This window comes from Micromonospora sp. DT63 (assembly GCF_049841615.1).
Lineage (GTDB): Bacteria > Actinomycetota > Actinomycetes > Mycobacteriales > Micromonosporaceae > Micromonospora.
The window spans coordinates 798,535-852,722 of the sequence record NZ_JBNCKQ010000002.1 but is presented as its reverse complement, the minus strand read 5'-3'; the positions used below and the strand labels follow the sequence as shown (position 1 = coordinate 852,722).

General features: G+C 71.9%; 59 protein-coding genes (2 of these 59 only partly in view). 28 read left to right on the top strand and 31 right to left on the bottom strand.

Annotated elements, in window-relative coordinates; translation table 11 throughout:
- A protein-coding gene (locus ACLQ27_RS10790; protein ID WP_357575015.1) for an NUDIX hydrolase crosses the window boundary here: on the top strand, positions 1–752 show its 3' portion. The gene continues 115 nt to the left of window position 1, outside the view; the window shows 752 of its 867 coding nt (coding positions 116–867); its start codon lies beyond the left edge, outside the window; its stop codon occupies positions 750–752.
- Positions 753–802: 50 nt separating this feature from the next.
- Here the strand turns inward: ACLQ27_RS10790 and ACLQ27_RS10785 are convergent, their stop codons facing one another.
- From ACLQ27_RS10785 to ACLQ27_RS10740, 10 genes are all read right to left on the bottom strand, one after another.
- Entirely contained in the window at positions 803–2,332 is a 1,530-nt protein-coding gene (locus tag ACLQ27_RS10785) for a tannase/feruloyl esterase family alpha/beta hydrolase (RefSeq protein WP_425866560.1), read from the bottom strand.
- Between the two features lie 74 nt (positions 2,333–2,406).
- Positions 2,407–3,087, bottom strand: a complete 681-nt coding sequence (locus ACLQ27_RS10780; RefSeq protein WP_357494802.1) for a response regulator transcription factor — start codon at positions 3,085–3,087, stop codon at positions 2,407–2,409.
- Positions 3,084–4,145, bottom strand: a complete 1,062-nt coding sequence (locus tag ACLQ27_RS10775; RefSeq protein ID WP_425866558.1) for a sensor histidine kinase — start codon at positions 4,143–4,145, stop codon at positions 3,084–3,086. The genes ACLQ27_RS10780 and ACLQ27_RS10775 overlap by 4 nt, the downstream gene beginning before the upstream one ends.
- A gap of 148 nt (positions 4,146–4,293) precedes the next feature.
- A complete protein-coding gene (gene pstB, locus ACLQ27_RS10770) occupies positions 4,294–5,070 on the bottom strand; it encodes a phosphate ABC transporter ATP-binding protein PstB (RefSeq protein ID WP_234588357.1) in 777 nt (258 codons plus the stop codon).
- 17 nt (positions 5,071–5,087) lie between these two features.
- Positions 5,088–6,176, bottom strand: a complete 1,089-nt coding sequence (pstA, locus tag ACLQ27_RS10765) for a phosphate ABC transporter permease PstA (RefSeq protein ID WP_357494798.1) — start codon at positions 6,174–6,176, stop codon at positions 5,088–5,090.
- Entirely contained in the window at positions 6,173–7,264 is a 1,092-nt protein-coding gene (gene pstC, locus ACLQ27_RS10760) for a phosphate ABC transporter permease subunit PstC (protein ID WP_425866556.1), read from the bottom strand. The genes pstA and pstC overlap by 4 nt, the downstream gene beginning before the upstream one ends.
- A 39-nt stretch (positions 7,265–7,303) precedes the next feature.
- Entirely contained in the window at positions 7,304–8,410 is a 1,107-nt protein-coding gene (gene pstS, locus ACLQ27_RS10755) for a phosphate ABC transporter substrate-binding protein PstS (RefSeq protein ID WP_234588342.1), read from the bottom strand.
- A 291-nt stretch (positions 8,411–8,701) separates the two neighbouring features.
- On the bottom strand, positions 8,702–9,628 hold the full coding sequence (gene mshD / locus ACLQ27_RS10750) for a mycothiol synthase (RefSeq protein WP_357494796.1): 927 nt from the start codon (positions 9,626–9,628) through the stop codon (positions 8,702–8,704).
- Between the two features lie 63 nt (positions 9,629–9,691).
- Positions 9,692–10,573, bottom strand: a complete 882-nt coding sequence (locus tag ACLQ27_RS10745; protein WP_234588344.1) for a polysaccharide deacetylase family protein — start codon at positions 10,571–10,573, stop codon at positions 9,692–9,694.
- Between the two features lie 146 nt (positions 10,574–10,719).
- Complete coding sequence (locus ACLQ27_RS10740; RefSeq protein WP_179781168.1) at positions 10,720–11,439, bottom strand: winged helix-turn-helix transcriptional regulator; 720 nt, start codon at positions 11,437–11,439, stop codon at positions 10,720–10,722.
- Positions 11,440–11,680: 241 nt separating this feature from the next.
- Here ACLQ27_RS10740 and ACLQ27_RS10735 point away from each other — a divergent pair, with 241 nt between their 5' ends.
- From ACLQ27_RS10735 to ACLQ27_RS10715, 5 genes are all read left to right on the top strand, one after another.
- Positions 11,681–12,736, top strand: a complete 1,056-nt coding sequence (locus ACLQ27_RS10735; RefSeq protein WP_357494793.1) for a hypothetical protein — start codon at positions 11,681–11,683, stop codon at positions 12,734–12,736.
- A 105-nt stretch (positions 12,737–12,841) separates the two neighbouring features.
- Complete coding sequence (locus ACLQ27_RS10730) at positions 12,842–13,630, top strand: LmeA family phospholipid-binding protein (protein ID WP_357575020.1); 789 nt, start codon at positions 12,842–12,844, stop codon at positions 13,628–13,630.
- A gap of 116 nt (positions 13,631–13,746) precedes the next feature.
- Entirely contained in the window at positions 13,747–13,824 is a 78-nt protein-coding gene (locus ACLQ27_RS10725) for an Ms5788A family Cys-rich leader peptide (protein ID WP_310503780.1), read from the top strand.
- Between the two features lie 209 nt (positions 13,825–14,033).
- Positions 14,034–14,882 carry a sulfurtransferase gene (locus ACLQ27_RS10720; RefSeq protein WP_425866552.1) on the top strand — a complete coding sequence of 283 codons (849 nt, stop codon included), beginning with the start codon at positions 14,034–14,036 and terminating at the stop codon, positions 14,880–14,882.
- A 6-nt stretch (positions 14,883–14,888) separates the two neighbouring features.
- Positions 14,889–15,209 carry a DUF1416 domain-containing protein gene (locus ACLQ27_RS10715; RefSeq protein WP_357494787.1) on the top strand — a complete coding sequence of 107 codons (321 nt, stop codon included), beginning with the start codon at positions 14,889–14,891 and terminating at the stop codon, positions 15,207–15,209.
- Between the two features lie 112 nt (positions 15,210–15,321).
- Here ACLQ27_RS10715 and ACLQ27_RS10710 read toward each other — a convergent pair whose 3' ends face one another.
- Positions 15,322–19,707 carry a S8 family serine peptidase gene (locus tag ACLQ27_RS10710; protein WP_425866550.1) on the bottom strand — a complete coding sequence of 1,462 codons (4,386 nt, stop codon included), beginning with the start codon at positions 19,705–19,707 and terminating at the stop codon, positions 15,322–15,324.
- Between the two features lie 209 nt (positions 19,708–19,916).
- Between ACLQ27_RS10710 and ACLQ27_RS10705 the strand changes: the two genes are divergently transcribed.
- Entirely contained in the window at positions 19,917–20,396 is a 480-nt protein-coding gene (locus ACLQ27_RS10705; RefSeq protein ID WP_357494977.1) for a winged helix-turn-helix domain-containing protein, read from the top strand.
- Between the two features lie 70 nt (positions 20,397–20,466).
- Positions 20,467–21,327 carry a hypothetical protein gene (locus ACLQ27_RS10700; protein WP_425866548.1) on the top strand — a complete coding sequence of 287 codons (861 nt, stop codon included), beginning with the start codon at positions 20,467–20,469 and terminating at the stop codon, positions 21,325–21,327.
- Between the two features lie 19 nt (positions 21,328–21,346).
- On the opposite strand, the gene ACLQ27_RS10695 is transcribed toward ACLQ27_RS10700, so the two are convergent.
- The 3 genes from ACLQ27_RS10695 to ACLQ27_RS10685 all read right to left on the bottom strand — a co-directional run bounded on the left by ACLQ27_RS10695 (position 21,347) and on the right by ACLQ27_RS10685 (position 24,235).
- Complete coding sequence (locus ACLQ27_RS10695) at positions 21,347–23,401, bottom strand: amylo-alpha-1,6-glucosidase (RefSeq protein ID WP_357494783.1); 2,055 nt, start codon at positions 23,399–23,401, stop codon at positions 21,347–21,349.
- Entirely contained in the window at positions 23,398–23,778 is a 381-nt protein-coding gene (locus ACLQ27_RS10690; RefSeq protein ID WP_357494781.1) for an SCP2 sterol-binding domain-containing protein, read from the bottom strand. Before ACLQ27_RS10690 ends, ACLQ27_RS10695 begins: the two co-directional genes overlap by 4 nt.
- Before the next feature lie 82 nt (positions 23,779–23,860).
- The gene (locus tag ACLQ27_RS10685) at positions 23,861–24,235 is read right to left on the bottom strand and encodes a DsrE family protein (protein ID WP_357494779.1); all 375 of its coding nucleotides are present in this window, start codon (positions 24,233–24,235) and stop codon (positions 23,861–23,863) included.
- A gap of 12 nt (positions 24,236–24,247) precedes the next feature.
- Between ACLQ27_RS10685 and mtfM the strand changes: the two genes are divergently transcribed.
- Positions 24,248–24,352, top strand: a complete 105-nt coding sequence (gene mtfM / locus ACLQ27_RS10680; RefSeq protein ID WP_305076120.1) for a small membrane protein MtfM — start codon at positions 24,248–24,250, stop codon at positions 24,350–24,352.
- Between the two features lie 55 nt (positions 24,353–24,407).
- Complete coding sequence (locus ACLQ27_RS10675; RefSeq protein ID WP_357494777.1) at positions 24,408–24,998, top strand: FABP family protein; 591 nt, start codon at positions 24,408–24,410, stop codon at positions 24,996–24,998.
- 4 nt (positions 24,999–25,002) lie between these two features.
- On the opposite strand, the gene ACLQ27_RS10670 is transcribed toward ACLQ27_RS10675, so the two are convergent.
- Positions 25,003–25,884: an aminotransferase class IV gene (locus ACLQ27_RS10670; protein ID WP_425866544.1), complete on the bottom strand. Its 882-nt coding sequence runs from the start codon at positions 25,882–25,884 to the stop codon at positions 25,003–25,005.
- A 66-nt stretch (positions 25,885–25,950) separates the two neighbouring features.
- Here ACLQ27_RS10670 and ACLQ27_RS10665 point away from each other — a divergent pair, with 66 nt between their 5' ends.
- The 4 genes from ACLQ27_RS10665 (at position 25,951) to ACLQ27_RS10650 (ending at position 29,396) form a co-directional block, all read left to right on the top strand.
- Positions 25,951–26,382 carry a Fur family transcriptional regulator gene (locus ACLQ27_RS10665; protein ID WP_357494773.1) on the top strand — a complete coding sequence of 144 codons (432 nt, stop codon included), beginning with the start codon at positions 25,951–25,953 and terminating at the stop codon, positions 26,380–26,382.
- The gene (locus tag ACLQ27_RS10660; RefSeq protein ID WP_357494771.1) at positions 26,379–27,491 is read left to right on the top strand and encodes a YgfZ/GcvT domain-containing protein; all 1,113 of its coding nucleotides are present in this window, start codon (positions 26,379–26,381) and stop codon (positions 27,489–27,491) included. Before ACLQ27_RS10665 ends, ACLQ27_RS10660 begins: the two co-directional genes overlap by 4 nt.
- Positions 27,492–27,514: 23 nt before the next feature.
- Positions 27,515–28,342 (top strand): 3-keto-5-aminohexanoate cleavage protein, encoded by an 828-nt coding sequence (locus ACLQ27_RS10655; protein ID WP_357494769.1) that lies wholly within the window; start codon positions 27,515–27,517, stop codon positions 28,340–28,342.
- Positions 28,343–28,436: 94 nt separating this feature from the next.
- The gene (locus ACLQ27_RS10650; protein WP_425866540.1) at positions 28,437–29,396 is read left to right on the top strand and encodes an asparaginase; all 960 of its coding nucleotides are present in this window, start codon (positions 28,437–28,439) and stop codon (positions 29,394–29,396) included.
- Positions 29,397–29,507: 111 nt separating this feature from the next.
- On the opposite strand, the gene ACLQ27_RS10645 is transcribed toward ACLQ27_RS10650, so the two are convergent.
- Positions 29,508–30,305 (bottom strand): alpha/beta fold hydrolase, encoded by a 798-nt coding sequence (locus ACLQ27_RS10645; RefSeq protein WP_357575024.1) that lies wholly within the window; start codon positions 30,303–30,305, stop codon positions 29,508–29,510.
- Positions 30,306–30,417: 112 nt separating this feature from the next.
- On the opposite strand from ACLQ27_RS10645, the gene ACLQ27_RS10640 reads away from it, so the two are divergent.
- The 6 genes from ACLQ27_RS10640 (at position 30,418) to ACLQ27_RS10615 (ending at position 34,746) form a co-directional block, all read left to right on the top strand.
- Positions 30,418–31,050, top strand: a complete 633-nt coding sequence (locus ACLQ27_RS10640; RefSeq protein WP_425866538.1) for a helix-turn-helix domain-containing protein — start codon at positions 30,418–30,420, stop codon at positions 31,048–31,050.
- Entirely contained in the window at positions 31,047–31,766 is a 720-nt protein-coding gene (locus tag ACLQ27_RS10635; RefSeq protein ID WP_234582316.1) for a hypothetical protein, read from the top strand. The genes ACLQ27_RS10640 and ACLQ27_RS10635 overlap by 4 nt, the downstream gene beginning before the upstream one ends.
- 71 nt (positions 31,767–31,837) lie before the next feature.
- Entirely contained in the window at positions 31,838–32,152 is a 315-nt protein-coding gene (locus tag ACLQ27_RS10630; RefSeq protein ID WP_234582317.1) for a DUF2516 family protein, read from the top strand.
- Entirely contained in the window at positions 32,149–33,036 is an 888-nt protein-coding gene (locus ACLQ27_RS10625) for an alpha/beta fold hydrolase (RefSeq protein ID WP_234582318.1), read from the top strand. Before ACLQ27_RS10630 ends, ACLQ27_RS10625 begins: the two co-directional genes overlap by 4 nt.
- A gap of 11 nt (positions 33,037–33,047) precedes the next feature.
- Positions 33,048–33,785, top strand: a complete 738-nt coding sequence (locus tag ACLQ27_RS10620; RefSeq protein WP_007465709.1) for an alanyl-tRNA editing protein — start codon at positions 33,048–33,050, stop codon at positions 33,783–33,785.
- Positions 33,786–33,831: 46 nt separating this feature from the next.
- Entirely contained in the window at positions 33,832–34,746 is a 915-nt protein-coding gene (locus ACLQ27_RS10615) for an SDR family oxidoreductase (protein WP_357494760.1), read from the top strand.
- A gap of 37 nt (positions 34,747–34,783) precedes the next feature.
- Here ACLQ27_RS10615 and ACLQ27_RS10610 read toward each other — a convergent pair whose 3' ends face one another.
- From ACLQ27_RS10610 to ACLQ27_RS10590, 5 genes are read right to left on the bottom strand one after another with little or no spacing between them, the layout of a single operon-like run.
- Positions 34,784–35,767 (bottom strand): helix-turn-helix transcriptional regulator, encoded by a 984-nt coding sequence (locus tag ACLQ27_RS10610; protein WP_425866534.1) that lies wholly within the window; start codon positions 35,765–35,767, stop codon positions 34,784–34,786.
- 24 nt (positions 35,768–35,791) lie between these two features.
- Positions 35,792–36,433, bottom strand: coding sequence for a response regulator transcription factor (locus ACLQ27_RS10605; protein ID WP_357494756.1), 642 nt, complete (start codon positions 36,431–36,433; stop codon positions 35,792–35,794).
- A complete protein-coding gene (locus ACLQ27_RS10600) occupies positions 36,430–37,698 on the bottom strand; it encodes a sensor histidine kinase (RefSeq protein ID WP_425866532.1) in 1,269 nt (422 codons plus the stop codon). The genes ACLQ27_RS10605 and ACLQ27_RS10600 overlap by 4 nt, the downstream gene beginning before the upstream one ends.
- Positions 37,699–37,709: 11 nt before the next feature.
- The gene (locus tag ACLQ27_RS10595) at positions 37,710–38,444 is read right to left on the bottom strand and encodes an ABC transporter permease (RefSeq protein WP_425866530.1); all 735 of its coding nucleotides are present in this window, start codon (positions 38,442–38,444) and stop codon (positions 37,710–37,712) included.
- 12 nt (positions 38,445–38,456) lie between these two features.
- Positions 38,457–39,365, bottom strand: a complete 909-nt coding sequence (locus tag ACLQ27_RS10590) for an ABC transporter ATP-binding protein (RefSeq protein ID WP_357494752.1) — start codon at positions 39,363–39,365, stop codon at positions 38,457–38,459.
- A 200-nt stretch (positions 39,366–39,565) separates the two neighbouring features.
- On the opposite strand from ACLQ27_RS10590, the gene ACLQ27_RS10585 reads away from it, so the two are divergent.
- Both ACLQ27_RS10585 and ACLQ27_RS10580 read left to right on the top strand, forming a co-directional pair.
- Complete coding sequence (locus ACLQ27_RS10585) at positions 39,566–40,357, top strand: EI24 domain-containing protein (RefSeq protein ID WP_425866528.1); 792 nt, start codon at positions 39,566–39,568, stop codon at positions 40,355–40,357.
- Between the two features lies 1 nt (position 40,358).
- Positions 40,359–40,874, top strand: a complete 516-nt coding sequence (locus ACLQ27_RS10580; RefSeq protein ID WP_357494748.1) for an O-acetyl-ADP-ribose deacetylase — start codon at positions 40,359–40,361, stop codon at positions 40,872–40,874.
- Between the two features lie 345 nt (positions 40,875–41,219).
- Here the strand turns inward: ACLQ27_RS10580 and ACLQ27_RS10575 are convergent, their stop codons facing one another.
- Entirely contained in the window at positions 41,220–41,417 is a 198-nt protein-coding gene (locus ACLQ27_RS10575; RefSeq protein WP_357494746.1) for a DUF397 domain-containing protein, read from the bottom strand.
- A complete protein-coding gene (locus ACLQ27_RS10570; RefSeq protein WP_425866526.1) occupies positions 41,405–42,151 on the bottom strand; it encodes a Scr1 family TA system antitoxin-like transcriptional regulator in 747 nt (248 codons plus the stop codon). Before ACLQ27_RS10570 ends, ACLQ27_RS10575 begins: the two co-directional genes overlap by 13 nt.
- 194 nt (positions 42,152–42,345) lie before the next feature.
- Between ACLQ27_RS10570 and ACLQ27_RS10565 the strand changes: the two genes are divergently transcribed.
- From ACLQ27_RS10565 to ACLQ27_RS10545, 5 genes are all read left to right on the top strand, one after another.
- On the top strand, positions 42,346–42,600 hold the full coding sequence (locus ACLQ27_RS10565) for a hypothetical protein (protein ID WP_425866524.1): 255 nt from the start codon (positions 42,346–42,348) through the stop codon (positions 42,598–42,600).
- Positions 42,597–42,863: a flavin reductase gene (locus tag ACLQ27_RS10560; protein ID WP_425866522.1), complete on the top strand. Its 267-nt coding sequence runs from the start codon at positions 42,597–42,599 to the stop codon at positions 42,861–42,863. The genes ACLQ27_RS10565 and ACLQ27_RS10560 overlap by 4 nt, the downstream gene beginning before the upstream one ends.
- Positions 42,864–43,047: 184 nt before the next feature.
- Positions 43,048–44,178 (top strand): ABC transporter permease, encoded by a 1,131-nt coding sequence (locus tag ACLQ27_RS10555; RefSeq protein ID WP_357494973.1) that lies wholly within the window; start codon positions 43,048–43,050, stop codon positions 44,176–44,178.
- The gene (locus tag ACLQ27_RS10550; RefSeq protein ID WP_425866520.1) at positions 44,175–44,906 is read left to right on the top strand and encodes an ABC transporter ATP-binding protein; all 732 of its coding nucleotides are present in this window, start codon (positions 44,175–44,177) and stop codon (positions 44,904–44,906) included. Before ACLQ27_RS10555 ends, ACLQ27_RS10550 begins: the two co-directional genes overlap by 4 nt.
- A gap of 69 nt (positions 44,907–44,975) precedes the next feature.
- Entirely contained in the window at positions 44,976–45,560 is a 585-nt protein-coding gene (locus ACLQ27_RS10545; protein WP_357494736.1) for a TetR/AcrR family transcriptional regulator, read from the top strand.
- Positions 45,561–45,578: 18 nt separating this feature from the next.
- Here ACLQ27_RS10545 and ACLQ27_RS10540 read toward each other — a convergent pair whose 3' ends face one another.
- From ACLQ27_RS10540 to ACLQ27_RS10505, 8 genes are all read right to left on the bottom strand, one after another.
- A complete protein-coding gene (locus tag ACLQ27_RS10540) occupies positions 45,579–46,475 on the bottom strand; it encodes a GNAT family N-acetyltransferase (RefSeq protein ID WP_357575032.1) in 897 nt (298 codons plus the stop codon).
- Between the two features lies 1 nt (position 46,476).
- Positions 46,477–46,890: a RidA family protein gene (locus ACLQ27_RS10535; RefSeq protein ID WP_234582331.1), complete on the bottom strand. Its 414-nt coding sequence runs from the start codon at positions 46,888–46,890 to the stop codon at positions 46,477–46,479.
- Between the two features lie 100 nt (positions 46,891–46,990).
- Positions 46,991–47,998 (bottom strand): LacI family DNA-binding transcriptional regulator, encoded by a 1,008-nt coding sequence (locus ACLQ27_RS10530; RefSeq protein WP_234582332.1) that lies wholly within the window; start codon positions 47,996–47,998, stop codon positions 46,991–46,993.
- A 19-nt stretch (positions 47,999–48,017) separates the two neighbouring features.
- Complete coding sequence (locus tag ACLQ27_RS10525; protein ID WP_234582333.1) at positions 48,018–49,397, bottom strand: GH1 family beta-glucosidase; 1,380 nt, start codon at positions 49,395–49,397, stop codon at positions 48,018–48,020.
- Complete coding sequence (locus tag ACLQ27_RS10520) at positions 49,394–50,227, bottom strand: carbohydrate ABC transporter permease (RefSeq protein WP_357494730.1); 834 nt, start codon at positions 50,225–50,227, stop codon at positions 49,394–49,396. The genes ACLQ27_RS10525 and ACLQ27_RS10520 overlap by 4 nt, the downstream gene beginning before the upstream one ends.
- Positions 50,224–51,216: a carbohydrate ABC transporter permease gene (locus ACLQ27_RS10515; protein ID WP_234582335.1), complete on the bottom strand. Its 993-nt coding sequence runs from the start codon at positions 51,214–51,216 to the stop codon at positions 50,224–50,226. Before ACLQ27_RS10515 ends, ACLQ27_RS10520 begins: the two co-directional genes overlap by 4 nt.
- A 73-nt stretch (positions 51,217–51,289) precedes the next feature.
- Positions 51,290–52,597 (bottom strand): ABC transporter substrate-binding protein, encoded by a 1,308-nt coding sequence (locus ACLQ27_RS10510; RefSeq protein ID WP_357494726.1) that lies wholly within the window; start codon positions 52,595–52,597, stop codon positions 51,290–51,292.
- 201 nt (positions 52,598–52,798) lie between these two features.
- Positions 52,799–53,560 (bottom strand): maleylpyruvate isomerase family mycothiol-dependent enzyme, encoded by a 762-nt coding sequence (locus tag ACLQ27_RS10505; RefSeq protein ID WP_234582337.1) that lies wholly within the window; start codon positions 53,558–53,560, stop codon positions 52,799–52,801.
- Positions 53,561–53,629: 69 nt separating this feature from the next.
- Here ACLQ27_RS10505 and ACLQ27_RS10500 point away from each other — a divergent pair, with 69 nt between their 5' ends.
- Positions 53,630–54,188, top strand: partial view of a UDP-N-acetylmuramate dehydrogenase gene (locus ACLQ27_RS10500; RefSeq protein WP_425866516.1) — the 5' portion only. 524 nt of this gene lie beyond the right edge of the window; the window shows 559 of its 1,083 coding nt (coding positions 1–559); its start codon is at positions 53,630–53,632; its stop codon lies off the right edge, out of view.

Sequence of the window (54,188 nt, the reverse complement as noted above, 5' to 3'; positions counted from 1 at the left end):
TGCTGCGTCCGACCGACACCGACTTCGAGGTGTACGTCATCCGCCGCGTCGCCGCGATGACCTTCGGCGGGATGTACGCCTTCCCCGGCGGCGGGGTGGACCGCTCCGACTCGGAGGCGCACGTGGACTGGGCCGGCCCGACGCCGACCGAGTGGGCGGACCGGCTCGGGGTGGCCCCGGACGCCGCCCAGGCGATCGTCTGCGCCGCCGCCCGGGAGGTCTTCGAGGAGGCCGGCGTGCTGCTCGCCGGCCCGGCCCCGGCCGCCGCCGGTGGGCTCCCCGCCGAGGCGCATCCGACGGTGGTGGGTGACGTCAGCAGTGACGACTGGGAGGCGGCCCGGCAGGACCTGGAGGGGCGTCGGCTGGGCTTCGCGGCGCTGCTCGCCGACCGTCAGCTCACGCTGCGGTCGGATCTGCTGCTGCCGTGGAGCCGCTGGATCACCCCGGAGTTCGAGCCGCGCCGCTTCGACACGTACTTCTTCGTCGCTCTGTTGCCGGCGGGGCAGCGGACCCGCGACGTCTCCGGCGAGGCCGACCACACCCTCTGGATCCGTCCGGCGGACGCGCTGGCCCGCGCCGAGGCGGGCGAGCTGACCATGCTGCCGCCGACGGTGGTCACGCTGGCCCAGGTGGCGGCGGCCGGCGACCTGGCCGGGGTGGCGCGGGCGGCGGCCGACCGGGACGCCGCCACGCCGATCACTCCGCGCCTGGACCTCCCGGCCGACGGCGAGCCCCGCTTCGTGCTCGGCTGACTCGGCCGGCGGCCCGCCGTATCCCTGGGGTACGGCGGACCGCCGGTCGGTCAGTAGTGCCCGACGTAGCGGTAGTCGGCGTTGAGGCTGCCCGGAGCGGCGTGCGCCGGTGCCAGCGCGTCGAACGGCGCCACCGTGAGGAAGCGGACGAACTGCTGGTCCGGCTCCTCGTTGGGCGCGTAGGTGAGAACGTCGATGTCACCCGGAGCGACGTCGCGCTCGACCCAGTCCATCAGCGGCTGCAGGAACTCCGGGATGCCGACCTCCGACGGGTGCTCGGTCGGCTCCGGCCCGAACAGGCAGTGGTAGCCGGCCGGCACCAGGTACAGCCGCGTGAACGCCTCGCTGCCGCCGCGGCGCTGCACCGCCGCGTAGTAGTCGACGGTCGAGAACGGGGGGACGGACGGGTCCGCCCAGCCGTGGTAGAGGATCAGCTTGCCGCCCTGGTCGCGGAACGCGGACAGATCCGCGTCGGTGGCGTTGTAGATGGCGTCCCCCAGCACGTTCAGCCGCTCGAACGTGGCCCGGGTGAACCGCACATCGGTCAGCTGGAAGTCGGCCGGTGGGTTCTGCGGGTACGCGAGGTACCTCAGGTAGTTGAGCGCGATCCTCGCGGTGTTGCCGTCCACCGGGGCGCCGGAGCGCACCACGAACTCGTCGATCCAGCCCAGCTCAGATCCGTACGGCATGCCGCCCGGGTAGAGGCCGTTCGGGCCGCGGTAGAACGCCACAACTGCAGCCACCTGGGCGGGCGTGAGGCAGTCGGGCCGGTCCGTGCCGCGCGGGCAGCGCAGCGACGACGGCTGGAACCCGCACCGCCGGGGGTCCTCGATGACCGAGCCGCACTGTCGAACAACCGCCTCGTGCAGCGCGGGGATCTTTTCCGGGCCGAGGATCTGCCGGCCCGACGCGTCGGTGTTGCGCAGCACCACCCAGGCGTTGAGCAGCGCCAGCGGCGCCAGGTTGTGTACCGGTGCGCCGGCCAGGATGCCGTCGAAGTCGGACGGGAACCGCTGCGCCAGCATCAGGCCCTGCCGGCCGCCGGTCGAGCAGCCGTCGAAGTACCGGTACGTCGGCCCGTGCCCGTAGTACGCGACCATCACCGCGTCCGCCACCCGCCGCAGCCGGTGCTCGGACAGCAGCCCGAACTCCAGTCGCGCCCGCGGGTCGGCGCCCCAGGTCGCCGGCTCGGTGGTCTGCGGGTCGCCGGTATGCCCGGTGTCGTCGGAGGCCAGCACCAGCCTGCCGTCCCGCGCGGCAGCGCACTGGAACCCGAAGAGCGGCAGGGTCAGGTCGGGCACCGTGCCGCACAACCCGCTACAGCCCTGCTGCACGTACTGCCCCGTCCAGCCGGAGACGGGGAGCTTGACGGTGAACCGTGTCTGCGGCCGGATCACCCCCTGCACCAGGCAGAATTCCTGGCCCTCGGCATTGGTGTCGCGCTCCGCCGACGTCACCGACACCTGCGGGATCCGTGCACGCGCCAACCCCGCGCACCTGTCGGCAGGCGGGTCGGTGGCGGATACCGGCGTGACGATCAGGGGTACGACGGTCAGCAGTGCCAGCACAGTCCGGATCATGCTTCCCTCCTCTTTGGAGGGAGATTAGGCAGGCTGGCCGGCCTGCCGGATCAGTCCCGGGATGGGACTCGCGGTCATCCCCGGGGCGGAGCGGTGCCCGGCCGCACCAGGCCGCACTCGTAGGCGAGCACGGCCGCCTGCACCCGGTCACGCAGACCGAGCTTGAGCAGGATCGCCGACAGGTGGGTCTTCACGGTGGCCCGGCTGAGGACCAGGCGCTCCGCGATCTCGTCGTTGGAGAGCGCCCGCGCGACAAGCGTGAGCACCTCGATCTCCCGGGCGCTGAGCGCGTCGAGCGCCGGTGGGGGAGTGCCGCCGGGCAGTTCGCTGGCGAACCTGTCGAGCAGCCGCCGGGTGACTGTCGGCGCGAGCAGCGCCTCACCGCGCGCCACCACCCGTACCGCAGTGGCCAGCTCGTCGGGCCGGATGTCCTTGAGCAGGAAGCCGCTGGCGCCGGCCCGCAGCGCCGAGAACACCGGCTCGTCCAGGTCGAACGTGGTCAGCATGATGATCCTCGCCGCCTGGCCGGCGGCGACCAGCCGGCGGGTCGCCTCGATGCCGTCCAGCCGGGGCATCCGTACGTCCATCAGGATCACGTCCGGTCGCAGACGCCCGGCCAGTTCGACAGCCTCCAGGCCGTCGCCCGCCTCGCCGACCACCTCGAGGTCCTCGCGGCTCTCGATGATCATCGCGAACCCGGCGCGCACCAGGGCCTGATCGTCGGCGATCAACACCCGGATGGCCGCCGCCGTCATGGCGAGGTGAGCGGCAGGTCCGCCCGTACCCGAAAGCCGCCCCCGGGCACCGGTCCGGCGTCCAGCGTCCCGCCCAACAACCGGGCCCGTTCCTGCATCCCCACGATCCCCCGGTGCGCGGAACGGTCGACCCGGCCGCTCGGACGGGCCGGGCCGTCGTCGCGGATCTCCAGCCGCACCGACCGGGGCGAGCACCGCACCAGCACCCGGGCCGTCGTGGCCTGGCTGTGCCGCAGCGTGTTGGTCAGCGACTCCTGGACGATCCGGTACGACGAGAGGTCCACCGCCGCCGGCAACGGTGACCTGGCTGGCTCCCGGTCCAGCTCGACGGTGAGGCCGGTGGCACCCAGCGACGCGGCCAGCGTGTCCAGTTGCGCCAGGCCGGGCTGCGGGGTGGCCGAGTCGGGCTCGGCGTCGGCGCTCATCGTCTGCAACAGCACCCGCAGTTCGGCCAGGGTGGAACGGGCCGCCAGGTCGATCGAGGCGAGCGCCGTGCGGGCCAGGTCGGGCCGACGCTCGAAGACGTCCTGTGCCGCGCCGGCCTGCACGACGATCACCGACACCGTGTGGACCAGCACGTCGTGCAGTTCGCGGGCGATCCGTTCGCGTTCCTGGGTGACGATGCGCCGCTCGGAGTCCTGCCGGCGCAGCGCGCGGGTCCGGCCCAGCTCACCGAGGGTCCAGCCGAGCGCCGGGCCGGCGATCGCGAGCAGCACGTTGCGCCAGTCGCCGTACGCCAGCTTCCAGGGCGTGCCGGCCAGCAGCAGGCCGAGCACCCACAGCGACCGCGACGGTGGCCTCCGGCGCGCGTACCCGGCCAGCACCGCGGCGACCTGGCCGAGCCAGCCGATGGCCGGACTGAGCGCCTCGATGCCGATCCCGGCGAGGACGGCCACCGCCATCGCGGCCTCCGGGTGGCGGCGCAGCACCGCGATGGTGCTGGCCTGCACCGCCGCCAACGCGAGGGCGGCGGCGTAGCCGAGCACGTGGTGTGGACCGTTCGGCGTGACCAGGATCAGCGCCGCGAGCACGACGAACAGGCCGACGGCGACCCTCACGTCGGGCCGGCATCCGCGCAGGAGCCTGCCGGGTGAACGCACTTGATGATCGTAGGCAGCTCACGGATCGGCGGTCATCGGCCGTGGGAACGACGAAGCGGCCCGTCCGGAGACGGACCGCCTGCGTCGCGCACGGGAAGAGGGGGGTTCAGCCGAAGCGGCCGGTGATGTAGTCCTCGGTCTTCTTGACGCTCGGGTTGCTGAAGATCTTCTGGGTGTTGTCGTACTCGATGAGACGGCCCGGGTCGCCGGTCTTCTCGATGGAGAAGAAGGCGGTCCGGTCCGACACACGGGCGGCCTGCTGCATGTTGTGCGTCACGATGATGATCGTGAACTTGTCCTTGAGCTGGAACATCAGGTCCTCGATGGCCAGCGTGGAGATCGGGTCCAGGGCCGAGCAGGGCTCGTCCATCAGCACGACCTGCGGTTCGACAGCGATGGTCCGGGCGATGCAGAGCCGCTGCTGCTGACCGCCGGAGAGGCCCGCGCCGGGCTTGCCCAGCCGGTCCTTGACCTCGTCCCACAGGTTCGCCGAGCGCAGCGCCTTCTCGGCCGCCTCGTCCAGGATCGACTTGCGCCGCACGCCGTTGAGCTTCAGCCCGGCCACCACGTTCTCGAAGATGCTCATGGTGGGGAACGGGTTCGGCCGCTGGAAGACCATGCCGATGGTGCGCCGGACCGCGGTGACGTCCACGTCCCGGTGGTAGATGTCCTGGTCGTCGATGGTCAGGCTGCCCTCGACCCGGGCGCCCGGCAGCACCTCGTGCATCCGGTTGATCGACCGCAGGAAGGTCGACTTGCCGCAGCCGGACGGCCCGATGAGAGCGGTGACGGTCTTCGGCTCGACAGTCAGGTTGATGTTCTCGATCGCCTTGAACCCGCCGTAGTAGGCGGTGACGTTCGAGGCGGAGACGCGCTTGGCCATGGTGGTACCTCCGGGGTTCATCGGCTGAGCCTGTTGCGACGGGCCAGCAGTTTCGCCGCGATCGTCAGGATGAGCACGAGGGCGACCAGGGTGAGTGCCGCCGTCCACGCCCGTGCCGGCGCGTACTTCGACGCGTCACCGGCCTGCTGGTAGACGAAGAGGGACAGCGACGACTGGTTGTTCTCGAAGGGGTTGGTGTTGATGGCGGCGCCGCCGCCGGCGACCAGGAGCACCGGCGCGGTCTCGCCGGCCGCGCGGGCGATGGCGAGCATGACGCCGGTGACGATGCCGGGCAGCGCCGTCGGCACCACCACCCGCAGGATGGTCTTCCACTTGGGGATGCCGAGCGCGTACGCGCCCTCGCGCAGTGGCGCCGGGACGAGGCGGAGCATCTCCTCGGTGGACCGGACGATGGTGGGCAGCATGAGCACGCTCAGCGCGAGCGCGGCGGCGAAGCCGGAGAAGCTCGGCCGGCCGTCGTTGAACCACGGCGACACGACCAGCACCCAGAACGCCAGCACGAAGAGGCCGGAGACGATCGACGGGATGCCGGTCATCACGTCCACGAAGAATCGGATCGCGAAGGCGAACTTGCCCCGCCCGTACTCGACGATGTAGATCGCGCAGAGGACGCCGAGCGGGACGGTGATCAGGGTGGCGATCCCGACCTGCTCCAGCGTGCCGACGATCGCGTGGTACGCGCCGCCGTTCGGGTCCCGGGCGCCGATGTTGTTCATCGAGGTCTGGAAGAAGTTGGCGTCGAACCGCTCGGCGCCCTTGCTGACCAGCGTCCAGACCACCGAGACGAGCGGCAGCACCGCCAGCACGAAGGCGGAGTGGATCAGTGCGCTCCAGGTGCGGTTGCGGGCCGACCGGCGCCCCTCGACCGCGTTGGCGGCGGCGAAGAGCCCGGCCAGGTAGAGGATCGCGCCGAGGACGACCACGAGGACCGGGCCGCCGATGTCGGTGCCGTAGACGATCACGGCGGAGAGCGCCAGGGCCGCCACGGCGATGGCCGGTGCGGCGTACCCGGGCAGCCGCCGGGCCCGCAGCGAGGACGGCTGGGCCGGCGGGCGGGTGCGGTGGGAGGTGACGGTTGTGGTCATGCGGCCGACTCCGTGAACTCCCGGCGGCGGTAGATGATCGCCCGCGCCGTGATGTTGACGATCAGCGTGATGGTGAACAGCACCAGACCGGAGGCGATGAGCGCGCCCCGGCCGGTCTCGTTCGCCTCGCCGAACGCGTTGGCGATGTTGGCGGCGATGGTGTTGCCGCCGTTCTGGATCAGGTTGAACGAGATGCCGAAGGTGATGCCGAGGGTCAGCGCCAGGGCGATGGTCTCGCCGAGCGCCCGGCCGAGGCCGAGCATCACCGCGGCGATGATGCCGGGGCGGCCGTAGGGGAGCACCGCGGTGCGGAGCATCTCCCAGCGGGTGGCGCCCAGGGCGAGGGCGGCCTCCTCGTTGGCGGTCGGCGTCTGGAGGAACACCTCGCGCGAGAGCGAGGTGATGATCGGCAACACCATGATCGCGAGTACCAGGGCACCCAGCATGATCGACTTACCGAACGGGCCGTCGCCGCCGAAGATCGGGAGCCAGCCGAAGTACTCGTTCAGCCAGACGGAGAAGTCCCGGACCGGGTTGATGAAGATGTCCCGCCCCCAGAGGCCGAAGACCACGCTCGGCACGGCGGCGAGGAGGTCGACCAGGAAGCCGAGAGCGGTGCCCAGCCGACGGGGTGCGTAGTGCGAGAGGTAGAGCGCGATGCCCAGCGCCACCGGCACCGCCATGAGCAGCGCCAGCGCCGCGCTGAGCACGGTGCCGAAGGCGAGCGTGCCGATGCCGAACTTCGGCTGCGTCTCGTTGGGGGACCAGCCCTCGTAGGACCAGAAGTTCTCGGTGTTGGCGCGCAGGGCCGGCACCGCCTTGGCGACCAGGAAGATCGCGATGGCGGCGATGATGACCAGAACGGCGGTGCCGGCGGCCAGTGTGAGACCGCGGAAGGCCCGCTCGGCGCCGAACTTGCGGCTGCGCGGCAGTGCGCCGCCGCCGCCCAGTCCGTCGCCGCCCGGGGAACGGGTGCTGACTGGTGCCTCGGCCACACGCGCCGAGGCACCGGCGGGCCACTCGTGACTCTGGGTCACGCGCGTCCCGCCGGTGCCGGCGTCGGCCGAGCGGTGAGGGGTTTCACCCATCTGCTCGCTCGATTCGGTTGCGGAGGTGGTGGGGTCGGGTCAGGAGAGGTTCTTGACCGCGGTCTCGACCTTGGTGCGGACCGTCTCCGGCAGCGGGGCGTAGCCGAGGTCGGTCAGCGAGTTCTGGCCCTCGGCGCTGGCGGCGTAGCCCAGCAGACCCTTGACCAGTGCCAGCTTGTCGGCCGCGAGGCCCTTGCTGCAGACGATCTCGTACGTCGCCAGGACGATCGGGTAGGCCCCGGCCTCCTTGGTGTTGTAGTCGATCGACAGCTTGAGGTCGTCGCCCTGGCCATCGATCTTGGCGCCGGCGATGGTCTTGCCAGCGGCCTCGGCGGTCAGCGCGGCGAACTCGCCGTTACCGTTGCCGATCTTGGCCATGTTCAGGCCGGCGTTCTCGGCGAACGACCACTCCATGTAGCCGATGGAGCCGTCGGCACCCTTGACCGAGCTGGCCACGCCGTCCGAACCCTTGGCGCCGGTGCCGCCCGGGGCCTTCCAGGCCTTGGCGTTGCCCAGCGTCCAGTCCGCCTCGGAGGTCTTCGAGAGGAACTTGGTGAAGTTGTCGGTGGTGCCCGACTCGTCCGAGCGGTGGACGGTCTGGATGGTGGTCGCCGGGAGCTTGGCGTCCGGGTTGTCGGCCTTGATCGCCGCGTCGTCCCACTTGGTGACCTTGCCGGCGAAGATCTTCGCCAGGGTGGCCGGCTTGAGCTGGAGGTTGTCCACGCCGCTGACGTTGTAGGCGACGGCCACCGGGCCGATCACCATCGGCAGGTGGATGGCCTTGCCGCCGGCGCACTTGGCGTCGGCCTGCGGCTGCTCCTCCGGCTTGAGCGCGGAGTCGGAGCCGGCGAAGTCGGCGGTCCCGGCGATGAACGCCTGGATGCCGGCGCCCGAGCCGGAAGCCTCGTAGTTGATCGTGGTGCCAGCGCACTTCTGCTGGTACGCCTTGATCCACTCGGCCATGGCGTTCTTCTGCGCCGACGAGCCCTGGGCGTTCAGCGTGCCGGTAGCGCAGTCGACCGCGGCGGCCGAGCCCGCGGCAGTTGCGCCGGAGGCGGGCTCGTTGTTGTCCGAGCCGCATGCGCTGAGGCCGAGCGTCGCGGCAAGAGCGAGGCCGGCAATAGCGCCGTACCGCTGGAGCTTCACCTGAGGGGTTTCCCTTCGCGTCTGACTTGGCGCCCCGATCCCGGGGCCCGAGGACCGGCTTTGACCGGCTGACACGAAAGTTAGAAGTGCCAGGTAGCCGGTTCGCCGGTCGCAAGTGAACGCAAGGTGAACACGTACGGCCCCCGAGGTGACCGCTTGCTGAGGGTGAGTTGTCCGTTAAGTGAACCGGGATACACCTGTCGGAAGTATGGGTATATATCCGGTTCAGCGTTATCCCGCCGACGCTCGGCCGTTACCCGCCGGTGACTCGCTCGGCCCGACGGCCGACGGTCAGCCCAGGTGGTAGTTGATGTGCGCGGACCAGCGGGCGAAGCCCAACCGCTCGTAGAGCGCTACCGCTCCGGTGTTCGAGTCGTCCACGAAGAGCATCACCCGGTCCAGGCCCCGCTTGTCCCGCAGGTACGCGAGCCCTGCGGTGGTCAGCGCCCGACCGAGCCCGCCACCGTGCGCGGTCGGCTCCACGCCGAGCACGTACACCTCGCCGATGCGGGCCGACCCGGGCCGCTCGTGCACCTTCGTCCAGTGGAAGCCCAGCAGCCGACCGGTCGAGGTCTCCTCGGCGAGCAGGAAACCGGCCGGGTCGAACCACGGCTCGGCGAGGCGGACCCGCAGGTCGTCCGAGGTCCACCGCCCCTGCTCGGGATGCTCGGCGAAGGCCCGCGCGTTCAGGGCCAGCCAGGCCGCGTCGTCGGCACCGGGGCGGAACGCACGCAGCGTCACCCCGTCGGGCAGACGCGGCTCGCCCAGCGGGGCGGCCAACGGCCGGCGTAGCTGCCAGAGCACGCGCGCCCGGCTGAACCCGAGGTCCACGGCGAGCGCCGCCGCCGACGGGTGGTCGCCGTGCGCCCACGCCCGCAGTGGCCCGGTGGCCGAGGCGAGCACGCCCCGGGCCAGCGCCCGGCCCGTGCCCCGCCGCCGGTACGCGGGGTGCACCACCAGCTCCACCCCGATCCCGCCCACCGGGTCGGTGGTGTCGAGGTGGGCGTACCCGGTGAGGGTGCCGTCATCGGCGCGGGCCAGCAGGTGTACGGCCGGCGCCTGCGGATCGCGCAGGCGGAGCAGGACGTGTTCGTCGAGCGGGTCCGCGCCGTCGGTGTCGCCCGCCGTGCGCGCCAGGGCCAGCACGTCGGCGATCTCCGTCGGGGCCAGTCGGTCGGTCCGGGTCACCTGGTCGCTGGTCGGCTCCGCACTGCTCATTGGATCACCGTAGCCGCTGCGTCCGGTGCGTCCCGGACTCTCGCCCGAGTAGGGGGAAGTGGCTCACGTCGGGTCGGTGGGCAGTGCCTCCAACTCGTAACGCGAGCTGAGTGCGGGCAGTATCCGGCGCAGCGCGTCGACGGTGCCCTGCCGGTCGCCGCCGGCATCGTGCATGAGGACCACGGCACCCGGTTCCACCTGCGAGAGCACGGTCGCGGCGATCTTGCTGGCACCCGGGGCCTGCCAGTCCGACGGGTCCACCGACCAGTGCAGCGGGGTCATGCCGAGCTGCTGGGACACCGACACCACCGGGTACGTCCAGGCGCCGCCGGGTTGGCGGTACCAGACGATCGGGGCGTCCGGGACTGCCGCTCGGATCGCCTCGTTGGTGCGGACCAGGTCGGCGCGGATCTGGTCGGCGGACTTGTTGCCCAGGGTGACGTCGTGGTGCCAGGAGTGATTGCACAGGGTGTGGCCGTCGGCGACGATCGCCTGGACGAGGTCGGGATGATCCTGCGCGTTCTCGCCCACCACGCAGAAGGTGGCCTTGACGTCGTACTCGCGCAGGATCGCGAGGACCTGCGGGGTGTAGCGCGGGTCCGGCCCGTCGTCGAAGGTCAGCGCGAGTCGGGCGTTGCCGGTGTCGGTGTGGGCGCCGAACAGCTTGTCGCCGCTGGCGTTCTGCCCCGAGCCGTCCTGGCCGGCCTCGGTCGGGCCAGCGCTCTGGCTCGCGGTCGGGCTGCCCGTCGGGGTGCCGGTCGAGGGCTTCTCGGGAGGCTGGTCGGCGTAGTGCGTGCCGTCGCCCTCGGTGGTGACACCTGTGGCGTGTCGCTGGGTCTGGTCGGGGACGAGACTGCGGCCCAGCACGTACGCCGAGCCGAGCAGCGCGACCACCACCACCGTCACGATCACTGCCGCGCGCGCGGTCGAGCTGACCCGCGTCACGGCTTCCGCCCGGCTGGCCGGACGCGCCGGCCCCTCGCCCCCGTGCTACCTGCCCGCACCGTCGCCCCCCTTTTCCGACAACCCGGCAGTCAGAATATGACCGGCGAGCCGCGCAAAAGGGGCATATGGGAAATCGCCCTGGCTGGTTAGACGGGCAGCGGCGCGTGCTCCGCCTCGGGCAGGGAACGCGACGGCGGGACGACGAACTTGTAACCCACCTGGCGGACCGTGCCGATCATCGACTCGTACTCCGAGCCGAGCTTGGCGCGCAGCCGCCGGACGTGCACGTCCACCGTCCGGGTGCCGCCGAAGTAGTCGTAGCCCCAGACCTCGCGCAACAGCTGGTCGCGGGTGAACACGCGGCCCGGGTGCTGGGCGAGGAACTTCAGCAGCTCGAACTCCTTGTAGGTGAGGTCGAGCGGGCGACCCTTCAGCTTGGCGGCGTACGTGTCGGGGTCGATGGTCAACTCACCGGCCCGGATCGAGCCGCCGGCACCGGCGGTCGCGTTGCTCAGGCGGCCGACCGCGAGCCGCAGTCGAGCCTCGACCTCGGCGGGACCGGCCGACGCGAGGATGACGTCGTCGACGCCCCAGTCCGCGTTCAGCGCGATCAGGCCGGCCTCGGTCACCACCGCGACCAGTGGCACCCCGAGCCCGGTCGCGTGCAGCATCCGACAGGTCGCTCGGGCCTCGCTCAGCTCCGACCGGGCGTCCACCAGCACCGCGTCGGGGCTGGGCCCGGCAACCAGGGTGCGGACGTCGCGCGGCGCGGTGCGAACCGAGTGTGGCAGCAGGTCGAGCGCCGGCAGCACAGCCGACGGTTCCCCTGCGCGCGCGGTCACCAGCAGCAGGATCTCCACGATCACCTCCGTCCCGGCGGCGCAACGCCGCACGCGACCAGACACACTCGTGGCAGAGTGCGCTGAGAAATAGCGTGGTCCCGGCGTCGCTGACGGGCGGGTAACGCGTTGAGCGTAACCGATCGCCTCGGCTGCGCCTTGAGGTCATTTCCCGTTTGTCTAGCTTGCCCCTGATCGTGGCGCAGGTTTTAACGTTGCGGAAACCCGTGACCGGCGCGGCGGGCAGCCCATCTGGCACGATCGGGGCGTGTTTCCCTCCACCTCGTCCGACGCCGGCCGCGAATCGTGGTCCGACGGTCCCCGCCCGGGTCCGGCCGCTCCGACCCGTGGCCATCCGCCCGCGCCGCGCACCGGACCGGCCGTCGCCGAAGGCGAACGCCGTGGGCGGGGTGGGCCGCGCCGGGCCCGCCGCGCCGGGGAGCCGGCCCGTCGTTCCGAGGACGAGGTCGACGAGCCGGAGGAGGAGCCGGTCGCTCCGGTCGAGGTGCACCGGCCGCTGGCCCTGACCATCGCCGGCTTCGCCGCGCTGCTCGGGGTGGGTCTGGTGCTCGGCGCGCAGACGTCCGGGCCGGGTCACCGCCTGCCGTTCGCGTTCATCGTCTTCGGCGTCCAACTGCTGTTCGTGCTCGCCTGGACGATGGCCATGCGCCCACCCGCGCTGCTGCTGGTCGGCGGGATCAGCGCCGCGGTCGCCGCGGCCGCCGACATCGCCGCCGTCCAGAGTGACGTCGCCGGTCTGGCGCCGCTGGGCTACCTGGCCGTCGGCGGCTTCCTCGCCGCCGTGCTCGGCCAGCTGGTCCGCCGCGTCGACCGGGTCCGGGTCACCGACTCCCTCGGCGCCACCCTGCTCATCGTGGTCGGGGTCGTGGCCTTCGGCACCCTGATCGTGCTCAGCCGCATCCCGGCCGGCACCCAGGCGATCACGGTCTGCCTGACCGCGAGCGGGGTCGCGCTGACCGTCGCCCGGCTCACCGACGCGGTGCTGCCGTGGCCCCGGCTGGCCCCGCAGGTGCCCCGGGGCGCGGCCGGCGTCGTCGCCGGCGCGATGGTGGGCACGCTGGGCAGCGCGCTCCTCGGCAGCTATCTGGTGACCCCCTTCACGCCGACCCGGGCCGCGGTGATCGGCCTCGTCGCGGCCGTCACCGCAGTCCTCTCCGATCTCGCCGTGGGGTACGCGGAGGCGGGCCGCCTGATGGCCGGCGAACCGCCCACCATGTGGGTCGCCCGGCACATGCAGGGTCCGCTCGGCGGATTCGCCCTGGCCGCACCCGCCGCGTACGCCATGTGCATGCTGTTCCTCTGAGCCCACGGTTGAGGCCGGTGCCGGTCGGGTACCTACGGGTGCGCCGCGCTGCGGCACCGGTTCGGACGTCCCGCCGATCAGCGGCGGGCGGAGACAGGAGGCGGCGTGGCCCAGGAGTATCCGGCTGGCGAAGCCCGGCCCCGACGGCGCGGTCGCAAGCTGCTCATCGGCCTGGTCGTCCTGCTCCTGGTGGTGGGGGGTCTGCTGGTGGTCGCCGACCGTGTGGCGGTCGGCGTGGCCGAGCGGCTCATCGCCGAGCGGGTCAGCCAGGAGGTCAGCAAGCAGGGGGCGCAGTCGGCCAAGCCCGACGTCGAGGTCGGCGGGACGCCGTTCCTCACCCAGGTGCTGGACGGGCGGTACGAGCGGATCTCCATCACTCTGCGGGACGTGCAGGCGTCGGTCGAGGGTGACGCCGTACGGCTGCCGGTGCTGGATGTGGACGCCCGCAACGTGCGTGCTTCGATCGACACGCTGCGGACCGGGCAGGGCGACATCGTCGCCGACACGGTCAACGGCACCGGCACGATCAGCTACGAGAGCCTCGCCGCGCTGCTGAACCGACCCGGGCTCAAGCTCGGCGAGCAGGGCGGCAAGCTCGCCGTCACCGCCCCGGTCGACATCCTCGGTCAGAAGTTCACCGTCGCCGGCACCGCCGACGTCACCGTCGCCGAGAACGGCAAGGTGGCCCTGCGCTTCAACAACCTGGACGCCGCGGGCCTGCCGAACCTGCCGCTGGCCCGGCTGGCCCTGAACCGGTACGCCCAGGGGATCTCCATCGACGTGCCGCTGCCCGAGCTGCCGTTCCAGCTCGCGGTCCGGGAGGTCCGGCCGTTGCCCGAAGGGCTGGCGGTCACCGCCGACGCGAAGAACGTGCCGATCAACTCCGCCGGCTGAGTCGCGCCTCAATCGTCCGGGCCGCTGGGACGCTTCAGCTGCCCCGCAGCCCGGACGATCCCGGATGGTGGTCGGTCCAGTGGCAGCCCGGTCACTGGCTGGTAGGCTCCGTGCTCATGGGGACCCACCTCACCAAACGGCGCGCGGTCGACCTGTGCCGCGTGGCCACCTGCCTGTGTCGCCCTGTCATCTGACGGCGGGGCTGTTTTCGGCCGCCTGACGGCGGCCACCGGCACGCAGGGTCCTCGACCCTTTCCGGTGATCCCACCGAACGCCCGGCAGCGGCGCCGTCGCACGAACCCGTGATCCCGTCCTTCCGCTGGGTCCCGCGCGCGGTGCGACAGTTCAACCCATCGATATTCGCGCGTTGGCTCACCATCCATCCTCACCAGGGAGTGATTCGATGAGTCGCGACACCGCACTCGTATCGGCCGAGTGGGCCGAGAAGAACCTCGACGCCCCGGGCGTCGTCTTCGTCGAGGTCGACGAGGACACCTCGGCCTACGAGACCGGCCACATCGCCGGCGCCATCAAGATCGACTGGAAGACCGACCTCCAGGACCAGGTCCGCCGGGACTTCGTCAACAAGACCCAGTTCGAGGCGCTGCTGTCCGAGCGGGGCATCAGCAACGACGACACCGTGATCCTGTACGGCGGCAACAACAACTGGTTCGCGGCGTACGCCTACTGGTACTTCAAGCTCTACGGCCACCGCGACGTGAAGCTGCTCGACGGCGGTCGCAAGAAGTGGGAGCTGGACGCCCGCCCGCTGGTCACCGAGACGGCGGCCCGCCCGGCGACCCAGTACGTCGCGCAGGAGCCGGACACCTCCATCCGGGCCTTCCGCGACGAGGTCGTCGCCGCGATCGGCGCCAAGAACCTGGTCGACGTGCGCAGCCCCGACGAGTTCGCCGGTCGGCTGCTCGCCCCCGCGCACCTGCCGCAGGAGCAGGCGCAGCGGGCCGGTCACATCCCGACCGCGATCAGCGTCCCGTGGTCCAAGGCGGCCAACGAGGACGGCACCTTCCGCTCCGACGACGAGCTGCGCAGGATCTACGGCGACGCGGGGCTGGACGACAGCAAGGAGACCATCGCGTACTGCCGGATCGGCGAGCGTTCCTCGCACACCTGGTTCGTGCTGCAGGAGCTGCTCGGTCACCGCAACGTGAAGAACTACGACGGTTCGTGGACCGAGTACGGCTCGCTCGTCGGCGTGCCTGTCGCGCTCGGCGACGAGCCCGGGGAGGCCTGATCCGCCATGACTGCTCCCACCGCCGCGGGTTGCGCCGCACCCGACCAGGCCGCGCCGCTGCCGGCCAGCCTGGACCTGGAGAAGGAAACCGTCATCACCGGCGTCGTCCGCTCGTCGGCGGACGAGGTCGTGCCGGGCGCGTACGTCCGGCTGCTCGACTCGACAGGTGAGTTCACCGCCGAGGTTGTCACCTCGGCGGCCGGCCAGTTCCGGTTCTTCGCCGCGCCCGGTTCCTGGACGCTGCGGGCGCTGTCCCGGCACGGCAACGGCGACGCCGCCGTCACTGCCGGCCGGGGCATCAACGAGGTCGCCGTCACCGTCGCCTGACCCATCGCTCTGATCGACCGGGGCCGGTCACCCGCAGAGGGTGACCGGCCCCGGTCGTCGTCGCGCGGGTGGCCGGCGGCCGACAGGTCGCCGGCCACCCACGCGTGTCGGGTCAGATGCCGGTGGCTCTCGTGCAGGACGAGACCGGATCGAGGGTGAAGTCGAGTGTGTCGACGATGCCCGCCTCGATCCGCGTGCGCTGCGTCTGCGGCACCCAGGCGTCCTTGGCGACGATCACGTCGTAGCGGCCCTTCGGCAGCCACCACACGTACCGGCCCTGGGCGTCCGCGGTCAGGGTGTAGCCGGTAGTCGTCCCCACCCGGTTCACCCGGACCGTCGCCGCGACCCCGACGGTGACCCCGGCGCAGGTGACCCCGGTGACGGTGCCCTGGATCCTGCCCCAGCTGGCCGGCGGCGACACGTTCATCCGCACCGGCACCGCTGAGACGCGGTACGGCGTGTCGGATGCGACGCCCAGCTCGCCGGAGTAGGTGCCCGGCTGGTCCACGCCGGCCGCGACAGTGGCGCTCATGGTGACGGTGACCGTTCGGGAGGCGCCCGCGGCCAGCGTGAAGGTGCCCGGTGTCGTGGCGAGCCAGGGAAGGTCCGCCTCCCCGTCGCACAGCTCCAGGCCGCTCAGCCGCTCACTCTCGGCGGAGCCCACGAAGGACGACGGCGAACCACCGATCTTGTACGCGCCGCAGGCGGCGGCGCCTCGGTACCTGCCGAACTGGACGTTTGGCAGGTCGCGCCAACCTCCGGCCACCGGGTCGTACGCGATGGTCCGGTTGGTCACCGTTGTCGACGCGGCCGTGACCCCGCCGGCCAGGACCAGGAGGTCCCCGGCCGCCGTGTACTGGGAACCCCAGAGGTCCAGCGGCAGGTTCGGCAGTGGGCGCCACGCGTCCGCCGCCGGGTCGTAGCGGTAGGCGTCGGTGTACTCGGTGCCGCCGGTGCCGCCGGCACAGTAGATCGCGCTGCCGATCCCGCCGCAGGAGAGCCAGGAGACCCGATGCGGGTAGGACGCGCCGGTGTGCAACGCGCCGGTCGCCGGGTCGAAGACGACGAGCCGGTCCGAGTCGGTGCAGTCGTTGTCCAGGCAGCCCCCGACCAGGTAGACCTTCCCACCGGTCACCGCGCCGCCGGCAGCCGCCGCCGGGAACGGGTTGGTCGCTCCGGCCACCGTGCTCCACCGTTCCGTGGCAGGGTCGAACACGTCCACCGAGGCGACCGTGTTGTCGTCGACTCCCCAGCCACCGAGGACGTACACCTTGCCGCCGACGGCCGCCGCGACCGGCTTGGCCCGCGCGGTCGGCAGGTCGGGCAGCGCGGCCCAGGCGTCCGTGTCGGGGTCGTAGCGCCACGCCTTGCCTTCCAGGCCGCTGCCACCGCCACCGCCGACGGAGTAGACCTTCCCGTCGAGGGTGGCCGCCGCGTTGTCGTAGACGCCGGCGGGCAGGTCGGCGATACCGGTCCACCCGTCCTGCGCCCGTGGCGCGGCCTCGGTTCCGGTCTCCGCCCCGCCGTACGCGGTACCCGTGCGGGCCTTGCTGATCCCCTTCATCCGTTGCTCCCGCAGCGGCGCACCGGCCCTGGACAGCAGGTCGAACCGCCCGCCGCGCTCCACCAGGTTGACGGCGGCCGGCGCGCTTCCGGTGTTGCGGACCGTCAGCTTCGTGGTCCGGGTGCTGCCGTACGACTGGTACGACTGGACGTTCGTGGGGGTGACGGTGAGTCTGCCGGCGGCCAGCGCGACGTCCAGCCGTCGGACCTCGTCGGCAGTCACCGTCGCCGTCTGCGTGGCCGCCTGGTACGGCGCACGGCTGGCCGTGAACCGGTGCGCCCCGGTCAGCCCGGAGAAGAGCCGATAGAAGCCGTCCGGCAGGGCCGGGTCGTCAGGTGTCGACGCCGACGTGCCACGGTCCGCCGGTCGGTCGGCGCTCACCACCGTGACCCCGTTGAGCGGGGTGCCGGTGTTGCGGTCGGTGGTCAGGCCGAGCACCAGACCGCCGGCTGCCGGCACGCAGTCGCGGTTGACCAGCTGCACGTCGTCCACCTGCCACCACCACGCGAAGGTGCCGTGGAAGCGGAACCGGACCTGCACGGCGGACGCCCCGGCAGCCGGATCCAGGGGCACCTCCTCGAGCAGCGGTCCACGTCGGCTGCTGGTCTGGTGCCACACCGTGGTCCAGGTGGTGCCGCCGTCGGTGGAGACGTCCACGTCGGCGGCATCGGTCACGCCGACCGCCCGCCAGTCGCTGTGGAACCGCAGCACCGGCGCGGGCGTGGAGCGCAGGTCGACGGTCGGGGTCACCAGGTCGGTGTCCTGGGTCCTACCGGAGCCGAGACGGTCGCTGTCGGCGATGGCGAAGGCGCCGCTGCCGCCGGTGAGGTTGCCCCGCTCACCGGCGTCGTCGAAGGTCCAGCCGCCGTCCCCGGTGCGGTCGCGGACCGACCAGCCGTCCGGCGCGGCGGCGCCGTCGAAGCTTTCGGCCAGGAGCGGCGTGCCGAAGCTGCCGGTGTAACCGGCCGCCGTGCAGGCGGTCTCGACAGGTACGGCGATGTCGGCCGGAACCGGCCCGTCGCCGGTGGCCACGTCCCGGGTGATCGTGCGGTAGCCGGGGTAGCGGGCGGTGACGGTGAGCCGGTACGTGGTGTCGCCCGGCACGGTGAACGAGTACCGCCCGGTGGCCGGGTCGGTGAACACCGGTCCGCCGGGACGGCCGGTGACCTCGATCCGGGCGTAGAGCGGCCAGCCGTGCCCGGAGCCGTCGGTGACCCGGCCGCTCACGGTGACCGACGGGTTCGCCGTCAGGGCGAAGTCCTCGGTGACCGTGCCGCCCTCGGTGACGGTGACGGTGGCCGTCCGCGCGGCGTACCCGTAGGCGCTGACGGTGACAGTGGCCGCGCCGGCCGGCACAGTGAGCGCGTACCGGCCGTCCGCGCCGGTGGTGGCGCTGCGGGTGCCGTCGCCGACTGTCGCGCCGGCGATCGGCTCGCCGTCAGCGGCGGCGGTGACCGTGCCGGTGATCCGCCCGACGGCGCCGCGCGGGGCGTCCCGCACCGCCGCGTACGCGTCCAGCCGGCCCTCGCCGAAGACGTTGTTGTCGGCGGCGGTACCTCCGCAGGCGGTGGCGTCGACGTCGCGGGCGGTCCGGTCCAGCAGCTCCTCGGTGGCGGTGACGTCACCCTTCAGGCTCGGCGCCGCCGACCAGAGCAGCGCGACGGTGCCGGAGACGTGCGGCGCGGCCATCGAGGTGCCGTCGAAGGCGGCGTAGGAGTCGCCCGGAACGCTGGAGCGCACGTTGCTGCCCGGTGCGGCGACGTTCGGCTTGTACGACAACGTGTCGGTGCCGCCACCCCGCCCGGAGAAGTCGGAGATCGCGTCGTGCACGTCGTACGAGCCGACCGCGTACGCGTTGGCGTTGTCTCCGGGTGAGCCGGCGCTGCCGCAGGCCGGGCCGTCGTTGCCCGCCGCGAAGACGCCGAAGATGCCGGCCGCCCGCCAGGCCGCGATGGTCTGCTGGAACCACGGGTCGCCGCCGGCGCCGCCCCAGGAGTTGTTGACCACGTCGGGGCGCAGGTCGGGGCGGGGGTTCTGGCCGTTCAGGTCGGTCGGTGCCAGCACCCACTGGCCGGCCGCGAGCAACGATGAGTCGGTGCAGGAGTCGGTCTCGCAGCCCTTCGCGGTGATCCACTTCGCGCCGGGTGCGACGCCGATCTGGTTGCCGGCGCGGTCGTCGCCGACCATCGTGCCCATGGTGTGCGTGCCGTGGCCGTTGTTGTCGCAGGGCGCGGCGCTCGGGCACACGCCCGCCGGGTCGTACCAGTTGTGGTTGTGGTCGAACGCGCCACCGCCGAGGTTGCCGCGGTACGCCCCCACCAGCGCCGGGTGGTCGTACTGGACGCCGCTGTCGATGTTGGCGACCACCATGCCCTCGCCACGGTCGGCGAACTCGCTCCACACCTGCGGGGCGTTGATGTTGGTGAGTCCCCACTCGGCGCCGTTGGCGGTGACGCGGCCGCCGGTGACCGGTTTCGGCCGGAGCAGGGGATAGCTGCGGCTGGGCTCGATCCGGGCCACCTCGGGTCGCTTGGCGATCTGGTCGAGCAGCGCCCGGTCACCTGTCACGCGCACGGCGTTGGCGATCCAGTACGTGGTGTACGGCGCCTTGCGGGTGGTGAGCAGCGAGCGCAGACCCTTCTGGGTGCGCCTGGCGGTCGTCGTGAGCAGCCGGCGCACCTCGCGCGCCCGATCGTCCGGGTCGCGCAGCTTCGCCGTCCGGCTCAGCGGCGCGGTGTCCCGCAGGTAGACCAGGAAGCTCGCGCTGCCCGACGTGCCGAGCTGGCCGAGCAGGCGCTGGTCCACGCGGGCCGGTGTCGGCCGGGGCGCGGGTCGGGCGGCCACCGCGGGCTGGGCGGTGAGGGCCAGCAGGGCCGCGCAGCACGCGACGGCCGTCCGCCAGAGAGCGGACCTCAGGGTTGATGGTCGGAGCACTGTTCCTCCCCACGTTGGGTCCCGACGGGTTCGGGACGGGCGCGCACCGCCGTGCACAGTGAACAACGCCGGTCAGTGCCTGGTCAGTGACGTGGCGTCATTCCGACCGTTGCGACGGGGCCCCGAAATGCATCGGCATCCGTCACTATCTTCGGGTGGTGGTAGCGGGTGGTGCGGGCGGAGTCGGCGGGCCCGGTGCGGAGGTCCCGATCGTCGTCTGCGTCAGTGCGGACGCCTCGGTGCGCGAGCGGGTGCTGCGGCAGCTCGACGGTCCGATAGTGACCTGCGCGGACCTGGCCCAGCTGCGGGCGATGCTGTTGCCACCGTCGGCAGGCGCGGCACCGGCCGTCGGACCGAGCACCATGCCGTCGCCGCAGGGGCGCATCAGCTGGGGTGAGCTGGTCGTCGACCGGGCCGGGCACGTGGTCACCTGGCGTGGCGATCCACTCCCGCTCACCCGTACCGAACGGGAGCTGCTCGCTCGGCTCGTCGGTCCACCGCTCGTGGTGTGGAGCCACGAGCAGCTCTTCGCCGCGGTCTGGGCCGGCACGTACCTCGGCGACACGGCGATCCTGCACTCCGCGATCAAGCGGCTCCGGCGCAAGCTGCACGGGTTGCCGGGTGGGCCGCGGGTGCACACCGTGCGCGGGGTCGGCTACCGGCTCGATCCGCCGCCCCGGCCGGCCTGATCTTCCGCCGTCACCCCGACCGCCGACCGCTGCCTCCGGTGCGGAGGACCGCCCGTGACACCATGGCCGGGTGAGCGGTGCTGTCCAGACGGGTTGGGCCCCGTCGAGCGATCCCCCCGCGCCGGCACCGACCCGGCGTGGGCGGCGCTGGCTGCTGGTCGCGACAGTGTTGTGGGCCGTGCTGCTGGCCGGCCTGGCCTGGATGTCGGTCCGCGACGACCCGCCGACGGTGCGCGAGCAGCGGTCCCTCGACAAGGCCGCCCCGGTGGTCGACCGGGCCGTCGGTGAGCTGGCCCGGGCCGCCGGCACGGCCGGGCTGCTGGAGCTGGGCCCGGTGCGGGTCGACGCCGGCTGCCGCGTCACCCCGTTCTCCGACGGCGCCGCGCTGCGGCGCGAGGTCGGCGTGCTCGCGCCCGCCGGCACCGAGCGCACCGTGCTGGCCGGCATCGCCGACCGGCTGCCGTCCACCTGGCGGGCCGGCGTCGGCCCCGGCCTTGACGGGCCGGAACTCCACGCCGACGCGGGCGAATTCGTCGCCGTCGAGGGACGACCGACCGGGGATGGCCGGCTCCGGTTGACAGTCGACACCGGCTGCCGGCCGCTGGGCGCCGGCTACGACCCGAAGCCGGCCACCGGCGCCGGCCCGGAGGCCGTTGCCCTGACGGCCGCCCTGACCGCGCTCGACCGGCCGGGCGACGCCGCGCCGGACCTGGTCACCGCGCCGTGCCCGGACGGCGCCGTGGCCCGTACCGCACGGTCCGCCGCCGGGCCGGGCCCGGCCACCGCCGGCGCGCTCGCCCCGCTGGCCGGGGACGCCCCACTGCTGGACAACCCCCCGGTGTACGCGTACCGCGCCGGCGACGTCACCGTGCTGGCCGAACTCGGCCCGGACACCGCACGGGTCGCCGCCACCGTCGGCTGCCCCGCCTGAGCCGAACGTCGGGCCCGGGTCAGCGGCCCGTCTGCTGGTCCTGCGGGCCTCGGCTGCGACCCAACGCGTCCACCCGGCCCCAGCGGCCGGGAATGTCCAGCAGCTCCACCCGGCCCATGCCCGGTGGCACGGCCGGATCGATGATCAGGTGTTCGCCCTGCGGTTCCAGCCCCAGCATGACCCGCAGCAACAGCAGCGGCGTGCCGCTCGACCAGGCCTGCGGGCTGCACGCGGTCGGGTACTCCACCGGGTAGCCGGTGCGGCTGCGGGCGTAGCCGGCGAACGCCTCCGGCAGCCGCCCGTCGAAGTAGCGGGACGCCGCGAGCATCGCGTCGCAGATCAGCCCGGCCTCCTCCCGGTAGCCGTACCGGCCCAGGCCCCAGGCGATGATCGAGTTGTCGAACGGCCACACGGTGCCCACGTGGTAGCCGATCGGGTTGTACCTACCCTCGCCCTCGGCCAGGGTCCGCACGCCCCAGCCGGAGAAGAGCCGAGGCCCGAGCAGGTGGCCGACCACCTTGCCGGCTCGGGGCTCGTCCACGATCCCGCTCCACAACAGGTGCCCGATGTTCGACGTGAGCGCGTCCACCTGCCGGCCGTCGGCGTCCAGGGCGAGCGCGTAGTACTCCCGGTCGGCGATCCAGAAGTCGTGGTTGAACCGCTGCTTGAGCGCCGCCGCCTCCCGCTCCAGCCGGTCGGCGTACGCCGGGTCGTTCCAGATCTTCCGGGCCAGCCGCGCGGCCCGGATCTTCGCGTCGTACGCGTAGCCCTGCAGCTCGCAGGTGGCCCGGGGGAAGCCGGGCAGCCGGCCGTCGGCGTACGAGATGGCGTCCCAGGAGTCCTTCCAGCACTGGTTCTGCAGCCCGGTCTCGGGGTTGCGGGTGCGGTACCAGAGGTAGCCGGTGCCGAGCAGGTCGCCGTACGTGTCGATCCACTCAAGGGCCGCCCGGACGTGTGGCTCCAGCCGCTTGACCAGCGCGGTGTCGCCGGTCCAGCGCTCGTACTCGTCGATCAGGATGACGAACAGCGGCGTCGAGTCGGCCGACCCGTAGTACGGCGAGTGCGGCTGCTCCTCGAAACCGGCGGTCTCGCCGTACCGCAGCTCGTGCAGGATCTTGCCGGGCTCCTCGTCGCGGAAGTCGTCCACCCGGTGCCCCTGGAGACCGGCGAGCATGAGGATGGTCGCCGGGACCAGCTCCGGCAGGAACGGCAGCACCTGCAACGAGGTGATGATGCTGTCCCTACCGAACAGGGTCATGAACCACGGCAGCCCGGCGGCGATCAGCCGTGCGCCCAGGGCGATCGACTCGTAGCGCAGCGCTGCCAGGTCGTTGAGGCTCCGTCGGTACGCCCCGGCCAGCGGCTGGCAGTCACAGCCGAGCGTGGGCGCCCGGTCGATCAGCTCCTGCTGCTCGGCGCGGATGGCATCCGCGCCGCGGTTGCCCGCGAACGGCAGGGTGGCCCGGATGTCCTCCTCCCGCGCCCCGTAGACGACAGTGGAGACGTGCAGCCGGGTCGTCCACTCGCTGTTGCGCCCGATCCGGACCCGGAAGGTCATCCCGGCGGCGTCGACCTGCGCCGGCACCGTCGAGCGGACCACTGTCTCGCGGTGGAAGGCCTCCCGCCGGTACGTCAACCGCAGCTCGTCGTTGGTCACCCCGATGGTCGTCCGGCCGACCTTCTGCTGGGCGTGCTTGATCTCGAACAGGTCGGCGAAGTCGCTGCCCATCTCGACCCGGACGGTGAACTCGGCCTCCGCGCCGGAGTAGTTGAGGACGGTCAGCTCCTCCTCGAAGCCACCTCCGATCTCCCGCCGACGGATCATCGACACCTTGGCGTCGAGGTAGTGGGTGGGTTCGCCGGGCGCGAGAAAGAACGTGGTCCGGTACGACTCGCTGTCGTCCACGGAGAGGGCGTGCAGCCGCTCGCCGTCGAGGGTGAGCACCCAGCTCGACAGGAATCGCGTGTCGAAGGAGAACAGCCCGGTCGGGAAGTCGAAGGACGGTTCGATGTCTCCGCGGTGGTCGGTGACGAGGAAGGTGTTGCCGTCCAGGATGCTGACGAGATCCTTCACGACCGCCGTCCGGCTGCCTGTCGGGCCACCTCGCGCGGGTCACGGGTGCCCGGCGGGTTCGGGAAGAAGCGGCGGAAGGCCAGGAAGAGCACCACGTCACCGCTGAAGGTGCTCTCGTTGCGCAGGACCGCGGCGAGTCCCTGTGCCTCGCCGGTGATCAGCCTGTCGAACAGGGCCGCGCTGCTGTACCAGATGGCGTCGGCCGGGCCCCGCTCACGGCTGGCCTGGACCGCTCCCGGCCGCATCCGGACCAGCCAGTGTTCGGTCTGGTGGTCGATGCCGAGATCGATCTGCAGGGTCCCCGTGGCCAGGCCGCCCAGGATCGTGGGCGCACGCGTCGGCAGCGATTCGAAGAACCTCTCCGTCGCCTCGGTCACAGTCGAATCGTAGGCAGCTGTCCGAGATGTCGGGTCGGTATCCGGAGTCCGCCCATGCCGTCGCCCCGGGGCGTGCCGGTGGTCAGTAGACGAGCGCCTGCGCGCCCTCGGCCAACGCCTCCTCGACGAAGACCGCGGCGCCCGCGATCCGCACACCGGGCAGTACGTCGTCCGGGCCGATCTCCCGCCGGGCCGCGCACTGCGTGCAGGCGGTCACCCGACCACTGGTCAGGATGACGTGCAGCAGCTCGGCCAGCGGCGCGGAGTGCGGCAGCTCGAACTCCTGGGCGCGGCCGGGCAGCGCGAACCAGGTCGACTCCCCGGTCAGCCAGAGCGACACGTCCACGCCGGCCGCGACAGCCGTGGCGGCGACAGTGAACGCCTGCGCGCACCGCTCCGGGGCGTCCATCCCAGCGGTGACCTTGACGACGAGAGAGCGGGCCATGGGGCCCAGCATAGGATGGTCACGATGGTTACCGAGATCGGGTTCGTCAGCCTGCTGGTCGCCGGCCTGGGCGGGCTCGCTGGCGGCCTGGTCTACCTGGCAGTGAAGATTTCGAGGGGACGTTGGTGAGCGCGAGGAGTGAGCCGGGTCTGCGAGCCCCGCAGTCGCGAACGAAGGTGGAACGGTGAGCGACGAGAACCCGCTGCAGCCGCCGTGGCTGAACGCGCCGCCGGTCGAGGAGTACCCGTTCGAGGAGAGTCACGACCTGCGGGTCGGCCCGAAGCTGCACCCGGCGCTGGACGGCCTGTTGCCGTACATCGGTCTGTGGCGTGGCCGGGGCAAGGGTGGCTTCCCCACGATCGAGGACTTCGACTACGCGCAGGAGATCCGGATCAGCCACGACGGCCGGCCGTTCCTGCACTACGAGTCGCGCGCCTGGATCCTCGACGAGCAGAGCCGGCCCGTCCGCCCCGCCGGGCGTGAGGTCGGCTGGTGGCGGCCGGTCATGGTGGACGGCCGGGCCACCGACGAGCTGGAGGCGCTGCTGAGCACGCCGACCGGGGTGATGGAGCTGCACCTCGGCAAGCGCACCGGCACCCAGGTCGAGTTCGCCACCGACGCGGTGGTGCGGACGGCGACCGCCAAGGAGGTCACCGGCGGGCACCGCCTCTTCGGCATCGTCGAGGGCGCGCTGCTCTACGCGCAGGAGATGGCGGCGATGGGTCACCCCCTCAGCCCGCACCTCTCGGCCCGGCTCGTCCGGGTGGGCGGCTGACGCCTCAGCCGACGGGGAAACCCAGCAGTTCGTGCAGGGCGGGGGTACGCGGGCAGCGGTCCCGGCGTACCCCGTCCAGCATCCGGACCTCGGCGAGTCCGCGTACCGAGGAGCTGAACCAGACGCCGTCGGCGGCGTGCAGCTCGGCCGGGGTCACCATCCGTTCGGCGCCGTCGAGGCCCAGCTCGTGGGCGTGGGCGAGCAGCCAGGCGACGGTCGTGCCGGGCAGGATGCCGGTGGTGGCGGCGGGCACCGTGCAGATCGTGTCCCCGGTGAGCCACACCACGTTGGCGATGGGCCCCTCCAGGGCGTACCCGTCGGACGAGACCCAGAGCACGTCGTCCACCCCGTTGGCGCGCGCCCAGCGGCGGGCGGCGCTGTTGACCGCGTACGACGTGGATTTGATCCCGGCCGGCAGCCAGTCCAGGCCGGTACGCGCGGCGGCGGGCACCCCCAGCGGCAGGAGGGCCACGGCGATCCCGTTCCGTCGGGCCGCCAGCGACGACGCCGGCACCGCGGTCAGCGTGGCGTAGACGGTCGGCGGGCCACCGGCCTCCGAGCCGCGGGTGCAGACCAGCCGCAGCGCGCCCTCCACCTGCGCCGGCCAGCCCGCGAGCACCGAGTCGAGCAGATCGGTAAGTGCGTCGGTGGGGGGCAGGTCCAGGTCGACGGCCGCCGCCGCCCTGGCCATCCGGGCCAGGTGCTCGTCGCGCAGCCACGGCCGCCCCTGGCGCAGGTGCATCGACTCGAAGAGCCCGTCGCCGTGCAGGACGCCCAGGTCGTCGCCGCGCAGCAGGGGTTCGTCCGCCGGGATCAGGCCGCGCCCCAGCACCGCGATCCGCGCGCTCGGCCTGGCCGGGACACTGCCCGAGGACGACGTCACCATGACCGCCGAGCGTAGCGGCGGTCGGGCGCGCGCAGGAGGTCGGCGCGATCGCCGAACTATGATCGGATGGTGTCCGAATCCTCCCTCGCGGAAATGCTCCGGGCCCGTGGGCTGCGGCTGACGGCCCAGCGGCAGCTCGTCCTCCAGGCGGTGCTCGATCTGGGCCACGCCACACCGGAGCAGGTGCACACCGCGGTCCGGGAGGTCGCCGCCGGCGTCAACATCACCACCATCTACCGCACGCTGGAGCTGCTGGAACGGCTCGGCCTGGTGACCCACACCCACCTCTCGCACGGTTCGCCGACCTACCACGCGGCGGGTGAGCACCAACACGTCCACCTCGTCTGCCGGGAGTGCGGCGCGATCGACGAGATCGATCCGGAGCTGCTCCGACCGCTGGCCGAGCAGTTGGCCGAGCAGCGGGGTTTCCGGGTGGACATCGGGCACGTGTCACTCTTCGGCGTCTGCGACCGCTGCGAGAACGGGGATCAAACATGATCGACATCGCGGGCGCGGTGGCCGTCGAGAGCATCGACGAGGCCAGCCGTGACCAGCCGGACCCGGCGCACGTCGCGGCCGGGGTGCGGGGGGTGGCCGCGCACTACGGCGACCCGCTGCGCGAGCAGCGCGTCCTGGACACCGCTGTCGGCCTGGTCGACAGGTCGCACCGGGGGATCATCGCGGTGCCCGGCGAGGAGCGGGCCGGCTGGCTGCACACGATCACCTCGCAGCACCTGAGCACGCTGGCCGCCGGCGAGGGCACGGAGCTGCTGGTGCTCTCCCCGCACGGGCACGTCGAGCAGCACGCCCTGGTCGCCGAGGACGGCGAGACCACCTGGCTGGACACCGAGCCGGGGGCGACCGAGGGCCTGCTCGCGTACCTGGAGAAGATGCGGTTCTTCAGCAAGGTCGACCCCCGCGACGCCACCGCCGAGCGGGCACTGCTGTCGCTGGTCGGGCCGGCGGCGTCGGAGGCCCTGGGCACGCTCGGCGTGACCGGGCTGGCCGCGCCGGACCTGGTGCCGGTGCCGGGTCCGAAGTTCGCCGCCGGGGCCGTGCCGCCCCGAGCGGGCATCCGGTACGACGTCCGACCGCTGCCGATGGGCGGCTGGGCGCGACGTGGCGTCCTCGGGGTGGACCTGCTGGTTCCCCGTTCGGCGATGGAGCAGGTGGTCGCCGAGCTGCGTGGGGCGGGCGTGCCGGTCGCCGGCCTCTGGGCGTACGAGGCAATCCGGGTCGCCGCCCGGCAGCCGCGGGTCGGGGTGGACACCGACCACCGGACCATCCCGGCCGAGGTGGACCTCATCGGCCCGGCGGTGCACCTGGACAAGGGCTGCTACCGGGGCCAGGAGACGGTGGCCCGCGTACACAACATGGGTCGGCCCCCGCGCCGCCTGGTGCTGCTGCACCTGGACGGGGTGACCACCGACCAGCCGCCGACAGCCGGTACGCCGGTGACCCTCGACGGGCGGGCGGTGGGCTTCGTGGGGACCGCCGTGCTGCACCACGAACTGGGTCAGGTCGCTCTCGCGGTGCTGAAGCGGAACGTTCCGGACGACGCCCCGCTGATGATCGGCGAGACCGCGGCGGCGATCGACCCGTCCTGAGCGGGGCGTCTAGGATCGCCGGCATGACGACAGGGACGTTGATCACGGTGGCCCCGACCGGCGCGGAGTCGGCCAAGGCGGAGGTGCCGGCGCTGCCGGTGACCCTGGACGAGCTGCTGCTCACCGCCAAGGAGTGCGAGGCGCTCGGCGCCGCCGTGATCCACGTCCACATCCGTGACGACGAGGCCCGGCCCACCCTCGACCCGGCCCGGCTGGCCGAGACGGTGGCGGCGCTGCGGGAGAGCACCGACCTGATCGTGCAGCTCTCCTCCGGCGGCGCGGTGACCGACCCGGAGGCGTCCCGGCTCGCCGTGCTCGACGCGCGTCCGGACATGGCCTCCTGCACCATGGGCACCGTCAACTTCGGCGACGACGTCTTCCTCAACCGCTGGGAGTTCATCGTCGACCTGCACACCCGGATGCAGGAGCGCGGCATCGTGCCGGAGTACGAGATCTTCGACCTCGGCCACCTGTCCGCGTTGCAGCGGCTCCTCGGCAAGTACGGCCTGCCGGCGGGCGGGCACGTGCACGTCGACTTCGTGATGGGGGTGCCGGGCGGCATGCCGGGCACCACCGAGACGCTTGTCGCCGCCCACCGGATGCTGGCGGACCTGCCGGCGGGCACCACCTTCTCGGCCACCGGCATCGGTCGGAGCACGCTCCCGGTGCTGCTGGCGTCGCTGTCGACCGGCGGGCACCTGCGGGTCGGCATGGAGGACACGGTGACGTACGCCAAGGGTCGGCCGGTCGAGTCCAACATGCAGTTGGTCGCCCGCGCGGTCGGCTTCGCGCAACTCGCCCAGCGTCCGCCGCTGACCACCACCGAGGCCCGCGCGCTGCTCGGGCTGTAAGGCCGGCAACCTCCCGCGCCCCTGTCACCCGGGCGATGGACGACCTGGTCACCCCGCCGACGGGCGGTCCAGCCTCCTGGGTACCGTCCAGCACGTGGGAAAGACGTACGAGGGCGGCGTGCCGCTCGCCGAGGTGGTCCGGTCCGGGTTCGTGGAGGGCGCGCACCGCGGCTCGGTGGTGGTGCTGGACGCCGCCGGGGTGCCGTTGGCGACCGCCGGGGACGTGACCGCGCCGATCTTTCCGCGCTCGGCCAGCAAGCCGATGCAGACGATCGGGATGCTCCGCGCCGGCCTGCCGCTGACCGATCCGGCCGACCTGGCGTTGGTCTCGGCCAGCCACGCGGGGGAGGACTTCCACCTGGCCCGGGTCGGCGCGCTCCTTCACCGGGCCGGGTTGGACGCTTCGGCGCTGCACTGCCCGCCCGACCTGCCGGTGGGTGCGGCGGCCCGGGAGGCGGTGCTGCGGGCCGGGGGCGGGCCGAGCCGGGTGCAGATGAACTGCTCCGGCAAGCACAGTGGAATGCTGCTGACCTGCGAGGCCGCCGGGTGGCCGCGGGACGGCTACTGGCGGCCGGAGCACCCGTTGCAGCAGGGTTTGCGGGCCGCCATCGAGGAGTTCACCGGTGAGCAGGCGGCGGCGGTGGGGGTCGACGGTTGTGGTGCCCCGGTGCTGGCGGTGTCGCTGACCGGCCTGGCCGGGGCGTTCCTCCGGCTGGTCGACGCCGAGCCGGGCTCGGTGCCGCGCACGGTGGCCGACGCGATGCGGGCGCACCCGGAGACCGTCGGTGGCACGCAGGCCGACGACACCCGGCTGATGCGCGGTGTCCCGGGCCTGCTGGCCAAGGTCGGCGCCGAGGGCGTGTTCGCGGTGGGGCTGCCGGGCGTCGGCGCGGTGGCTCTGAAGATCGACGATGGGGCCGACCGGGCCCGGATGCCGGTGCTGGTCTCCGCGCTGCGCCGGCTCGGCGTGGACGCCCCGGTGCTGACCGAGTACGCCGAGGTCCCGCTCTTCGGCGGCGGCCTCCCGGTAGGCGCGGTCCGCCCGCTCTGGTAAGCCGCCCCCACCCCGTTGATCATGAAGTTATCGCCATGACACGCCGACGTGGGTGGCAATAACTTCATGATCGACGGGGTGGGTGGCGCCAGGCGCGGTCGGGGTTTGTGTTCAGGTCAGGAACGCGAGCAGGGCGGTGCTGACCGGCTCCGGACGTTCCAGCGGCAACAGGTGTGCGGCGTCCGGCACGTCCGGCAGCCGTACCGCGCCGGGGACCTCGGCGGCGATCCGGTCGGCGAGGCGGCTGATGTCCGGCACGTCGGCGGCGCCGGCGGTGACCAGGACGGGCACCCGCAGCTCACCGAGGCGGCCGATGGCCGGAGGCGTCAGCTCGCCCACCTCGACCGCACCGAGCGCCAGCTCGGCGGCCAGGGCCCGCTGGTCCATCTCCTGCGCGAACGCCAGCAGTCCGGGGTCGACGTCGGCCGGCTGGCGGCCGGGCCCGACCACCCAGAACCGCACCTCGCCGGCCGCCCCGGCGACGAAGTCGTCCGGGTCGACCTCGCCGACCAGGTCGTCCCAGAGGTCGTTGGCCTCCTCGGACCACTCGTTGCCGGAGACCGCCGTGTCGAAGAGGGCCAGCGCGCTCACCCGGTCCGGATGCGCGAGCGCGGTGTCGACGGCGACCGACCCACCGAAGGAGCAGCCGACCAGCGCGGCCCGGGGCAGGTCGAGGGCGTCCAGCAGGCCGGCCACGTCGTCGTGGTGCGCGAACGGCGTCGGAGGCAGCTCCGAGTCTCCGTACCCGCGCAGGTCCGGGACGATCACCCGGTGCCGGGCGGCGAGCGCGGGCACGACGCCCCGCCACATCCGCCGGTCGGCGATGCCGGCGTGCAGCAGTACGACTGGCGAGCCGGTGCCGACCTCGTCGTACGCGAGAAGTGCTCCGTTGACTGTGATCTTGTCCACCAACGGACCGTACGGATCCGGCGAGCGGCGCGCAAACGTGGTGCTGAGACCTTGCTAACTATGGCAAGCATTTCGCTTGCAGGAGCTAGCACGCGGCACTAGCGTCGGGGTCATGGCCACACCCAAGGACCTTCCCGACGTCGGCGGGTTCATCCGCGATCTGCGGCGCAACGCCAAGATCTCGCTGCGTCAGCTCGCCGAGCAGGCGGGGGTCAGCAACCCGTACCTCAGTCAGATCGAGCGCGGGCTGCGCAAGCCCAGCGCCGAGGTGCTCCAGCAACTGGCCAGCGCGCTGCGGGTCTCGACCCCGGCGATGTACCTGCGGGCCGGGCTGCTCGACGACAAGGAGGGCCACGGTGTGCTCGCCGCCATCGCGGTGGACACCGACCTCACGATGGCCCAGAAGCAGTCGCTCAGCCAGATCTACGAGACGTTCCGCCGGGAGAACGCCCGGCTCTCCGAGGCCCAGGCCGAGGCCCAGGCCGCCGCCGCGACCACCCCGACCGACGTCGCCGACGAGCCGGCCGACGTGGCCAACCTGGCAGCCACCGGCCCCACCACCGCGGGCGGCACCCCGACCGAGGCCGTGCTCGAGTCGGTCGCCGTCACCGAGGCGGGCACCGCACCCGCCCCGGGCAGCAGCACCAGCACCCCCGAGAAGCGCAGCACCAGCACCCCCGAGAAGAAGGCCGCCGGACCGGCGGTCCGGAAGGCCGCCGAGGCGGCCGAGGAGGAGACGTCATGACCGAGCCGAAGACCAACCGCATCCCCGCCCCGATCTACGCCGCCGCCGGTGCCGCCGAACTGGCCATCGAGCAGCTGCGCAAGCTGCCCGCGACCGTCGGTCTCCACGGCACCCGGGTCGTCGCCGACCTCGGCGGCCGGGCGGTGCTGACCGGCTTCGAGCTGCGCCAGAAGGCCACCGAGACGCTGCGTACCGCCAACGAGACGGCCGAGACCCTGCGCGGTCGCGCGCAGGCCGAGCTGGACCTCGCCAAGCTGCGCGAGTCGGCCGACCTGGCCAAGCTCCGCGAGGTCGCCGACATCGACAAGTTGCGAGCCGCCGCGACCCGCAACGCCGCCGTGGTGATCGCCGGTGCCCAGGCCGCGCAGGAGCGGGCGTTCGCCGCGTACGGCGCGCTGGTGGCCCGTGGCGAGCGGGTCGTCGGCGCCGGCGTGCTGGAGGCCGCCGAGACGGTCAACGCCGACATCGAGGCCACCCAGGCCGCGCCGGCCGCGGCCGAGGCGACGGCCCCGACGGCTGCGACCGCCCCGACGGCTCCGGCCGCGACGCCGGCCCCGGCCGAGGTGCCGAGCCCGGCCGAGGTCGCCGAGATCGCCGAGGCCAAGCCGGCAGCCGTCAAGAAGGCCGCCCGGGCGAAGGCCGCCAAGCCGGCAGCCGAGACCCCGTCGGCCAAGCTGCCCCGGGCCACCAAGCGGACCCGCCCGGCGGCCGAGTAGTTCGTCAGGTCGGCGATCCCGACGGCGTCCTTGACGGACGTAGTCGGGGTCGCCGACATAAACTTGCCGGCATGGCCACCGCCGCGCCGATCTTCGCGTTCGAAGTCCGTTACGTGATCGAGCTGATCCTGCTCGTCTTCGCGTTGATCATCCAGGGTGTCGCGTTGGTGCATGCCATCACGCAGCGCTCCGACGCATTCTCCGCCATCGGGACGCTGCCCAAGGGCGGCTGGATCGCCATCCTGGCGGTCTGCCTCGTGCTGATCCTGCTCAGTCGCGGTCCGATCAGCCTCTTCGGACTGATCGGCATCGCCGCCGCGCTCATCTACCTGCTCGACGTGCGGGTCGGTCTCCGCGACCTCAGCGACGGCAAAGGGTTCTGGTGAGAGGTTTCCGCTGGCCCCCTCCACCGGACAGCGGCCCCCGCACCTGGGGGCCGGGCCCGGGCGGGCCGCGTACCGGCCGGCCCGCTCTGCCGGAGCCGGAGACGGAACTGGTCGCCACCCCGCACGGCGTGCAGCTGGAGCGCCTGGTCACCGGCGTCGGTGATCCGGTCACCGTCTTCGCGCACGGGCTGGGCAACGGGATCGCCACCACGCGACCGTTCGGCAGCGGGGTGGCCGGTCGTCGGCTGTTCTTCCAGTTCCGGGGGCACGGCCGCTCCGAGGCGCCGCCCGGCCCGTGGACCTACCTCGACCTGGCCCGCGACCTGCGGGCCATCGCCGATCTCGGTGGCGCCAGCCGCGCGTTCGGGGCGAGCCTCGGCGCGGGCGCGCTCTGCGCCCTGCTGGCCGAGAGCCCGGAGCGCTTCGAGAAACTGGTGTTCTTCCTGCCGGCGGTGCTCGACCAGCCCCGTGGGCCGGTCGCCTGGGAACGTGTCAGCGCCCTGCTGGAGGCCGTCGAGAGCGGTGACGCCTCGGCCGTCGCCGACGTCGTCTCACTGGAACTACCGGTGGCGGTCCGCAACACGCCGGCCGGCTGGGCGTACCTGCGGCAGCGGCTCGACCAACTGCTCCGCGACGGTCTGGCCGACGGCCTGGCCACCCTGGCGGATCAGGTGCCGCTGAGCGACGCCACCGCCCTGGCGGCGGTCACCGCGCCGGCCCTGGTGATCGGCTGCGCCGGCGACGACCTGCATCCGGTCGAGGTCGCCGAGCAGCTCGCCGCCGCGCTGCCCCAGGCCACCCTGCACGTGTACGACCGGCCGGGCGTTCTCTGGTCGGAACGCGCCGATCTGCGCGGGCGCATCTCCGGCTTCCTCAACGAGTAACGTGCCCTGTCATGGGCGTCACACAACATGGCCGCACGCACCGGCTGGATCTCGCCGACCCGACCCTGCGGGAGTGGACCTGCACGGTCCTGCACGCCGACCCGGAGCAGGGCATCGTCCTGGACCGCTCGGCGTTCTACCCGGGCGGCGGCGGTCAACCGCCGGATCACGGCGTACTGCTCTGGCAGGGCGTGCAGACCCGGATCGTCGGCACCCGCAAGGGCGACGACCCGTACCTGATCCCCGCCGAGGGTGACCCGCTGCCGCCGGTCGGCACCGAGGTCGTCGGCGCGGTGGAGGACGAGCGCCGCACCCGCCTGATGCGTACGCACTCCGGGCTGCACGTGCTCTGCGGCGTGGTGTTCCGCGACTTCGGGGCGCTGGTCACCGGCGGCAACATGGAACCGGGCGAGGCCCGGATGGACTTCAACCTCCCCGAGGTTCCCCCGGATTTCAAGAGCCGCATCGAGGAGCTGGTCAACGCCGAGGTGGCGGCCGACCGCTCGGTCGCCACGCGGGTGCTGCCGCGTACCGAGGCGTTGGCCCTTCCGGACATCATCCGTACCCAGTCCAACCTCATTCCGCCGGACGAGCAGGAGGTCCGGATCGTCGACATCGTCGGCCTGGACGTCCAGGCCGACGGCGGCACCCACGTCGCGTCCACCGCCCAGATCGGCAAGGTGCAGGTGGTCAAGGTGGAGAGCAAGGGGCGGGCCAACCGTCGGGTCCGCGTCCGGCTGGTGGACTGACAAATTCGGACGACGGCTGTCAGGTATCGCTGGCAGCCTCGGAGGCATGACACAACCGCTCGCAGGAAAGATCGCGCTCGTCGCCGGTGCCACGCGGGGCGCCGGTCGACAGATCGCGGTCCAGTTGGGTGCCGCCGGCGCCACCGTGTACGCCACCGGCCGCAGCAGCCGCGCCGGCCGTTCGGAGATGGACCGGTCGGAGACCATCGAGGAGACCGCCGAGCTGGTCACCGCGGCCGGTGGCACCGGCATCGCCGTGCGGGTCGACCACCTGGTGCCCGACCAGGTCCGCGACCTGGTCGCCCGGATCGACGCCGAGCAGGGTCGACTCGACGTGCTGGTCAACGACATCTGGGGCGGCGACCCCCTGGTGACCTGGGACAAGCCGGTCTGGGAGCAGCCGCTGGAGGCAGGTTTCCGCACCCTGCGGCTGGCCGTCGACACGCACATCATCACGAGCCACTTCGCCCTGCCGCTGCTGATCCGCAAGCCCGGTGGCCTGGTCGTGGAGATCGGCGACGGCACCAAGGCGTACAACGACGAGAACTACCGCCTCTCGGTCTTCTACGACCTGGCCAAGGTCTCGGTCAACCGGCTCGCCTTCACCCAGGCGCACGAGCTGAAGCCGCACGGCGGCACGGCTGTCGCGCTCACCCCCGGCTGGCTGCGCTCCGAGGCGATGCTGGAGCACTTCGGCGTCACCGAGGAGAACTGGCGCGACGGCGCCGCCACCGACCCGCACTTCCTCATCTCGGAGACCCCGGCCTTCGTCGGCCGCGCGGTGGCCGCGCTCGCCGCCGACGAGGAGAAGGCCCGGTGGAACGGTCAGTCAGTCGATGCGGGGACGCTGTCGAAGGTGTACGGCTTCACCGACGTCGACGGCAGCCAGCCGGAGGCCATCCGGTACATCACCGAGGTGGTCGACGCGGGCAAGCCGGCCGACGTCACCGGCTACCGCTGACCCGCTGAACGGTCACCGGCGGGCTCGCTGACCGGTGTCACGGCACGGCCGGGCCGTCGTAGCGTGCGGCGGCCCGGCGTGCCGCGTCCGCCATCCGTTCGCGCAGCTCCGGCGGGTCGAGCGCCTCCACCTCCGGGCCCAGCGCCAGCAACTGGGCGTACGCGACATCTACCGACTCGACGGGCAGCCGGGTCACCACGCGGCCCTCCTCGTCGGGCTCGCCTGCGGCGGCGACCACCTCGTCGTACACGTGCGGGGCGTCGACCAGGTGCCGGAGCTGGCGCAGGCCGGCGGGGGTGAGCCGGACGGTCACCTCGGCCCGCAGCATGGTCCGCAGGAATTCCCCGGCCTGCTCCCGCCAGTGCCCGGCCAGATCGAAGCCCTCGTTCCGCTCGAAGTGCTCCTCGCCCACCTCGACACCGGTCACCCGGTCCACCCGGTAGGTGCGTGTGTCGTCGCCGACCCGGCCGACCAGGTACCAGACCCCGTTCTTGAGGACCAGCCCGTACGGCTGCACCTGGCGGGTCACCTCCTGCGCGCCGCGCCGGTACCGCAGCTGCGCCACCCGGTCTCCCCAGACCGCCCGCGCCAGCTCGGCCAACCACTGCGGTGGCGGCGTTTCCCGGAACCAGCCCGGCACGTCCAGGTGGAACCGCTGCCCCGCGCGGACCGGCGCGTCGCGCAGCGCCGGCGGCAGCGCGGCGAGCACCTTCAGCTCGGCGGCGGCCACCGCGTCGGCCAGGCCCATGTCGCCGGCCGGGCCGGGCAGCCCGGCGAGAAAGAGGGCCTCCGCCTCGTCGCGGGTCAGCCCGGTCAGCCGCGTCCGGTATCCGCCGAGCAGCCGGTAGCCGCCGGCACGGCCCCGGTCGGCGTACACCGGCACCCCGGCGGCGGACAGCGCCAACACGTCCCGGTAGACGGTCCGTTCGGAGACCTCCAGCTCCCGCGCCAGTTCACCCGCCGTCATCGATCCGCGCGCCTGCAACAGCAGCAGCAGCGAGATCAGTCGGGACGCGCGCACCAGCCCATCCTGCCCGGCCCCCGCTCACCGCCCGCCGGGGGTCAGCAGCCCCCGGTCGTACGCGGTGGCCACCGCGGCGGCCCGGTCGTTGACCCCGAGCTTGGCGTACAGGTGCAGCAGGTGTGTCTTGACGGTGGCCTCGCTGATGAACAGCCGGGCCGCCGCCTCCCGATTGGAGGCACCCCGGGCCACCAGGGTGAGCACCTCCAGCTCACGCTGGCTGAGCGGCTCCTCGACCGGCGTACGGAGACGGCCCATCAGTCGCCCGGCGACGCTCGGCGCGAGCACCGACTCACCCCGGGCGGCGGCCCGTACCGCGCGGACCAACTCCTCGCGGGGCGCGTCCTTGAGCAGGTAGCCGGTGGCGCCGGCCTCGATCGCCGGCAGCACGTCGGCCTCCGTGTCGTACGTGGTGAGCACCAGCACCCGGGCGGTGCTGCCGGAGCGGGCCAACGTGCCGATGGCTGTCACCCCGTCCATGCCGGGCATCCGCAGGTCCATCAGCACCACGTCCGGCCGCACCGTCGCGACCAGGGTCAACGCCTCCGAGCCGTCGGCCGCCTCACCGACCACCTCGAATGCCGGGTCGCCGGTGAACATGCCCCGCAACCCGTCGCGCACCACCGGATGGTCGTCGACGATCAGCAGCCGGATCGGGGCGGTCAACCGGCACCTCCCGGCAGCGCGGGGACGGACGCCGAGATGGCGGTGCCGTTGCCCGGCTCGGACTCGACCGCCAACTCGCCACCGACCCGGGTCACCCGCTGCCGCATCGCGGTCAACCCGTACCCGCCGCCCGGCTCGCGGGACGCCGGTTGGCCGGTGGCGTCGAAGCCCGTCCCGTCGTCACGGACGTCGAGGGTGACCACGTCCGTCATGTACGACAGGGTCAGCCCGACCCGTGACGCGGCGGCGTGCCGGGCCACGTTGGCCAGCGCCTCCTGGGCGGCCCGCAGCAGGGTCACCTCGACCTCCGGGTGCAGGGGGCGGGGCGTACCGGTGGTGGCCACGTCGGCCCGTACCCCGTGCAGGGCCGCCCAGCGCCCACCCAGCTCGACGAGCGCGTCCGGCAGTCGGGCCGTCTCCAACGGCTCCGGGCGGACCGCCCGCACCGAGCGGCGGGCCTCGGTGAGGCTCTCCCGGGCCAGCGCGAGCGCGTTGTCGACGTGCCGGCGCCAGTCGGCGGAGCGGTCCCGGGTCTGCTCGGCCGCCTCCAGTTGCGTGATGATCCCGGTCAACCCCTGGGCCAGGGTGTCGTGGATCTCCCGCGCCATCCGTTGGCGCTCGTCCAGCACGCCGGCCTCGCGCGCCTGGGTGAGCAGTTGGGCGTGCAGCCCGGCGTTCTCCCGGACCGTCTCGGTGAGTTGACGGTTGGCCTCGCCGAGTTCCGCCATCAGCCGTCGGCGATTGGCGTCCTCCTTCTCGGCCATCGTCGCGAACCAGCTCACCGAGCCGGCCACCAGCAGGTTGAAGAGCACCAGCACCAGCCAGAGTGGCCAGTGCGACGTCACCACGGCCAGACCGCCGCCCTGCGAGGTGGCGACGAGGGTGGCAGTGGTGACCATCCCGGCGACCCGCCAACGCCCGGGCAGCACCGGGAAGGCGTGGATGTAACCGATCCAGGCGAAGAAGCCGTACCACGGGCTGGCCGCCACCAGCACAGCCGCGAACGTGAGCAGCCCGGCGTAGTAGACAGCCATCACCCTGCGCCGGCTCTGCCAGTCGGGGTGCACTGTGACGAACCAGGCGACCCAGCAGCCGGCAGCCACGGCGACGGCGACGGTGAGCACCGCCCCGGGGCTGGCGGGTGCCGGTGCGACGAGGGCCAGCAGGGTGCCCAGCGCCAGCCCGCCGTACGGGAACACGCGATAGACGTTCGCCTCGCGCTTTCGCCAGCTGGTCAGCCGGTCGTACCCACCGCTGCTGGTCATCGGATCCCCGCTCACTCCCAGCGGAACAGTTTCGCTGCGCCAGCCCCGGCCGTCACGGCGATCACCGCCATTATCGCCAGGTGCAGCGGCTGCGGCGAGGGGCCGGTCCAGGCGTCGAGGAGCGCCTGCACCCCGGGCGGCGTGTAGTCACCGATCCGTGCCACGGCGTCCGGAAGCAGGAACCGGGGCAGGTAGACCCCGCCGAAGAACATGGTGAGCAGGAACAGTGGCACGGCCAGGGCCTGAGCCGCTTTCGTCGTCCGGGCCACAGCGGCGACCAGCAGCCCGAGCGCCAGCAGCGCCGCCGTGCCGAGGACGAAGGCCAGGGCGAAGCCGAGCGGGTGCTCCGGGAGCGGCACCCTGAACGCCAACCGGCCGACGATGATCAGCAGCAGCGCGCTGGCCAGGATCGCGGCCAGGGCCACCACCAGTTGGGCGGCGAGCAGAGCGCCCGGGTGCGCAGGAGTGGTCGCCAGCCGACGCAGCACGCCGCGTTCCCGGTAGGTCGCCAGCGCCATGGGCATCGTGTTCACCCCGACCATGGCCAGGGTGACCACGAGCAGCGACGGGGCGAAGTAGTTGACGAAGTTCTGCCCGTCGAAGTTCGGATCCGGCTCGCGGAGCGAGGGGATCAACCCGAGCACCACCAGGATCATCGTGGGTAGCCCGACTATGGTGAGCAGCGTCGGCAGGTCGCGCAGGTAGAGCCGCGCCTCGATCCTCAGGATCTGACGGAACGCGTGCATGCTTGCCCCTTTTCAGTCGACGGGCCGGTGCCCGGTCAGCTCGACGAAGGCGTCGTCGAGGGTGGACTGCTCCAGCCGCAGGTCGGCGGCGACGATCTGGTGGCGGGCGAGCACCGAGGTGACCGCGTGCAGCAGGTCACCGGTGCCGGTCACCACCACCTGACCGCCGGTCCGCCGCACGTCGGACACCTCGGGCAGGTCGGTGAGAAGCCGGTCGTCGACAGGCGCTGAGGGCCGGAACCGGACCCGCTGCTCCGGAGCCACCGCCGACACCAGGCCCGTCGGGGTGTCCAGGGCGACCACCCGGCCGCGGTCGATCACCGCGATCCGGTCGCAGAGCCGCTCGGCCTCCTCCATGAAGTGGGTGACCAGCACGATCGTCACTCCGCTGTCGCGGACCTGCTCGATGAGACCCCAGGTGTCCCGGCGGGCCTGCGGGTCCAGCCCGGTGGTCAGCTCGTCGAGGATCGCGATCTCCGGGTTGCCGACCAGGGCCAGCGCGATGGAGAGCCGCTGCTTCTGACCGCCGGAGAGCTTCTTGTACGCGGTGTTGCGCTTCTCGCCCAGGCCCAGCTTGTCGATCAACGCGGCCGGGTCGGCGGGGTTGCGGTAGAACGAGGCGTACAGCTCCAGGGCCTCGGCGACCCGGAGCCGGTCGGGCAGCTGGCTCTCCTGGAGCTGCACCCCGACCCGCTGCCGCAGCTGGACCGCGTCCCGGCGCGGGTCGAGCCCGAGGACCGACACCCCGCCCCCGTCGGGGACGCGCAGCCCGGCGACACATTCCACTGTGGTGGTCTTGCCGGCGCCGTTCGGACCGAGAACGCCGAAGATCTCCCCGGCCTCTACGGTGAGCGACACGTCGTCCACCGCGACCAGATCGCCGTACCGCTTCTTCAGGTGGGTCACCTCGATGACCGGCATCGTGCCGCCTTCCGCCGCCGCTGACTTCGTACCCCTCAAGGGTCGTCGGGCTGGCCCGGCGGCGAATCGACCGGTCGGCGACGGACCCCGGCGATCCCGGTGGATCGCCGCCGTCCGTCAATCGGTTGATGTGGACGCGTGGCATCGCTGCTAGCGCTCCGCCCGGCGGTTTCGGACACGGCTGGTTAGGCTGCTCGATCGTGGACGCCAGCAGAATCGCCAGCCCGGTGACCGGGGTCGTCGGACGCTTCTTCCTCGGGGTGAGGCTGCTCCTGCGCGGCCTGGGCCTCTATGTCCGCAGCCCCGGGCTGATGCTGCTCGGCATCGTGCCGGCGCTGATCTCCGGTGCGCTCTTCGTGGCCCTGCTCGCCACCCTGGTGTACTTCGTGGACGACCTGGCCGCGCTTGTCACGCCGTTCGCCGACGACTGGTCGAGCACCAGCCGCAGCCTGGTCCGGGTGATCGCCGGCCTGGCCTTCCTGGGGCTCGGTGGCCTGCTCGGTGTCCTCGCCTTCACGGCGGTCACCCTGGTCATCGGCGATCCGTTCTACGAGAAGATCTCCGAGCGGGTCGAGGAACGGCTCGGCGGCACTCCGGACGCGGTGGACGTGCCGTTCTGGTCGTCGCTGCGCCGCAGCCTCGCCGACTCGGTACGCCTGGTGGCCCTCACGGCGCTGGTCGGCATCCCGCTCTTCTTCGCCGGTTTCATCCCGGTGGTCGGCCAGACTGTCGTGCCGGTGATCGGGGCGGCGGTGGGTGGCTGGTTCCTCGCCGTCGAGCTGGTCGGGGCGCCGTTCTACCGACGTGGCATGCGGCTGCCGCAACGCCGGACGATCCTCAAGGCGGACCGGCCCATGGCGCTCGGCTTCGGGGTGGCGGTGTTCCTCTGCTTCCTCATACCGCTCGGCGCAGTGCTGGTCATGCCGGCCGCGGTCGCCGGTGCCACCCTGCTGGCCCGCCGGTCACTCGGCCAGTCGATCGAGGAGAGCTGACGTGGAGATCACCCTGGTCGAGGGGGACATCACCGCCCAGCGGGTCGACGCCGTCGTGAACGCCGCGAACTCGTCCCTGCTCGGCGGCGGCGGTGTCGACGGCGCCATCCACCGACGCGGCGGGCCAGCCATCCTGGCCGAGTGCCGGGCGCTGCGCGCCGCCAAGTACGGCAGAGGGCTGCCCACCGGGCAGGCGGTGGCGACCACCGCCGGGAACCTGCCGGCCCGCTGGGTCATCCACACGGTCGGTCCGGTCTTCTCGGCCGGCGAGGACCGGTCGGGACTGCTGCGCGACTGCTACGTGAACAGCCTGCGGGTCGCCGACGAGCTGGGCGCGTCCACAGTGGCGTTTCCGCTGATCTCCGCCGGTATCTACGGCTGGCCGGTCGACGACGCGGTCCGCCAGGCGCTGTCGGTGCTGCGCTCGGCCTCCCCAGCAACCGTCACCGAGGCCCGACTGGTGCTCTTCGGCGCCGACACGCACGCGACGGCCCGCGAGGTCTTCGAGGCGGCGTAGCCGGCAGCGTGATCACGTGATCCTGACCGGTCGCGAGTCACCGTAGGGATTTGGTCAGCATCACGTGATCGAGGATTCGACACGCGACAGGCTTCGCGCGGCGCTTCCGGTCCCGTCGCCACCATCGGTCGCGCCGGTCGCGCCGGTCGCGCCGGTCGCGCCGGTCGCGCCGGTCGCGCTGGTTCCGCTGGTTCCGCGCAGATCTTGGACAGTTACCGTTCGCTCAGAACGGTAACTGTCCAAGATCTCGTTGTTTCCTGGTGCGACCACAGTTCGCCACAGCGGTCGCCAGGCATAGTGCAAAGACCCTCGGGCTCGCCCGAGGGTCTTTGTCGGCGTTGCTGCTCAGAGGGCGGGGGTCTTCACCATGTCGACGAAGCCCTGCCAGGTGTGAGGGGCGAACCGGAGCGTGCCGCCGTCGCGGTCCTTGGTGTCCCGAACGAGGACGACGCCCGGCAGGTTGTCGGCGACCTCGACGCAGTCGCCGCCGTTAGAGCTGCTGCGGGTGCTGGTACGCCACTCGGCGTCGTTCAGGTCAGCCATGTTCGTGCCCTCAGAAAGTCGATGGTGTGGCGGCGAGGAAGAGCCACTGAGCGCAGCGTATCCCAGATGGCCCAGAGTGGGGCTGTCTCATTGGTCAGCCGGCCCGATGCCTGATCGTCGAGATATCCCACGTCGCCATCCTCAGTGGTTGCAATGACGAACGGTCCGGCCTGTCCGGCGTGCATGCCCGCGTCAAGCGGTAACACGTGGAGGAAGGTGTTGGGCCGCTGCGCCATTTCGATCAGGTGGTCCAGCTGCGGGTGCATGATGTCGGGCTCCCCGCGGCGCAACGCGCACTCGTCGATGACCGCGATGAACAGCGGAGGCTTCCGCCGGTTAAGGACGGCTGCCTGCCGGCGAAGCCGCGTCTCCACGTAACCCGCAACCTCGTCCGCGTCCAACAACCCGCTGCTGAGGACCAGAGTTGCGTACTCCGGCGTCTGTAGCAGACCGGGAATCACCGATACCTGGAACGCGCGGAGAGCGGTCGCCTGAAGCTCTGTCTCGACCCATGGCCGCAGCCACGCCGGCTCACGGCGCTTCAAAACGTCCGGCCAAATGTCCCTCACTTCAACCTTCAGGACACTCGCCGCTGCCGCTCGATGGCGGGGATGGGGAACTCTACCCGGCGTGACCCACCGTGTGACCGTCTTCGGATCTACTCCCACCTGCTCGGCAAGACTCTCAACAGTCTCGCCCGAGTCCGCCAGTGCAGCCCGTAGCGCCTGATTCATGGTCGCCTCCCACTGGACGTCCCTAACGTCTACCGAACGTATATCTACGGGGTGTAGCCGTCCAGCTCCGCTCGGCAGGGTGGCAGGTGAGCGGCACTGCTGGTGGAGGTGTAGCCCGGCGGCGGTGTCGGCCGGGGCCGTCCCGTGGGCGAGCACTCAGGGGCGGCCCCTCCTAGTCCACCGGAGGGGGAGGCATGGCCGCAGCACCAGGACCGACGTTCCGGGCCGGCGACCTGCTACGCCTGTCGGCCACCGCGAGCGTGCAGTTCCTGCGTCCGATCACCGTGCGGGTCATCCGTGAGTTGGAGTGGGACACGTACGACGGGTGGGTGTGGCTCGACGCGTACGAATTGGGCTCGCGGGGTGACGCGGTCGCCGGGCGGGAGCTGTACGTGCGGCGCGAGGGCGTGCAGTTGATGAACGCCCGCCAGGCAGCGTGCGTCGGATGAGCCCCCGATCGCGGTCGCATCACGCGGGCCTGCCGCACTGGCGCTGTACCCGGTGCGGCGCCCACTGGCCGTGTTCGGCGGCCCGGCTGTCGCTGCTGGCTCGCTGGCGCGACGATCGGGTCGGGATGCTGCTCATGTTGACCACGCTCGCGCGCGAGGCGTTCGCCGACGCGCTGAGGCTGGGCCTGCGACCGGACCCGGCGGTGTACGTCGCCCGGTTCCTGGAGTGGACGCGCCCGCGCAGCGACAGCCGAGCCGACTGATCGCGACGCAGGCGGGTCTCCCCGCCTGATCACTAGCGGCCTGGCTGGCGTCCACGGTCAGCTCGCCCAGGCTGTTTTCGCAGGATGGCGTGTGGTGGGGGCGACACCTGCGCACGTCCATCTTGCCAACATCATGTTGGTAACATGTCGACATGATGTCGATAACCCCTGTTGGCGGGTGCTGATGTTCCTCGCCATTCGTGAGCTGAGCTTTGCCCGCCTGCGCTTCGCACTGATGGGCGCGGTGATCGCCCTGATCGCCGTGCTGATGGTGATGCTGTCGGGCCTGTCGGTCGGGCTGGTCCGCGACGGGGTGTCCGGACTGCAGAACCTGCCGGTCACCTCATTCGCCTTCGCGCACGACGTCCAGCGTGACTCGGCGTTCTCCCGCAGCGTGGTGGACCTGTCGGCGGTGGACGAATGGTCTGCCCAGCCGGGCGTCGCGGATGCGGCACCCTTCGGCAACACGCTGGTGAACACGCGTACGGACCGGGGAACGGAGATCGACCTGGCGCTGTTCGGAGTCCAGCCCGACTCGTTCCTGTCGCCGTCGGTCAGTCAGGGTGAGCGACTGGGAACCGAGGACGGGATCGTGGTCAGCCCCACGGCGCTGGACGCGGGCCTGCGGATGGGCGACACGGTCACCATCGACCGGCTCGGCACGCGGCTGCGGGTCGTCGGCGTCACCGAGCAGCAGGACACCTTCGGGCACGTGGACGTGGCGTACGTGCCGCTGGCCGCGTGGCAGGCCATCAAGTCCGGCACCGCCCCCGGCGCGGCGCTGCCGCAGCGCGCCGCAACGGAGATCACTGCCGTGGCGGTCCGCGCGGACGACGGTAAGTCCGTCGACCTGGCCGCCGGGGACACCGCGGCGGGCACCGAGAGCCTGACCCTGAAGGAGTCCTACGGCGCCTCGCCGGGATACACCGCCGAGACGACGACGCTGCAACTGATCCAGGGATTCCTGTACGCGATCTCGGCGCTGGTCGCCGGAGCGTTCTTCGCGGTGTGGGCGATCCAGCGCAAGCCCGAGGTGGCCGTCCTGCGGGCGCTGGGCGCCTCGACCGGCTGGGTGTTGCGCGACGCGCTGACGCAGGCCCTCGTGCTGCTGGCGGCTGCTGTCGCCGTCGGCGTGGGCATCGGGCTCGCGCTCGGCGCCCTCATCACCGGCAGCGGTATCCCGTTCGCTCTGAGCATGCCGAGCATCTCCGCGGCCGGGGTCGGCCTCGTCGTCCTCGGCCTGATCGGAGCCGGCGCGGCGGTCATCCGCATCACCTCTGTCGACCCGGCCACCGCTCTGGGAGGAAACCGATGAGCAGCCGTCCCGCTCCGACCGCTTCGACCACACCCGCCGACGACGCACCCGGACGGCTCGGGTTGGTGATGCGTGCGGTGTCCCTGCGGCACGGCAACGCCGCCGAGACCGTGCAGGCGCTCGACGACGTCGACCTGACGGTGCGACCCGGTGAACTCGCCGCGGTCGTGGGTCCGTCCGGTGCGGGCAAGTCCAGCCTGCTCGCCGTCGCTGGCGGCCTGGCCCGGCCCGGCCACGGGACCGTCACCGTGGCCGGTCAGGACATGACAGTTCCGAGTCGCCGTGCGCGGACGGAGCTGCGCCGCCGGCATGTGGGGTTCGTGTTCCAGTCGGGCAACCTGCTGCCCGCGTTGACCGCCGCCGACCAGTTGCGGCTGCCCCTGCGGCTGGGGCCGCGGTCCCAGCGGTCCGGCCGGGACCCGCTGGAACTGCTCGCGGACGTCGGTATGGCGGACAAGGCCGGCCGGCGCCCCCACCAGCTGTCGGGCGGCGAACGCCAGCGCGTCGGGATCGCGCGGGCACTGGTCACCGAGCCCAGCGTGCTGCTGGTCGACGAACCGACGGCGGCGCTGGACCGGGCACGCAGTCACGAGATCGTGCAGCTGCTGGCCCACGAGGCCCGGCAGCGGTCGGTGGCGGTGGTCATGGTCACTCACGACCACGACGTCCTGCAATACTGTGACACCGTCTACGAGATGGTCGACGGCAAGCTCGCGGCCAGCAGCTGACCACGACGACGGGTGGGGCACGGCCGCAGAGGCCGGCCGGCCACGCCCGTCCGGAACGAGGGGGGCGGCGTGCCGAAGATCCAGGCCGCGACCGTCGCCGAGCACCGGGCGTCCCAACGCGCCGCGCTGCTCGACGCGGCACGCACCCTGCTGTCGAAACACCCCGAGCAGATCCCTGGTCTGGCCGAGGTAGCCCAGCACGCCGGTCTGGCCCGGTCCAGCGTCTACTCGTACTTCAAGTCCCGGGCCGACATGTTCGACGCCCTCGTCACCGAGACGTTCCCCCGCTGGTCGGCCTACGTCGAGAAGCAGATGGACGCGGCCGGCACCCCCGGCCAGAAGATCCAGGCGTACGTGGACAGCAACCTGCAACTGGTTGCCCGCGGCGATCACGCGCTGGCCCGCGCGCTGGCGTCGGCCGGCAGCAGCGAGACACTCGCCAGCTCCAGCCGACTCATGCACGACCGCCTGGAAGCCCCGCTGCGCGCCGCCCTCACCGACCACGGCTCCTCGGACCCGGTCCGGGTGGCCGAACTGGTGCAGTCGATCGTCTACGCCCTGAGTCGCATGATCGAGGGAGGGCTCGCCCTGGACGAGGCGACCAACCTCGCCCGCGAGGTCCTCAGCCCGTACCTCGACCGCGACAGCGGCTGAGGCTGCCGGCGGAGCTGGTCAGGTCAGCTCCGCCAGGCAGGACCACTGGGATCCCACGGGCCGGTAGCCCAGTCGGGCGTTGATCGCCAGCATCGGCGCGTTGGCCTCGTCGTTCGAGGTGTACGCGATCCGGACGCCGTTGGCGGCGGCCCGGTGCAGCGCCGCCGCCTTGGCCAGCCGGGCCAGCCCACGCCCCCGGTACGCGGGGACGGAGCCGGTGTAGTCCGACCACATCCGGTCGCCGTCGCGCTTCACGAGGCTGAACGCGACCACCGCACCGTCGACCTCGACGGCGGTGCTGGACGTCTTGTCCAGCCCGAGGTTGTCCCACACGTCGTACTGCCAGCTCTCGTAGCTCTTCGCGTCGACAGGCACGTCGCCCGGTTCGTCCACCGCCGAGGCCACGTCCGCCACGTACAGCAGGTGTGGGTCCAGGTCGGCGATCGGATGCAGCCGTACGCCCGGGGGCGGCTCGGGCAGCGCTGGCGCCGGATTCAGGTCGAGCGCCGAATAGCGCACCTCCCGACTGGGCTCGTACCCGTGGTGACGGGCGAACGGCAGCGCGTCCGGCTGTGCCATGGCACGTACCCGGCGGATACCCAACGGGCGCAGGTAGTCGGTCGCGGCGGTCAGCAACGCCGTCCCGACGCCGCGCCGCCGGTGCTCCGGGTGCACGTGCAGCAGGTTGATGCCACCGACGTTCGCCGCCGAGGTCGTCCCGATGCGTTCGGCGGACACCCACCCCACCACGCGGCCGTCCACCTCGGCGACGAACGCCGTCCAGTCCTCCCCGGGCGGCGGTTCGGCGATCATCTTGCGGGTCGACTCGACCCCCCGCACCAGGTACGGGTGGACGGTCGCCCGCAGGGCCACCACGCCCGGGGCGTCGTCCGGCTGCGCCACACGGATACGCATGTCAGGCCCCCGTCCGTACGGCGGCGACGGCCTCGACCTCGACGAGCTGGTCGGTGTAGCCGAGCACGGCCACCCCGAGCAGGGTGCTGGGCGGGTCGTGGTCGCCGAAGAAGTCCCGGACCACCTCCCACACGGTCACCAGGTCCTTCTGCTGCGACGACGCCACGTACACGGTGGTCTTGACGACGTCGGTCAGCCGTGCGCCGGCCGCGTCCAGGGCGGTGGAGAGGTTCGTCAGCACCTGCCGGGCCTGCGCGGCGTGGTCACCTGGCGCGACGGTACGGCCCTCGGCGTCCAAGGGGCACGCGCCGGCGGTGAACACCAGCCGGGCGGGCGGATCGACGGTGGCGGCGTACGCGTACTCGGCGACGTCGGACAGGGCGGGGACGTGCAGCAGCGCGACAGGATCCGGCATGTCGGCGAGGCTAACGACGATCGCCCGCCACAGCGACGCATTAAGCGCCCCCTGTGCCCGGAGAGACGTTGTGCGGATCTTGAAGCGGGCAGCAGCCCCGTCAGGCCGAGGCGCGGACGATCAGCTCGGTCGGCAGCATCAGCGACTGCTCGATCTCCTCGCCGGCGGCGAGGCGGAGCAGTTGCTGGGTCATCCGCCGGCCGAGTTCCACGATCGGTTGCCGGACGGTGGTCAGCGGCGGTTCCGTGTAGGCGGCGGTTTCGATGTCGTCGAAGCCGATCACCGCCACGTCCTCCGGCACCCGCCGGCCGGCCGCACGCAGCGTGCGCAGGGCCGCATGTGCCATCAGGTCCGAGGCGGCGAACACCCCGTCCAGGTCGGGATGGTCGGTGAGCAGGCGGTCCATCGCCGCCGCACCGGACTCGCGGGTGAAGTCGCCGACGGCGATCAGCTCGGGCAGCCCGGCGGCGGCCACCGTCTCCCGGTAGCCGATCAGCCGTTCGATCCCGGCGACCATGTCCTGCGGACCGGCGATGGTGGCGATCCGCCGGCGACCGCCGTCGATCATGTGTCGGACGGCGGTGGTGACGCCGCCGACGTGGTCCACGTCGACGTACGGCACGGGCACGTCGCCGAGCGGCCGGCCGCTGACCACCACGGGGATGCCGAGGCGGGCCAGCGTGCCCGGCAGCGGATCGGCGCCGTGCAGCGAGGCGAAGAGCACCCCGTCCACGTGGCGACCTGTGGTGTACCGCTCGACCCGCTGGTGCCCGGCCGGTGAGCCGGCCAGCATCAGCACCAGCTGCTTGTCGGCGGCCTCCAACTCCTGACTGACGCCCCGGATGATGCCGGGAAAGACCTGGTCGTCGGAGAAGACCCGGGTGGCCGCCTCCGGCATGACCAGGGCGATCGAGTCGGTCCGCTGGGTGACCAGGCTGCGGGCGGCCAGGTTGGGCACGTACCCCAGCTCGGCGACCGCCCGGTTGACGGCCTCCCGGATGGGTTCGGCGACTGTGGTGGAGCCGTTGACGACCCGCGAGACGGTGGCCCGGGACACCCCGGCCCGTGCCGCCACCGCCTCGAGCGTCGGCCGCTGAGCCGTGGTCATCGCGACTTTCCCCCGCTCGTCACAGCCCGTTCCGGGAGATCACCTCCTGGTACCACCGGGCGCTGGCCTTCGGTGTGCGCCGCTGGGTCAGGTAGTCGACGTGCACGATCCCGAACCGCTTGCGGTAACCCTCCGCCCACTCGAAGTTGTCCAGGAATGACCATACGAGATACCCGCGCAGATCAACGCCCCGGGAGATCGCCTCGTGCGCCGCCCGCAGGTGCCCGTCGAGGTAGGCGATCCGGTCGTTGTCGATCACCTGGCCCGGACCGGCCGGCGAGTCGCTGCCCGCCTTGTCGGGGAACGCCGCGCCGTTCTCAGTGATCAACAGCGGCACACCGGGATAGTCGGTGGCGATCCGCTCCAACAACCGGGTCAGCCCGGACGGCTCGATCATCCAGCCCATGTCGGTGAGCGGCCCGGCCGGCGGCAGGAAGTGCACGGCGCCCTCGGTGCCCGGGTAGGCGCCGTCGCCGTCGCCGTCGGGGCGGCCGGCGACGTAGGTGGGCGCGTAGTAGTTGATGCCGAGCAGGTCGATCGGGGCGGCGATCAGCTTCTCGTCGCCGTCGCGGATGAACGTCGGCTCGACGATGCGGGCCATGTGCTCGCGTACGTCGTCGGGATAGCCGCCGGCCAGCAGCGGGTCCAGGAAGATCCGGTTGTGCAGGCCGTCGACCAGGCGGACGGCTGCGGCATCGGCCGCGCTCTGCGGGTCCGCCGGGCGTACATCGGCCGGGTTGACGGTGATGCCGACGCTGCGCGCGCCTGCCGCCCGCAGCGCCCGCGCCGCCAGGCCGTGCCCGAGCAGCAGATGGTGTACGGCGGTGAAGGCCGCCGCCCCGTCCTGCTCGCCCGGCGCGTGCACCCCGTTGCCGTAACCGAGGTAGGCCGAGCACCACGGCTCGTTGAGCGTGGTCCAGACGTCGATCCGGTCGCCGAGGCGGGCGTACACGGCAGTGGCGTACGTGGCGAAGTGCTCGGCGGTCTCCCGGTTGGTCCAGCCGCCCCGGTCGCCGAGGCTCTGCGGCAGGTCCCAGTGGTAGAGGGTGACGATCGGGTCGATGCCCCGGTCGAGCAGTGTGTCGGTGAGCCGGTCGTAGAAGTCAAGCCCGCGCGGGTTGACCGGGCCGCTGCCGTCGGGCTGGATCCGGGGCCAGGCGACCGAGAACCGGTACGCCCGCAGGCCCAGCTCGGCCATCAGCGCGACGTCGTCGGCGTACCGGTGGTAGTGGTCGCAGGCGACGTCACCGGTGTGGCCCTGGTACACCTTGCCTGGCGTACGGCAGAAGGTGTCCCAGATGGACGGGCCGCGACCGTCGTCGCGGGCCGCGCCCTCGATCTGGTACGCGGCGGTGGCCGCACCCCAGAGGAAGTGCTCGGGAAACCGGAGTTCACTCATGCCTTGACCGCACCTTCCATGATCCCGCCGATGATCTGGCGGCCAAACAGCACGAAGACCAGCAACAGGGGCAGCGTCGCGATGGCCGTCCCGGTGAACACCTGCGACATGTCCTGGTAATACCCGTCGGACAGCGCTCGCAGGGAGAGCTGAACGGTCGGGTTCGCCGGGTCGTTCAGCACAGCGTACGGCCACAGGAAGTCGTTCCAGGTGGTCATGAACGTGAGCAGGCCGAGCACGGCGGCCGCCGGGCGCAGCGCCGGCAGCACCACGTGCCACCAGATCCGCGGGGTGCCGCAGCCGTCCATCCGGGCGGCCTCGATCAGCTCGTCGCTGATGGCCTGGCCGGCGTACTGCCGCATCATGAACACCCCGAAGCCGGTGACCAGCACCGGGACGATCACCGCGGGCAGCCTGTCGTTCCACTGCAGCTTGGTCATGAGGAGGTAGAGCGGGATCACGCCGAGCTGCGTCGGCACCATCATCGTCGCGATGATCACCAACAGCAGCGCGTTGCGCCCCCGGAAGCGCAGCTTCGCGAAGGCGAACCCGGCCAGGCTGGAGAAGAACACGACCGAGACGGTGACCGTGGTGGCCACGATCGTCGAGTTGATCAGCCCGGTCAGGAAGTACGCGTCGGTGTTGTCGAACAGGCGGGCGATGTTGGCGCCCAGGTTGCCGCCGGGTGTGACCGGGGGTGGCAGTTGGCCCATCGCGTCGTTGCTGCGACTGGCGATGACGAACATCCACCAGATCGGGAAGATCGACAGGATGGCGGCGAACATCAGGGCCAGGTAGGTGAGCGGGCTCGCCCGCCAGAGCCGGCTCATCGGGTTGCTCCTTTTCGAGGGCCGGCCCCGCCGCCGAGTCGGCGCAGGATCAGCACGTTGACCGCCGCGACGATCGCGATGAGCGCGAAGAGCAGCCAGGCCACGGCCGAGCCGTACCCGAAGTTGTAGTGCGGGGCGAAGGCGTTCTCGAACATGTACATGGTCAGGGTCTGCGACTCGCGCAGCGGTCCGCCGCGGATCGGGTTGGTGCCGGAGTTGAACATCCGGGGTTCGGTGAAGAGCTGCAGTCCGCCGATGGTGGCGATGATCGTGCAGAAGATGATCGTCGGTTTGAGCAGTGGCACGGTGACCGACCAGAACTGCCGGGCGCGGCTCGCGCCGTCGATCGCCGCCGCCTCGTACAGGTCGCGGGGGATGGCCTGCATCGCGGCCAGGAGGATCAGCGCGTTGTAGCCGGTCCACCGCCAGTCGACCATGGCGGAGATGGCCACCCAGGAGGCGATCCGATTGGACTTCCAGTCGATCGCGTCCATCCCGACCAGGTCGAGCAGCCAGTTGATCATGCCGAACTCGCGGCCGAAGAGCACCCCGAAGACGATCGCCACGGCGGCGGTGGAGGTGACGTTGGGAACGAGCACCGCCATCCGCCAGCCCGTACGCGCCCGCAGCCCCCGATTCAGGAGGTTGGCCAGCCAGAGCGCGGCGAGCAGCTGCGGCACCGTGGAGATGACGAAGATGCCCATCGTGTTGACCAGCGCGTGCCAGAAGTCGGCGTCAGCCAGCAGCCGGGTGTAGTTCTCCGCGCCGACGAACGGGTGGTCGGTGCCGAGCAGGTCCCAGTCGTGCAGCGAGACCCAGAAGGTGTACGCCAGCGGGTACGCCCCGAAGACTCCGAAGATCAAAAAGAACGGGGCGATGAAGAGGTACGGCGAGAAGCGGGTGTCGAGCCGGCTGAGCCGACCCGAGGATCGGCGGGGTTGCCCGGCAGTCGGTGCGACCGGGGGGCGGGCGTCGAGCTGGACGGTCATGCCCTCAGGACTCCTTTCCGTCGCGCGGGCGGGACCCCGGTTCCCCAGGAGCCCGCCCGCACGCTGGCTCGGGCTACTTGGCGGCGGCCTTCTTCGCGTTGGTCACCGCGTCCGTCCAGCCCTGCGTCGGGCTGCGCTGGCCCAGCTCCACGGTCCGTACGGCGTTCTCCACCTCGGTGCGGACGGCCTGGTTCTTGGGGCCCATGTAGACCGGCTTGAGGCTCTTCGCGCCGGTGCCGAAGATCGTTCCGACGGGCGCTCCGGAGAAGTACGCGTTTGTCGAGCCGGCGATCGCCGGGTCGTCGAGCGCCTGCGGCGAGGACGGCAGCGGACCCTTGGCCTTGAACGCGCCGATCTGGCCCTTGGCGCTGGTCAGGAACTTGGCCAGCTCGATCGCCTCGGCCTGGTGCTTGCTCTGCTTCGGCACGGCGAGGTGCGACCCGCCCCAGTTGCCGCCGTTGCCGGGCACCCGGGCGATGTCCCACTTGCCCTTGGCGGCCGGGCCGGAGTTCTGCTCGATGACACCGGTCATCCAGGCGGGGCAGGCGATGGTGGCGAACTTCGTCTGCTTGAAGGCGGACACCCACTCCTCGGACCACGAGCCGTACTTGCCGGAGAGTCCCGAGTCGATGATGTCCATGGTGGTGTCCCAGGACTGCCGTACGGCCGGGTTGCTGTCGACGACGACGTTGCCGTTGGTGTCGTAGTAGCTGTAGCCGGTGGTGTTGCCGGCGGTCTGCAGGAGGATCGTGTTGAACGTGTTGGTGGCCGCGTCGAGGAAGGACGCGCCGGTCTTGGCCGCGACGAACTTCTCGCCGGTGGCGATGTAGTCCTGCCAGGTCGGCCAGAGCTTCGAGACCGCGTCCCGTTCGGTGGGCAGCCCGGCCTTCTCGAAGAGGTCCTTGCGGTAGCACATGGCGATGCCGCCGACGTCGGTGCCGAGGCCGATGAGCTGCTTGCCGTCGGGGGTCAGGCCGGCGTTCCACTTCCATTCGAGGAAGTTGCCCTTGAGGTCGGCGGCGCCGTGGTCCAGCAGGTTGACGAAGTTGCCGGGGTTGGCCTTGTACTCGACGAGCAGGCCCTCCTCGATGGCCACGATGTCACCGGCGCCCCGGCCGGCGGCGAGCCACTGGGTCAACTTCGGCGAGTACTCGTCGAGGTTGCTGCCGGTGCCCCGTTCGACGATCTTCACGTCGGGGTGCGCGGCCATGTACTCCTGGTAGAGCTGGTCGTAGCCGAACTGGCCGAAGACGTCGACGGTCAGCGTGATCGGCCCGTCCGCCTCGGCGTCGTCGCCGCCGCCGCAGCCGGCGGTGACGAGCAGGGCGGTCGTGGCGGCGAGGGCCACCGCGGCGAGGCGGCGGCGCGGAAGGACAGCCATCGGATATGGACCTCTCTCAAGGTGGTCAGGTGGTGGCAGAAGGCCAAGAGAGCGCTCTCACGTCAGGGTGGAGGGTTCTCCGGGCACTGTCAAGAGAGCGCTCTCTCGAATCTGTCGGCGACACCCGACGCACGACGAGGGCGTCACCCCCGTCGGGGTGACGCCCTCGTCAACGTGGACCGGGCCGCGCCCGGTGTCAGATCAGCCGGTACGCAGGCCGTCGAGCAGCACACGGTCACCCGTGACGTCGAGGGTCTCGAAGCTCACCCGCCCCCAGAGCGCCAGCAGCAGATCGCTCGCGGTGCCGCTGACTTGCGCGCGGGCGTGGTGATCGTCGTGGTCGAAGATGGTCGCCGTGTCGAGCAGCGCCACCCCCTCGCCGCGCAACCGCAGATACCACTCCTGATCCGCGTCCGTCGCCGCGAGCTGCACCACCCCGTGCCAGTCGCCCTTCACCTGCCGCCGACCGGCCGGCAACCAGGTGTCCAGCACCTCGCTCACCCCGTCGGCGGCGAGCTTGGCCTCGACCGGTTCACCGGCGGCGATGGCGAGCTGGGCGTCCCAGCGGTGCACCGCCGTCTCGTGCGCCATCCGGCGCGGCCAGAAGCCGGCCTTCTTCGGCTGCGGCGCCCAGTTCCACGCCGGCGCCTCCGGGTCGAGCCCGTCGAAGAGGGTCATCAGCTGGTCGTACCCCTGCTGCCAGAGCTGGAGCGCGCTCAGCCCGGAGGGCGGCGCCACGGACGTGTCCCGGCGGGCCGGCACCTCGTTCTTTCCGGAGCCGGCGAAGGAATAAACCCAGTGGTAGATGCCCGCGAGGTGCAGGGTGAGATCATTGACTGTCCAGCCCGGACAGGACAGCACGGGTGTCTCGGGCGGCGCCTCGGCGACCGCCGCGGCGAACGCTGGGCCCTCGGCCCGCAGTGCCCCGATCCAGAAGTCCTTGCTGCCCTGCAATCTGCTCATCGCCATCCTCCCGGGGGTGCCGGACCACCAGTGGGTGCCACGGCTGCCCATCAGCCTAAGGTGAAAGACGTGTCAGACGCCTCCGCCCAGCCGACAACCGAAGTCGATCGTGCCATTCCGGGTCCACTGGCCGGCTACACCACGCTACGGATGGGCGGGCCGGCCGGGCGGATCGTGGCCGCGACCAGCGCCGACGAGATCATCCAGGCGGTCCAGGTCGCGGACGAGCCGATCCTCGTCCTGGCCGGCGGCAGCAACGTGGTGATCGGCGACGCCGGCTTCCCCGGCACTGTCGTGCTGGTGCGCTCGGGTGGCCTGCGGGTCCTCACCGAAGATGCCGGGTCGGTCACCGTACGCGTCGAGGCCGGCGAGCCGTGGGACGACCTGGTCGCCGCGACCATCGGAAACGGCTGGGCCGGCCTGGAGTGCCTCTCCGGCATCCCCGGCTCCACCGGCGCCACCCCGATCCAGAACGTCGGCGCGTACGGCCAGGAGGTCGCCGAGACGATCACCGGCGTCGAGGTGTACGACCGGCTCGACGGCACCCGTCGGGTCGTCCCCGCGGCCGAATGCGGGTTCGCCTACCGGGGCAGCATCTTCAAGTACCAGGACCGCTGGGTGGTGCTCT

Excerpts from the sequence above, each read along its gene's own strand:
- ACLQ27_RS10630 (WP_234582317.1), top strand. The coding sequence starts at position 31,838 with ATGGCCACCGCCGCGCCGATCTTCGCGTTCGAAGTCCGTTACGTGATC.
- ACLQ27_RS10515 (WP_234582335.1), bottom strand. The coding sequence starts at position 51,216 with ATGACCGTCCAGCTCGACGCCCGCCCCCCGGTCGCACCGACTGCCGGG.
- ACLQ27_RS10620 (WP_007465709.1), top strand. The coding sequence starts at position 33,048 with ATGGGCGTCACACAACATGGCCGCACGCACCGGCTGGATCTCGCCGAC.
- ACLQ27_RS10635 (WP_234582316.1), top strand. The coding sequence starts at position 31,047 with ATGACCGAGCCGAAGACCAACCGCATCCCCGCCCCGATCTACGCCGCC.
- ACLQ27_RS10535 (WP_234582331.1), bottom strand. The coding sequence starts at position 46,890 with ATGCCGGATCCTGTCGCGCTGCTGCACGTCCCCGCCCTGTCCGACGTC.
- ACLQ27_RS10570 (WP_425866526.1), bottom strand. The coding sequence starts at position 42,151 with ATGAATCAGGCGCTACGGGCTGCACTGGCGGACTCGGGCGAGACTGTT.
- mshD (WP_357494796.1), bottom strand. The coding sequence starts at position 9,628 with ATGAGCAGTGCGGAGCCGACCAGCGACCAGGTGACCCGGACCGACCGA.
- mtfM (WP_305076120.1), top strand. The coding sequence starts at position 24,248 with ATGGTTACCGAGATCGGGTTCGTCAGCCTGCTGGTCGCCGGCCTGGGC.
- ACLQ27_RS10725 (WP_310503780.1), top strand. The coding sequence starts at position 13,747 with ATGGGGACCCACCTCACCAAACGGCGCGCGGTCGACCTGTGCCGCGTG.
- ACLQ27_RS10505 (WP_234582337.1), bottom strand. The coding sequence starts at position 53,560 with ATGAGCAGATTGCAGGGCAGCAAGGACTTCTGGATCGGGGCACTGCGG.
- ACLQ27_RS10510 (WP_357494726.1), bottom strand. The coding sequence starts at position 52,597 with ATGGCTGTCCTTCCGCGCCGCCGCCTCGCCGCGGTGGCCCTCGCCGCC.
- ACLQ27_RS10780 (WP_357494802.1), bottom strand. The coding sequence starts at position 3,087 with ATGACGGCGGCGGCCATCCGGGTGTTGATCGCCGACGATCAGGCCCTG.
- ACLQ27_RS10655 (WP_357494769.1), top strand. The coding sequence starts at position 27,515 with ATGACGACAGGGACGTTGATCACGGTGGCCCCGACCGGCGCGGAGTCG.
- pstA (WP_357494798.1), bottom strand. The coding sequence starts at position 6,176 with ATGACCACAACCGTCACCTCCCACCGCACCCGCCCGCCGGCCCAGCCG.
- pstC (WP_425866556.1), bottom strand. The coding sequence starts at position 7,264 with ATGGGTGAAACCCCTCACCGCTCGGCCGACGCCGGCACCGGCGGGACG.
- ACLQ27_RS10550 (WP_425866520.1), top strand. The coding sequence starts at position 44,175 with ATGAGCAGCCGTCCCGCTCCGACCGCTTCGACCACACCCGCCGACGAC.
- ACLQ27_RS10785 (WP_425866560.1), bottom strand. The coding sequence starts at position 2,332 with ATGATCCGGACTGTGCTGGCACTGCTGACCGTCGTACCCCTGATCGTC.
- ACLQ27_RS10520 (WP_357494730.1), bottom strand. The coding sequence starts at position 50,227 with ATGAGCCGGCTCTGGCGGGCGAGCCCGCTCACCTACCTGGCCCTGATG.
- ACLQ27_RS10615 (WP_357494760.1), top strand. The coding sequence starts at position 33,832 with ATGACACAACCGCTCGCAGGAAAGATCGCGCTCGTCGCCGGTGCCACG.
- ACLQ27_RS10540 (WP_357575032.1), bottom strand. The coding sequence starts at position 46,475 with ATGCGTATCCGTGTGGCGCAGCCGGACGACGCCCCGGGCGTGGTGGCC.
- ACLQ27_RS10530 (WP_234582332.1), bottom strand. The coding sequence starts at position 47,998 with ATGACCACGGCTCAGCGGCCGACGCTCGAGGCGGTGGCGGCACGGGCC.
- ACLQ27_RS10565 (WP_425866524.1), top strand. The coding sequence starts at position 42,346 with ATGGCCGCAGCACCAGGACCGACGTTCCGGGCCGGCGACCTGCTACGC.
- ACLQ27_RS10685 (WP_357494779.1), bottom strand. The coding sequence starts at position 24,235 with ATGCTGGGCCCCATGGCCCGCTCTCTCGTCGTCAAGGTCACCGCTGGG.
- ACLQ27_RS10720 (WP_425866552.1), top strand. The coding sequence starts at position 14,034 with ATGAGTCGCGACACCGCACTCGTATCGGCCGAGTGGGCCGAGAAGAAC.
- ACLQ27_RS10715 (WP_357494787.1), top strand. The coding sequence starts at position 14,889 with ATGACTGCTCCCACCGCCGCGGGTTGCGCCGCACCCGACCAGGCCGCG.
- ACLQ27_RS10670 (WP_425866544.1), bottom strand. The coding sequence starts at position 25,884 with ATGGTGACGTCGTCCTCGGGCAGTGTCCCGGCCAGGCCGAGCGCGCGG.
- ACLQ27_RS10640 (WP_425866538.1), top strand. The coding sequence starts at position 30,418 with ATGGCCACACCCAAGGACCTTCCCGACGTCGGCGGGTTCATCCGCGAT.
- ACLQ27_RS10560 (WP_425866522.1), top strand. The coding sequence starts at position 42,597 with ATGAGCCCCCGATCGCGGTCGCATCACGCGGGCCTGCCGCACTGGCGC.
- pstB (WP_234588357.1), bottom strand. The coding sequence starts at position 5,070 with ATGGCCAAGCGCGTCTCCGCCTCGAACGTCACCGCCTACTACGGCGGG.
- ACLQ27_RS10525 (WP_234582333.1), bottom strand. The coding sequence starts at position 49,397 with ATGAGTGAACTCCGGTTTCCCGAGCACTTCCTCTGGGGTGCGGCCACC.
- ACLQ27_RS10665 (WP_357494773.1), top strand. The coding sequence starts at position 25,951 with ATGGTGTCCGAATCCTCCCTCGCGGAAATGCTCCGGGCCCGTGGGCTG.
- ACLQ27_RS10590 (WP_357494752.1), bottom strand. The coding sequence starts at position 39,365 with ATGCCGGTCATCGAGGTGACCCACCTGAAGAAGCGGTACGGCGATCTG.
- ACLQ27_RS10595 (WP_425866530.1), bottom strand. The coding sequence starts at position 38,444 with ATGCACGCGTTCCGTCAGATCCTGAGGATCGAGGCGCGGCTCTACCTG.
- ACLQ27_RS10555 (WP_357494973.1), top strand. The coding sequence starts at position 43,048 with ATGTTCCTCGCCATTCGTGAGCTGAGCTTTGCCCGCCTGCGCTTCGCA.
- ACLQ27_RS10660 (WP_357494771.1), top strand. The coding sequence starts at position 26,379 with ATGATCGACATCGCGGGCGCGGTGGCCGTCGAGAGCATCGACGAGGCC.
- ACLQ27_RS10575 (WP_357494746.1), bottom strand. The coding sequence starts at position 41,417 with ATGGCTGACCTGAACGACGCCGAGTGGCGTACCAGCACCCGCAGCAGC.
- ACLQ27_RS10600 (WP_425866532.1), bottom strand. The coding sequence starts at position 37,698 with ATGACCAGCAGCGGTGGGTACGACCGGCTGACCAGCTGGCGAAAGCGC.